General features: G+C 46.2%; 54 protein-coding genes and 1 pseudogene (2 of these 55 running past the window's edge). 15 read left to right on the top strand and 40 right to left on the bottom strand.

What is annotated here, in order from left to right; all coding sequences use genetic code 11:
* The 12 genes from RG959_RS04620 to pdhA form a co-directional block, all read right to left on the bottom strand.
* On the bottom strand, positions 1 to 1,011 hold the 5' portion of the coding sequence (locus RG959_RS04620) for a zinc-dependent dehydrogenase (RefSeq protein ID WP_342796145.1). It extends 18 nt beyond the left edge of the window; only the first 1,011 of its 1,029 coding nucleotides appear in the window; the start codon lies at positions 1,009 to 1,011; its stop codon lies beyond the left edge, outside the window.
* Positions 1,008 to 1,442: a hypothetical protein gene (locus tag RG959_RS04615; protein ID WP_342796144.1), complete on the bottom strand. Its 435-nt coding sequence runs from the start codon at positions 1,440 to 1,442 to the stop codon at positions 1,008 to 1,010. Before RG959_RS04615 ends, RG959_RS04620 begins: the two co-directional genes overlap by 4 nt.
* Before the next feature lie 56 nt (positions 1,443 to 1,498).
* Positions 1,499 to 1,777 (bottom strand): PTS sugar transporter subunit IIB, encoded by a 279-nt coding sequence (locus RG959_RS04610; RefSeq protein WP_251271448.1) that lies wholly within the window; start codon positions 1,775 to 1,777, stop codon positions 1,499 to 1,501.
* A 19-nt stretch (positions 1,778 to 1,796) separates the two neighbouring features.
* Positions 1,797 to 3,203 (bottom strand): PTS galactitol transporter subunit IIC, encoded by a 1,407-nt coding sequence (locus RG959_RS04605; RefSeq protein WP_342796143.1) that lies wholly within the window; start codon positions 3,201 to 3,203, stop codon positions 1,797 to 1,799.
* Between the two features lie 42 nt (positions 3,204 to 3,245).
* On the bottom strand, positions 3,246 to 3,725 hold the full coding sequence (locus RG959_RS04600) for a PTS sugar transporter subunit IIA (RefSeq protein ID WP_342796142.1): 480 nt from the start codon (positions 3,723 to 3,725) through the stop codon (positions 3,246 to 3,248).
* Complete coding sequence (locus tag RG959_RS04595; RefSeq protein ID WP_342796141.1) at positions 3,688 to 5,799, bottom strand: BglG family transcription antiterminator; 2,112 nt, start codon at positions 5,797 to 5,799, stop codon at positions 3,688 to 3,690. Before RG959_RS04595 ends, RG959_RS04600 begins: the two co-directional genes overlap by 38 nt.
* Positions 5,800 to 5,958: 159 nt before the next feature.
* Entirely contained in the window at positions 5,959 to 6,903 is a 945-nt protein-coding gene (locus tag RG959_RS04590) for a sugar-binding transcriptional regulator (RefSeq protein ID WP_251271440.1), read from the bottom strand.
* 167 nt (positions 6,904 to 7,070) lie between these two features.
* On the bottom strand, positions 7,071 to 8,012 hold the full coding sequence (locus RG959_RS04585) for a sugar-binding transcriptional regulator (protein WP_342796140.1): 942 nt from the start codon (positions 8,010 to 8,012) through the stop codon (positions 7,071 to 7,073).
* A gap of 20 nt (positions 8,013 to 8,032) precedes the next feature.
* A complete protein-coding gene (lpdA, locus tag RG959_RS04580) occupies positions 8,033 to 9,418 on the bottom strand; it encodes a dihydrolipoyl dehydrogenase (RefSeq protein ID WP_342796139.1) in 1,386 nt (461 codons plus the stop codon).
* Positions 9,419 to 9,430: 12 nt separating this feature from the next.
* On the bottom strand, positions 9,431 to 10,762 hold the full coding sequence (locus RG959_RS04575) for a dihydrolipoamide acetyltransferase family protein (RefSeq protein WP_342796138.1): 1,332 nt from the start codon (positions 10,760 to 10,762) through the stop codon (positions 9,431 to 9,433).
* A gap of 15 nt (positions 10,763 to 10,777) precedes the next feature.
* Complete coding sequence (locus RG959_RS04570; RefSeq protein ID WP_342796137.1) at positions 10,778 to 11,785, bottom strand: alpha-ketoacid dehydrogenase subunit beta; 1,008 nt, start codon at positions 11,783 to 11,785, stop codon at positions 10,778 to 10,780.
* Positions 11,786 to 11,805: 20 nt separating this feature from the next.
* The gene (pdhA, locus tag RG959_RS04565) at positions 11,806 to 12,789 is read right to left on the bottom strand and encodes a pyruvate dehydrogenase (acetyl-transferring) E1 component subunit alpha (RefSeq protein WP_342796136.1); all 984 of its coding nucleotides are present in this window, start codon (positions 12,787 to 12,789) and stop codon (positions 11,806 to 11,808) included.
* Positions 12,790 to 12,991: 202 nt separating this feature from the next.
* Between pdhA and RG959_RS04560 the strand changes: the two genes are divergently transcribed.
* Entirely contained in the window at positions 12,992 to 13,771 is a 780-nt protein-coding gene (locus tag RG959_RS04560; RefSeq protein ID WP_342796135.1) for a Cof-type HAD-IIB family hydrolase, read from the top strand.
* Between the two features lie 44 nt (positions 13,772 to 13,815).
* Here RG959_RS04560 and RG959_RS04555 read toward each other — a convergent pair whose 3' ends face one another.
* From RG959_RS04555 to fdhD, 4 genes are all read right to left on the bottom strand, one after another.
* Positions 13,816 to 14,604: a formate/nitrite transporter family protein gene (locus tag RG959_RS04555; RefSeq protein ID WP_342796134.1), complete on the bottom strand. Its 789-nt coding sequence runs from the start codon at positions 14,602 to 14,604 to the stop codon at positions 13,816 to 13,818.
* 73 nt (positions 14,605 to 14,677) lie between these two features.
* A complete protein-coding gene (locus RG959_RS04550) occupies positions 14,678 to 15,295 on the bottom strand; it encodes a helical membrane plugin domain-containing protein (protein ID WP_342796133.1) in 618 nt (205 codons plus the stop codon).
* Positions 15,288 to 18,287 carry a formate dehydrogenase subunit alpha gene (gene fdhF, locus RG959_RS04545; RefSeq protein ID WP_342796132.1) on the bottom strand — a complete coding sequence of 1,000 codons (3,000 nt, stop codon included), beginning with the start codon at positions 18,285 to 18,287 and terminating at the stop codon, positions 15,288 to 15,290. Before fdhF ends, RG959_RS04550 begins: the two co-directional genes overlap by 8 nt.
* Before the next feature lie 236 nt (positions 18,288 to 18,523).
* Positions 18,524 to 19,315, bottom strand: coding sequence for a formate dehydrogenase accessory sulfurtransferase FdhD (gene fdhD / locus RG959_RS04540; RefSeq protein ID WP_342796131.1), 792 nt, complete (start codon positions 19,313 to 19,315; stop codon positions 18,524 to 18,526).
* A gap of 120 nt (positions 19,316 to 19,435) precedes the next feature.
* Between fdhD and RG959_RS04535 the strand changes: the two genes are divergently transcribed.
* On the top strand, positions 19,436 to 20,320 hold the full coding sequence (locus RG959_RS04535) for an NAD(P)-dependent oxidoreductase (protein WP_342796130.1): 885 nt from the start codon (positions 19,436 to 19,438) through the stop codon (positions 20,318 to 20,320).
* Positions 20,321 to 20,425: 105 nt separating this feature from the next.
* Here RG959_RS04535 and yidA read toward each other — a convergent pair whose 3' ends face one another.
* Together yidA and RG959_RS04525 are read right to left on the bottom strand one after the other, a co-directional pair.
* Positions 20,426 to 21,235, bottom strand: coding sequence for a sugar-phosphatase (yidA, locus tag RG959_RS04530; RefSeq protein WP_251271419.1), 810 nt, complete (start codon positions 21,233 to 21,235; stop codon positions 20,426 to 20,428).
* Positions 21,236 to 21,370: 135 nt separating this feature from the next.
* Positions 21,371 to 22,348, bottom strand: a complete 978-nt coding sequence (locus tag RG959_RS04525; protein ID WP_342796129.1) for an aldo/keto reductase — start codon at positions 22,346 to 22,348, stop codon at positions 21,371 to 21,373.
* Between the two features lie 189 nt (positions 22,349 to 22,537).
* On the opposite strand from RG959_RS04525, the gene helD reads away from it, so the two are divergent.
* The gene (gene helD / locus RG959_RS04520) at positions 22,538 to 24,865 is read left to right on the top strand and encodes an RNA polymerase recycling motor HelD (protein WP_342796128.1); all 2,328 of its coding nucleotides are present in this window, start codon (positions 22,538 to 22,540) and stop codon (positions 24,863 to 24,865) included.
* Positions 24,866 to 24,906: 41 nt separating this feature from the next.
* Here helD and RG959_RS04515 read toward each other — a convergent pair whose 3' ends face one another.
* From RG959_RS04515 to RG959_RS04465, 11 genes and pseudogenes are all read right to left on the bottom strand, one after another.
* Positions 24,907 to 25,320, bottom strand: a complete 414-nt coding sequence (locus tag RG959_RS04515; RefSeq protein ID WP_342796127.1) for a VOC family protein — start codon at positions 25,318 to 25,320, stop codon at positions 24,907 to 24,909.
* 129 nt (positions 25,321 to 25,449) lie between these two features.
* Entirely contained in the window at positions 25,450 to 28,563 is a 3,114-nt protein-coding gene (locus RG959_RS04510) for a PAS domain S-box protein (protein WP_342796126.1), read from the bottom strand.
* 398 nt (positions 28,564 to 28,961) lie between these two features.
* Positions 28,962 to 29,357 carry an 8-oxo-dGTP diphosphatase MutT gene (mutT, locus tag RG959_RS04505; protein ID WP_342796125.1) on the bottom strand — a complete coding sequence of 132 codons (396 nt, stop codon included), beginning with the start codon at positions 29,355 to 29,357 and terminating at the stop codon, positions 28,962 to 28,964.
* A gap of 1 nt (position 29,358) precedes the next feature.
* Positions 29,359 to 32,259: pseudogene (locus tag RG959_RS04500) on the bottom strand (DEAD/DEAH box helicase).
* A 266-nt stretch (positions 32,260 to 32,525) separates the two neighbouring features.
* Positions 32,526 to 34,001 carry a sigma-54 interaction domain-containing protein gene (locus RG959_RS04495; RefSeq protein WP_342796124.1) on the bottom strand — a complete coding sequence of 492 codons (1,476 nt, stop codon included), beginning with the start codon at positions 33,999 to 34,001 and terminating at the stop codon, positions 32,526 to 32,528.
* A gap of 54 nt (positions 34,002 to 34,055) precedes the next feature.
* Entirely contained in the window at positions 34,056 to 34,907 is an 852-nt protein-coding gene (locus RG959_RS04490; protein WP_342796123.1) for an aromatic acid exporter family protein, read from the bottom strand.
* A gap of 72 nt (positions 34,908 to 34,979) precedes the next feature.
* On the bottom strand, positions 34,980 to 36,239 hold the full coding sequence (locus tag RG959_RS04485) for a Glu/Leu/Phe/Val family dehydrogenase (protein WP_342796122.1): 1,260 nt from the start codon (positions 36,237 to 36,239) through the stop codon (positions 34,980 to 34,982).
* 17 nt (positions 36,240 to 36,256) lie between these two features.
* Positions 36,257 to 37,720, bottom strand: coding sequence for a sodium/proline symporter PutP (gene putP, locus RG959_RS04480; protein ID WP_342796121.1), 1,464 nt, complete (start codon positions 37,718 to 37,720; stop codon positions 36,257 to 36,259).
* Positions 37,721 to 37,800: 80 nt separating this feature from the next.
* On the bottom strand, positions 37,801 to 39,369 hold the full coding sequence (gene pruA / locus RG959_RS04475) for an L-glutamate gamma-semialdehyde dehydrogenase (RefSeq protein WP_342796120.1): 1,569 nt from the start codon (positions 39,367 to 39,369) through the stop codon (positions 37,801 to 37,803).
* 19 nt (positions 39,370 to 39,388) lie between these two features.
* The gene (locus RG959_RS04470) at positions 39,389 to 40,300 is read right to left on the bottom strand and encodes a proline dehydrogenase family protein (protein WP_342796119.1); all 912 of its coding nucleotides are present in this window, start codon (positions 40,298 to 40,300) and stop codon (positions 39,389 to 39,391) included.
* 199 nt (positions 40,301 to 40,499) lie between these two features.
* Positions 40,500 to 40,652, bottom strand: a complete 153-nt coding sequence (locus RG959_RS04465) for a hypothetical protein (protein ID WP_342796118.1) — start codon at positions 40,650 to 40,652, stop codon at positions 40,500 to 40,502.
* Between the two features lie 125 nt (positions 40,653 to 40,777).
* Here RG959_RS04465 and RG959_RS04460 point away from each other — a divergent pair, with 125 nt between their 5' ends.
* On the top strand, positions 40,778 to 41,410 hold the full coding sequence (locus RG959_RS04460) for a hypothetical protein (protein WP_342796117.1): 633 nt from the start codon (positions 40,778 to 40,780) through the stop codon (positions 41,408 to 41,410).
* Between the two features lie 45 nt (positions 41,411 to 41,455).
* Here RG959_RS04460 and RG959_RS04455 read toward each other — a convergent pair whose 3' ends face one another.
* Genes RG959_RS04455 through RG959_RS04440 form a run of 4 tightly spaced genes read right to left on the bottom strand, consistent with a single transcriptional unit; the run spans position 41,456 to position 44,316 of the window.
* A complete protein-coding gene (locus RG959_RS04455) occupies positions 41,456 to 42,367 on the bottom strand; it encodes a DMT family transporter (protein ID WP_251271394.1) in 912 nt (303 codons plus the stop codon).
* Between the two features lie 14 nt (positions 42,368 to 42,381).
* A complete protein-coding gene (locus RG959_RS04450; RefSeq protein WP_342796116.1) occupies positions 42,382 to 42,834 on the bottom strand; it encodes a threonine/serine exporter family protein in 453 nt (150 codons plus the stop codon).
* A 13-nt stretch (positions 42,835 to 42,847) separates the two neighbouring features.
* A complete protein-coding gene (locus RG959_RS04445; protein WP_242232634.1) occupies positions 42,848 to 43,642 on the bottom strand; it encodes a threonine/serine exporter family protein in 795 nt (264 codons plus the stop codon).
* A gap of 59 nt (positions 43,643 to 43,701) precedes the next feature.
* A complete protein-coding gene (locus RG959_RS04440; protein WP_242232633.1) occupies positions 43,702 to 44,316 on the bottom strand; it encodes an acetate uptake transporter in 615 nt (204 codons plus the stop codon).
* A 197-nt stretch (positions 44,317 to 44,513) separates the two neighbouring features.
* On the opposite strand from RG959_RS04440, the gene RG959_RS04435 reads away from it, so the two are divergent.
* The gene (locus tag RG959_RS04435) at positions 44,514 to 45,419 is read left to right on the top strand and encodes an AEC family transporter (protein WP_251271389.1); all 906 of its coding nucleotides are present in this window, start codon (positions 44,514 to 44,516) and stop codon (positions 45,417 to 45,419) included.
* 274 nt (positions 45,420 to 45,693) lie between these two features.
* Here the strand turns inward: RG959_RS04435 and RG959_RS04430 are convergent, their stop codons facing one another.
* Positions 45,694 to 46,269, bottom strand: coding sequence for a metallophosphoesterase family protein (locus tag RG959_RS04430; RefSeq protein ID WP_342796115.1), 576 nt, complete (start codon positions 46,267 to 46,269; stop codon positions 45,694 to 45,696).
* 79 nt (positions 46,270 to 46,348) lie between these two features.
* Between RG959_RS04430 and RG959_RS04425 the strand changes: the two genes are divergently transcribed.
* Genes RG959_RS04425 through RG959_RS04405 form a run of 5 tightly spaced genes read left to right on the top strand, consistent with a single transcriptional unit; the run spans position 46,349 to position 47,799 of the window.
* Entirely contained in the window at positions 46,349 to 46,468 is a 120-nt protein-coding gene (locus RG959_RS04425; protein ID WP_342796114.1) for an NAD(P)-binding protein, read from the top strand.
* Between the two features lie 48 nt (positions 46,469 to 46,516).
* A complete protein-coding gene (locus tag RG959_RS04420) occupies positions 46,517 to 46,729 on the top strand; it encodes a hypothetical protein (protein ID WP_342796113.1) in 213 nt (70 codons plus the stop codon).
* Positions 46,730 to 46,749: 20 nt separating this feature from the next.
* Positions 46,750 to 47,142 carry a phytoene desaturase family protein gene (locus RG959_RS04415; RefSeq protein WP_342796112.1) on the top strand — a complete coding sequence of 131 codons (393 nt, stop codon included), beginning with the start codon at positions 46,750 to 46,752 and terminating at the stop codon, positions 47,140 to 47,142.
* A complete protein-coding gene (locus RG959_RS04410; RefSeq protein WP_342796111.1) occupies positions 47,111 to 47,428 on the top strand; it encodes a hypothetical protein in 318 nt (105 codons plus the stop codon). The genes RG959_RS04415 and RG959_RS04410 overlap by 32 nt, the downstream gene beginning before the upstream one ends.
* Positions 47,371 to 47,799, top strand: a complete 429-nt coding sequence (locus tag RG959_RS04405; protein WP_342796110.1) for a phytoene desaturase family protein — start codon at positions 47,371 to 47,373, stop codon at positions 47,797 to 47,799. The genes RG959_RS04410 and RG959_RS04405 overlap by 58 nt, the downstream gene beginning before the upstream one ends.
* 122 nt (positions 47,800 to 47,921) lie before the next feature.
* Here RG959_RS04405 and RG959_RS04400 read toward each other — a convergent pair whose 3' ends face one another.
* The 3 genes from RG959_RS04400 to RG959_RS04390 form a co-directional block, all read right to left on the bottom strand.
* Positions 47,922 to 48,620 carry a DsbA family oxidoreductase gene (locus tag RG959_RS04400; protein WP_342796109.1) on the bottom strand — a complete coding sequence of 233 codons (699 nt, stop codon included), beginning with the start codon at positions 48,618 to 48,620 and terminating at the stop codon, positions 47,922 to 47,924.
* 91 nt (positions 48,621 to 48,711) lie between these two features.
* A complete protein-coding gene (locus RG959_RS04395) occupies positions 48,712 to 49,731 on the bottom strand; it encodes a PQQ-dependent sugar dehydrogenase (protein WP_342796108.1) in 1,020 nt (339 codons plus the stop codon).
* Between the two features lie 4 nt (positions 49,732 to 49,735).
* Positions 49,736 to 50,245, bottom strand: coding sequence for a dihydrofolate reductase family protein (locus tag RG959_RS04390; RefSeq protein WP_342796107.1), 510 nt, complete (start codon positions 50,243 to 50,245; stop codon positions 49,736 to 49,738).
* 46 nt (positions 50,246 to 50,291) lie between these two features.
* Between RG959_RS04390 and RG959_RS04385 the strand changes: the two genes are divergently transcribed.
* Entirely contained in the window at positions 50,292 to 50,849 is a 558-nt protein-coding gene (locus tag RG959_RS04385) for a hypothetical protein (protein WP_342796106.1), read from the top strand.
* A 293-nt stretch (positions 50,850 to 51,142) separates the two neighbouring features.
* Here the strand turns inward: RG959_RS04385 and RG959_RS04380 are convergent, their stop codons facing one another.
* The gene (locus tag RG959_RS04380; RefSeq protein WP_342796105.1) at positions 51,143 to 51,943 is read right to left on the bottom strand and encodes a YihY/virulence factor BrkB family protein; all 801 of its coding nucleotides are present in this window, start codon (positions 51,941 to 51,943) and stop codon (positions 51,143 to 51,145) included.
* A gap of 238 nt (positions 51,944 to 52,181) precedes the next feature.
* Between RG959_RS04380 and RG959_RS04375 the strand changes: the two genes are divergently transcribed.
* A complete protein-coding gene (locus RG959_RS04375; RefSeq protein ID WP_342796104.1) occupies positions 52,182 to 53,540 on the top strand; it encodes a glycosyltransferase family 2 protein in 1,359 nt (452 codons plus the stop codon).
* 61 nt (positions 53,541 to 53,601) lie between these two features.
* On the opposite strand, the gene pduL is transcribed toward RG959_RS04375, so the two are convergent.
* Entirely contained in the window at positions 53,602 to 54,186 is a 585-nt protein-coding gene (pduL, locus tag RG959_RS04370; RefSeq protein ID WP_251271369.1) for a phosphate propanoyltransferase, read from the bottom strand.
* 85 nt (positions 54,187 to 54,271) lie between these two features.
* Positions 54,272 to 54,727 (bottom strand): GNAT family N-acetyltransferase, encoded by a 456-nt coding sequence (locus RG959_RS04365; RefSeq protein ID WP_251271368.1) that lies wholly within the window; start codon positions 54,725 to 54,727, stop codon positions 54,272 to 54,274.
* Between the two features lie 252 nt (positions 54,728 to 54,979).
* On the opposite strand from RG959_RS04365, the gene RG959_RS04360 reads away from it, so the two are divergent.
* The 3 genes in view from RG959_RS04360 to cydD are tightly spaced (each overlapping or abutting the next) and all read left to right on the top strand, a layout consistent with a single transcriptional unit that may run on beyond the window.
* A complete protein-coding gene (locus tag RG959_RS04360) occupies positions 54,980 to 56,374 on the top strand; it encodes a cytochrome ubiquinol oxidase subunit I (RefSeq protein WP_251271366.1) in 1,395 nt (464 codons plus the stop codon).
* Complete coding sequence (cydB, locus tag RG959_RS04355; RefSeq protein WP_342796103.1) at positions 56,374 to 57,384, top strand: cytochrome d ubiquinol oxidase subunit II; 1,011 nt, start codon at positions 56,374 to 56,376, stop codon at positions 57,382 to 57,384. Before RG959_RS04360 ends, cydB begins: the two co-directional genes overlap by 1 nt.
* Positions 57,384 to 57,671 carry the beginning of a thiol reductant ABC exporter subunit CydD gene (gene cydD, locus RG959_RS04350; RefSeq protein WP_342796102.1) on the top strand. Its footprint extends 1,431 nt past the window's final position, so 288 of the gene's 1,719 nt are visible here — the first part of the coding sequence; the start codon lies at positions 57,384 to 57,386; its stop codon lies off the right edge, out of view. Before cydB ends, cydD begins: the two co-directional genes overlap by 1 nt.

Here is a 57,671-nt window from a genome sequence, read left to right as displayed (position 1 = left end):
TACCTTGAGCACTTTTTCATTCGGATCGTGTGCACAGCGGATCGCTTCATACAGCTGTGAAAGCGGAAAACGATGGGTCACCATTTTATCTGCTTGAATGATCCCTTGTTGAATCATTTGAAGCGCACTTTCATAGTTATAAGGGTTGGATGAATAGGAGCCGATTATTTTAATTTCATCATTAAAAAATCGTTCAGCTGGTATCTGTACGAACTCCTTTTTAAACGGAGCAAAAACAAGAATCGTGCCACCTCTTCGTACGCATTCCACCGCTTGAGGAAGCAGGCTGCTGATGCCCGCGGAGATAATTACGTGGTCTGCTCCGTTTCCGTTCGTCAAACGCATCACCGTATCCAGCAGGTCTTCTTCTTTACTGTTGACCGCATGGTCTGCACCAAACTGAAGAGACTGTTCAAGCCGATAGGGATTAATATCATTGACAATGATTTGTCCGGCTAAAAGATGACGGGCAATTTGAACCTGCAGACAGCCAATTTGGCCGGCTCCTAAAATAAGAAGCGAGTCTCCCGGCTTGACTTGAATCGATTCAAATCCGTGCAGGCAGCAGGCAACGGGTTCGACAAGTGCTCCTTCTTCAAAGGTGACGCTGTCTGGCAGTTTTCCCATCGTGTGCTTAACGTGAAGCTCTGGTACACGAATGTATTCGGAGAAGCCTCCTGGATCCAGGTTGGTTTCTTTAAACTGCCTGCACAGGGTATACATTTTCCGCTGGCAGTAATGGCATGTAAAACAAGGTACATGATGGGCCACGAATACCCGGTCTCCTTCTTTAAAGTTCGAAACCCCTTGTCCTGTTTTTACAATCGTACCGGATACTTCATGGCCGAGAATACTTGATTCTGGTACGGATTCGTCAAGCACCTTGTGAATATCCGTGCCGCACAGTCCGCACACTTCCATTTTTAACAGCACTTCTCCAGGCCCTATTTCCGGAATGGCGCGCTGTTCGTATTGAATGGTTTGTTTATCATAGAAAACGGATGCCTTCATGCTCTTTTCACGTCCTTTTGGCTTTTCTGTTCTAAAAGGCTGAGGAGCTCCTTATAGTCATTCATTTCATGCGTAATCCAGTACCTGCCGCCTAAAATACTCGGCTTGCCAAGCCGGATAAACGTCTTTCCTACATACTCATACTTCCGGATAAAGATAACACCGGCTTCTTCCCATGTGTACGTGTGACTTCGGCCAAAGCCGCTGAAGGTAATCGATTGGTCGGTCACTTTTACACTCGATGGATTGTGAAGCCCGATAAAAGAAGACAAGAGAAGCACCGGCATTGTATATAGAATCAGCTCATCTAACGGAAACCTATTTTCTGACAGAAATCCATAAATGGCCCAGACGAAAAGGCCGGCCATAACCAACACAGGCAAAAAGATTGTCATGTTTTTTGATGATTTGCTGTAAGTGTAAATAGACATCGAAAACACCTCCCCATCGCATCATAAGAAGAGGGGAGAGTCTCCCCTCCGCTTTTTTATCCTAAGTACTGAATGATTTTTTCGATATCTGTGTCGATTCCAACACCTGTTAGAAAGGAAATGGTTTGAATAACAGGGGTGCTTCCCGCATCGCTGATTGGCGTAGTCGTGACAATCACGTCGGCACCTGCTGCTTTATATGGAACCTCTGATGCTTTACATTGCTCGACAACGACGTCATACCCTTTGCTTTTCAATGTCTCTTCTACTTTTTTAGCGACAACCGTTGACGTAGCGACTGCTGTTCCGCATGAAACCAATATTTTTTTTGCCATTCTTTATTCCCCCTAATAATTAATTAATGTTTTCAAGCTTTTTATCTGCTCCATTTTCCTGCTGTGCATCAAGGCCCATTTCCTTGGCGTACTGCTTGCGGATATCGTTACGTACCCAGTACCAAAGCAAGGCGTACACAACGGCTGCGCCGATTGCGGCAAAGAAATAAGGATTAGACGGATCAAGCAGGCGAAGGATAATCCACGGAAGAACGTGTGATCCAAGGTCAATCCCCGAAATTAATGTGGCCCCTTCAGGGAAAGCAAAGCCGACTGCACGTCCCATCGTCGTTGCAAGATCTGCCAGGTTTGTTGCCAAAAAGAACACAATCATCAGCGTAAAGATACTGTTAATCAATCCGCGAATAATGTTGCCTCTAGCAGCAGCAACTGCCCAGACAACGGTAAATGGAAGCACGGATAAATCAGCAAATGGAAGCATGTTGTTGTAAGGCAGAATCACCGCCAGCAGGATTGTGATCGGAACCATTAAAAGCGCTACAGCCATATTAGCCGGGTGCCCGATGACGATGGCTGTATCAAGCCCAATGTACACGTTTTTACCGGGGAATTTCCGGTTAATATAATCGCGCGCGCCTTCTGAGATCGGGATAAGCCCTTCCATCAGCAGGGCAACCATCCGCGGCATTAAAATGAGGACAGCCGACATTTGCACGCCCAGCGTCAGAACGCCTTTCGCGTCATATCCGCCAAGAAGGCCAATTAACATCCCCAGCACAAGCCCCATAACAAGCGGTTCGCCGAAAATACCAAAGCGTTTTTTCAAGGTTTCAGGATCGGCATGCAGCTTATTCAGTCCAGGTATTTTGTCAATGACTCGGTTGGATGCATACATGAGTGGTGCAAAGTTAACGGTTTCGGAATGGGCCATCGATACACCCTTCAACCCGAAGTGATGCTCGATTGTCGGAGCCGTCCAGTCCGCCAGCTTCAAGGTAATCGCGGAAACAACCAGGCCGACTATAATAGCGAGCAGCATATTGTCGTACGCATAGTACGCAATAGAAGCAGCGAAAATAAGGTGCCAGAAATTCCAAATATCGACATTTAGTGTTTTCGTCCAGTTTAACGAAAGCATAATTACATTTAATATGAGAATAAGCGGAATCATAAGCGGGGCCACCGGTGTACCGAATGAAATAGCCGCGCCGATCGGCCAGCCGACATCCAGGATGTCCAGGCTGAGCCCTAATGATTTGACCATGGCTTGTGTGGCGGGCCCGAGCGCTTCCATAAGCAGACCAATCACAAGATTAATTCCGACGAAGCCGATACCGATGGTTAAAGCCGCTCGGAACGACTTATTAAATCCCTGTTTTAAAATAAGTCCAAACGCAAGCATAATAATGGGAAGCATAATGGATGGCCCTAAATCTAATACAAAATCCACAACATCTTTAATCATGTTTACACCCCCTGATTAGTATGAGATTGAAGCGCTTTCATCTTACTTTATTTCGATAAGCTGCAATTTATTATTCAGCAGCTCGACAATTTTTTCTTCTGCCTTGGCATTTTTAATGGCTTCCATCGCTTGTTCATCCTGAAAAACATTCATCAGCCGCTGCAGCATGGCCAGCTGCTTTTTCGGATCAGATATTGCCAGCATCAGTACAATATCGACACTAATTTGTGTGTCCGGGCTGCCCATCATATTGAATACAACCGGGTTTTGCAGAACACTAACCGCGATAGCCGGCTTCAACACATGCTCTGAGTCCGTGTGCGGAATTGCCACACCCATTTTTGAAAGCGGCAATCCGGTCGGGTAGATTTCCTCCCTCTTCAACACGGCTTCTAAAAAAGACTTTTTTACATACTGGTGTGTATGCAGTTTTTCAAACAAGTGCTTAATAACAGCTGAGCTTGAGCGGTGACTTGCTTGAAGTTCAATCAGCTGTTTCGTTAAGGTAATGTGACTGTCCATTTTGCTCACCCTTTTCTATATACATTTTAATTCTCCCGGCAGCGTCCGCTTTGCTTTTTGCTTTCGCTATTCGCTGAACTTCTTCGTGCTCAAGCGCCAGCTGTGAAAGCTGAAACAATGCTCGAATATGCTTTTCTTTGTCTTTTGCCGCAATTACGACTACTAGATGAATATGAAAATGGTCTGAAAATGGCACACCATCCTCGATGCACAGCAGGCCCATCGCTGTTTCGTGCACGCCTTTTTCCGGGCTCGCATGAGGGATAGCGACATGTTTTCCCAAAACCATATAAGGGTTTTCGTAGTTGTGTTCTTTGATCACCGCTTCTGTGTATGCCGGCTCGATTTTCCCGGCTTGAACGAGCGGAGCTGCGGCCAGGCGGATGGCCTCTTTCCAATCGGACACAGACGGGACAATGGTCAGCGTGCTTTCGTTGATAAAATGGGTCAAGTCAAGCCGCTCCTGTTTTTTCAGCGTTTGAATCCCTGCCCCTGCCTGCTTCGCCTCGAGCAGTGTCTGTAATTCTTTTTTTAGCTTTTTTTCGTCTTTGATCTGGCCATGCTTGTGAATAATTGAAAAAATTTCTTCCACATTCAGGGCGGATGGCACATATCCATATAACTCCTGCATCACCCGTTTCCTAAGCTGCATTTTCTCTTCTTCCGTCGGCAGCTGCTTTACAATAAACAGGGGTTTATCCGTCAGCAGTACATGCGGGGCAAAAACCAATTCGTACTCGCGCGTATACTGCTGAAATTCTCTGATCGATAGAGAATCCCAAAATAAAAACTCCGGAAAAATGGTTTGAAGTGTTTGTCTCATCAGCTTTGAAACTGACAATCCGTTTGGACAAACCACGACCGCCCGTACTTTGCTGTCGATCCGATCCCCCTGCCGTTCGAGCCATCCCCCTATAAACATCGTTAAGTAGACGGTCTCACTTTCTGGAATAGGCTCTCCAATCAGTTCTTCTAACGGTGCGATAGACTGCTTAATTAAAAAATGAAGTTCTCCAAATTCTGCATCAATTTTTTCGGCGTACTGGTTAGAAGTGGTCAGATGATACTTAATCCGGTAATAAGCCGGCTTCATATGAATAAAAATAAGCCGGGTTAAGTTTTCTTTTTCCTTTAGCTCAATGCAGGCATTTTTTTCAAACAAGTGCAAGGTGGTTTCTACTGCTTTTACGAGTTCAGGAAGATCTGTATCTGTCAGGACCTCATAGGAAGAAACATTGGATGCCAAGAGGTTTAAGGCGATAAACAGCCGCTCTTCCCTTGGAATGGTTTCATCCCCTTGCAAAAGCAGCTCGACCGCCTGATATTCTTTCGTATCTGACAGTTCCTCGTAATGGATACAAAATGCCGCATCAATTCGTTCAAATTGCTCAATTCTCTCTAGTGTAATCGCAAGGATGTAAGGAAGCTGCTTCATTTTTTCATCGGTAAATGTTAAATTCAGCTGCTGTTCTACTTGCTCAAGCCATTGCTGAATATCCACTTTTCTTTGTTTATGAATTTCTTTGACACTTTCAAGAGCCCATTCTCCATGCTCTTTTTCAAGTATTCTTTGCACAAGATGAATCAGAAATTTTCTTTTTTGAATTTCACTTCCGATCATTTCGTACCCGCTCTGCCGGGAGTAATCTACTTCAAGACCATGCGGCTTCAGCAGCGTTTGAGCCATTTTCAAATCATTTAAAATGGTATTCTTGCTTACACATAGGGCACTCGTAAAATGGATAAGCGACAATTCCTCCCTTTTGCTTAAAATCATAAGTAAGATGAGCTCTGCCCGTTCATTCTCAGAAAAAATGTACGGCTGCCCGGCGGCCTCTGCTTGATGATCCATTTTGAAGTAGGAGCGGACTTCTGCTTGAATGATAAAAAATCCATTTTTTGCCCTTTCAATGACGGGCAAATTATTTGAAGTCAGCCAGCTGTTAATTTTGTTAATACTGTAACCGACCTGGCGCCGGCTCAGCCCGTACTTTTCCTCTAAATCCTTGTTTTTAACATGAGGATTGAAAACGAGGTCTTTTAACAATAAGCTGCTTCTTTCGTCCAGATACATCAATATGACCTCCTTGCTTAATTACATGCTATCACGATTTTTTCTGAAAATGTATGCGTTTTCATCACAGTTTTTATCCATCGCTTTGTACACAATTGTGCTGAAACGAAACAAATGAAAAAACTGCCAGAAACCTCCGGCAGCTTAAACAGCAATGATTTAGTTTAAAAGAGCTAATGCGGTTTGTTCATCGGTAATGAGCGTTTGTACGTAGCCGCCTTTCAGGGCCGCTTCGATGCTTTCCGCTTTGTAGGTTCCCTCGACAATGCCGATCACGTACGGAATGTTCTTTAAGTCTCTCAGCCGGAGACCGATAATCCGCTTGTTTAATTCATGTTCAATCGGGACACCATCCTGATCGAAAAAGCGGGAACCGATGTCTCCGATGGCGCCTGCTTTTTTCAAGCTTTGGATATCTGTTTCATGGATATAGCCGATGTCTTTCATCGTAGATCCCTTGTGCGGGTTCCCGATTCCAACAATCGCTACTTCTACATTTTTTCCTTCTTCGAGCACCTGGGCAATATCCTGCATTTGTACGAGCCGCTCGGTTAATTCGACTGATTCTACAATGGCCGGTGCGTACAAGTATGAGCAGGTGCCGTTCATTTTTTTCGCCAGCTCGTACGCCAGCTGGTTGGCATGAATCTCTACACTTTTTGTTCCCATGCCGCCGACAAGCGGCACAATATTCATATTCTCCCGCCGTTCAAATGGATATTCCTTTACAAATTCAGACAGTGTCGTCCCCCAGGAAATGCCGAGCCGCTCCACATCTGTTTTTAAATGACGTGACACGTAATGAGCAGCAGCCTGCCCGACCGCTCGGCGCACCATATCTGGTGTAAAGCCAACCGATGGAACCACGACGGTATCTTGAAGGCCGAACTTTTCTTCCAATCCTTTCTCCAGCTCTACCGTATGCACGCTTTCGTCTTTTATGTACACTTCTACAATGCCGGCGTCTTTTGCCCGCTGCAGCATTTTAGAAATCACTGGACGGGATACCCCGATTTTTTTGGCAATCTGCTGCTGTGTCCAGCCTTCCGTATAATATAAATTCGCCACTTTCACAAGTTGACGGCGCTCTTCCCAGCTTAACATTGAAATCCCTCTTTTTGTTTATGTCATAGATAATATTTTGACAGGACGTAATACGTCTCTTTCTATTTTATTATAACAATTACACGCAAAAATGAGAGCGTTTTCTTTAAGAAAAGGAAGAAAAAGACACACCTTGTTTCAGATGTGTTCTTTTGTAAGCGCCTCAATCAATTGTTCAGAAGCGTCAAGGCTAAGCCTTCATCAATGACTAATATATTGACGATTCCACTTGCGAGAAGACCCTTCATGCTTCTTTGTTTGTTCGTTCCATCTGCCACCGCCATGACGGATGGAATTTGTTTAAGCTGCTCAAGCGGAATGCCGACCACTCTGTTGTTAAAAGGGTGATCAATGGCGGAGCCGTGGTCATTAAAAAAACGGAATCCAACATCACCCGCTGCTCCTGCTTCTTTAAGAGATTCCGCTTCTTCTTTACGAAGGTAGCCTACTTTCTCAAGCGTCGAATTTTCGTGCGGATTGCCTACGCCGATAATCGCCATTTCCACGCCGGCTCCTTCACGAAGCACACTTTTAATGTCAGCCATCTTCATAAAGTGATCTTTCATTTCTTCTGAATCCACAATCGCCGGCGCATATAAATACGAACAGGAGGCGCCGCTTTTTTTCGCCAGCTCATAAGCCAGGTGATTCGCGTGAATATCGATCGATGCCCTTCCCATCCCGCCTTCAAGCGGGACAATGTGCAAATCCGGACGCTTATCAAACGGAAAATGCTTTACGAGCTCCGCCACGGTGGTTCCCCAGGAAATACCGAGACGATTCACATTCCTGGTTTTTTTAGCGGCATAGTACGCACCAGCTGCTGCAACAGCACTTTTCATAGAATGGCCCTGCGCCCGGCTTTGAGGCACGACGACTGCTTCGTCAAGGCCGTATACCGCTTCAAGCCGCTGTTCCAAGGCAACTGTGTGAACCGTTTCATCCTTAATAAACACTTCGACAATTCCCGAATCCTTTGCCCTCTGAAGCAGCCGGGAGACAATGGGACGGGACATGCCGATTTGCTTGGAAATTTGCGCCTGTGTCCATTCATCGTGGTAGTAAAGCGAAGCGGTTTTCACCATCAGCTTTTGTTCGTCCCCTCCCATGTTTATGCCTCCTTTTTTGGTTATGCCTGCTTCTTCAGCTTATTGACCGCGTGAACCGCTGCTTCAAAAAATGTTTCCGAGATCGTTGGGTGCGGATGAATCATTTTGGCTGCTTCATCCAGTGTGCCTTCTAAATACATAAAGGCAGAGGCCTCAGAGATCATTTCCGTTACGTGCGGGCCGGCCATCACCACACCAATGATTTCACCGTACTTCGCTTCGTAAATGATCTTCGTAAATCCCTCCGGCTCGCCGGCTGCCAACGCTTTGCCGCTTCCGGCAAAATCAAATTTCTCAACCCGCACGTCTATCCCCTGCGCTTTTGCTTCATCTTCTGTTAAGCCAACCCCTGCAATTTCCGGCAATGTATAAATACAGCGCGGCATCACTTTGTAGTCGATTATATCCGGGACACCGGCTGCATTGTTTGCCGCAACGACTCCTTCTGCACTTGCCGCGTGGGCCAGCTGCCAGCCGCCGATTACATCACCGACCGCGTAAACGTTAGGACTGCTCGTTTCCATTCGCTCGTTTACAGCGATAAATGGCCCATTCATGTTCAAGTTCAGCTCACCGGCTGCAGATACATTTGGCCGTCTTCCTGTGCTGACAAGCAGTGTATCAGCTTCCACCTCAAACTCTTTTTCTTTCGCATCCATACAGGTGACGATTTTGATCCCGTTTTCTTCCCGCACCGACTGCACTTTCGCTTTTGTTTGAATCGCGACGCCTTTTTTCTTCAGCGCTTTTGCTAACAGCTTGGCAGCTTCCGCGTCTTCTGTCGGTACAATTCGATCCGCTGCTTCCACAATCGTGACCTTTGACTTGAGAGAAGCGAAGATGCAGGCAAATTCTACACCGATCACCCCTCCGCCGATAATGACAACGGACTTTGGAATCTCTGGAATATCAAAAATCGTGTCACTCGTATCAAAGTGGACTGAGTCAAGGCCAGGAATCGGCGGTACAGCCGGTGTTGAACCGGTGGCGACGATCACTTTCGCCGCCTGGATCGTTTCTTCACCAGATTCCGTTTTGACCGCTACACGCCCGCCTTCTTTAACAGAGCCGAAGCCGTTATAGACATCAATTTTTCCCTGTTTCAGCAAAAACGCAATGCCGCCGCGCAGCCGTTCAATCACGTCATTTTTCCGCTTTTTCATTTTATCGAACGAAAGCGTCATTTCCCCGGTTTCAATACCCCAGTTCCTTGCTTTTTCGATGGATTCTATGATTTCTGCATGCTTGAGCAGCGTTTTAGACGGAATGCAGCCGCGGTTTAAACACGTGCCGCCTAAAAAATCTGGTTCTACTAATGCTGTCCTTTTGCCAAGCTCCGCCGCGTGAAGCGCGGCGACATAGCCCCCCGGCCCGCCTCCTACAACGACGATATCGTATGATGTCATAAGTTACACTCCTTATACAAGCAGCTCATATGGATTTTCTAAAATGTCTTTAAGCTCCGTTAAAAAGGCGGCTGCCGGTGCTCCATCAATCACACGGTGGTCAAATGACAAGCTGAGTGTCATCATTGGCCGGATTTCAAGCGCTCCGTTTACCGCGACTGGCTTGTCCTGCATCCGTCCTACGCCTAAGATGGCGCTTTCCGGCTGATTAATGACCGGCGTAAACATATCAACGGCATACATACCAACATTGCTGATCGTAAACGTGGACCCTTTCATTTGATCAGGGAGCAGCTTATTTTCACGCGCCCGCTGGCTGATTTCTTTTGCATCCTGTGTCAGCTCCGCCAGCCCCTTAGCGAGCACATCTTTAATGACCGGCACCATTAAGCCGTCCGCCACCGCTACGGCAAGGCCGAGGTGAACATGGCCGTGCTGGACGATTTCATCGCCTTCAAGCGATACGTTGATTTCTGGATGCCGTGCCAGAGCTGCGGCTGTTGCTTTCATTAGAATTTCCGTGTATGACAAGCGGAAGCCCGTCTGCTTTTCCACAACCGGCAGAAGCGATGCACGCAGTTCTTTTACTTTTGTCATATCAATCTCGCTCGTCATCGTGACGTGAGGTGCTGTCTGCTTGCTTTGTACCATACGTTCAGCAATCACTTTACGCATACCTGACATTTTTTTGCGCGTCGATGTATCCGCAGCAGGCGCTGTTGTGCGTTTGGCGGAAATCACATCTTGTTTCACGACTTTGCCATTGGCGCCGCTTCCCTGTACAGTGGATAGATCGACACCTTCTCCTGCCGCAACCTTGCGGGCAAGCGGTGTTGCTTTTGCCTCGACTGGACTGCTTTCTGCGTGAGCGGTTACATCTTTTTTATGCACGCGCCCATTCGGGCCGCTTCCTTGTACGTCACGAAGCTCGATTCCTTCTGTCCGGGCAAGGTGCCGGGCAGCCGGTGTAGCCCGCGGCTTTTCGTCCGTGATCACTGTTTCTGCACTTCCCGCTGTAACAAGCTGCGGCTCTGGGTTTTCTGTTGGAGCGGCTTCTTCTGTTTCAGCACCCGATACACCTGGTGCTTCTTGTGGCACGTCTTCCCCTTCGGTTCCAATATAGCCGATTACATGATTCACCGGCACCTGGTCGTCTTCTCCAAAGTATTTCTTTAATAAAACGCCTTCCTCATACGACTCTACTTCAATATTGATTTTGTCCGTCATAATTTCAAAAAGCGGCTCGCCAATCTCGACGCTGTCCCCCTCTTCCTTAAACCATTGAAGGAGGGTTCCTGTTTCCATCGTGCTGCTCAGCTTTGGCATAAAAATTTCTTTAGCCATCGTTCTCCCTCCTTCTTACTTGTTTTTCACCGTTTCTTTTACCGCTGCAATAATATCCGGTACCTGAGGAATCGCCGCTTTTTCAAGTGTCGGATTGTACGGAATCGGCACTGCCAGTCCGCCCAGGCGCTTGATCGGCGCGTCTAAGTAGTCAAATGCTTCACTTTCCGCAATCATGCTGGCGATTTCTCCGCCGATGCCGCCGCGCTTCACCGCTTCATGTACCACAATGAGACGTCCCGTTTTCTTGACAGACTCAATAATGGTTTCTTCATCAAGCGGCACGATCGTACGCGGATCGATAACTTCAACGCTAATGCCTTCTTTTTCAAGCTCCGCTGCTGCTTCGAGCGCTTTATGAACCATAATGGCTGTTGCGACAATCGTTACGTCTGTTCCTTCCCGCTTTACATCAGCTTTTCCAAGCGGAATAGAGTATTGTTCTTCCGGCACATGACCAGATGTTCTGTATAGTAACTTATGTTCATAGAAAACAACCGGGTTGTCATCATCCATCGCTGCCTTTAAAAGTCCTTTTACGTCGTAAGCCGTAGAAGGCTGAACCACTTTCAATCCTGGAATATGGGCCATCCACGCTTCTAGGCTTTGCGAATGCTGGGCAGCCGCGCCTGTTCCAGATCCAGCCGGTGTACGAAGCACCATTGGCACTTTTCCTTTACCGCCAAACATATAACGTGTTTTGGCGGCCTGGTTGACCATCTGATCCATGGCAATTGTAATAAAGTCCGAGAATTGCAGTTCTAAAATCGGACGCATCCCTGTCAAAGCTGCCCCGACCGCTGCACCAGAAATCGCTGCTTCTGAAATCGGTGTATTGCGCACGCGCTCCGGACCGAACTCTTCAATCATGCCGCGCGTTACACCGAACGCGCCGCCGTATACTCCTATGTCTTCTCCAAGAATAAATACATCGCTGTTTTGACGCATTTCCTGGCTCATGGCTTCCCGAACGGCTTCTAGATACGTAATTTCTCTTCCTGTTGCTGGCGTAACTGTTGTCATGGTCTCCATCCCTCCTGTTTTTACGCGTATACGTCTTCTTCTAAAGTATCAATGGACGGTTCTGGACTCGCTTCCGCAAATCGCACCGCTTCTTCAATCTCCTGATTTGCTTCTTTCTGCAAGGCTTTCGCTTCGTCTTCTGTTAAAACACCCGAGGCAATCAGTGCTTCCTTAAACCGCTTAATGCCGTCTTTCGCTCTCCACTCGTTTTCTTCCTCACGCGTACGGTACTTTTTCGCGTCGCTTTTTGAGTGGCCTTTCCAGCGGTATGTTTTCATTTCAATCAACGTCGGCCCGCCGCCTTCACGCGCACGGCGCACAGCGTTGTCTACACTGTTCATAATGTCGATCATGTCACAGCCGTCTACAATTTCTCCCGGAATTCCATATGCTTTCGCGCGGTCTGCAATATGTTCAACGCGGGTCATGTCTTTGACCGGGCCCGACATGCCGTACTGGTTATTTTCGCAAATAAACACAACCGGCAAATCCCAAATAGCCGCAAGGTTGACCGATTCATGGAAACTTCCTTCATTGGATGCCCCGTCTCCAAAGAAGCAAAGCACTACATAGTCTTCATTTCTCATTTTGGATGTCAGGGCTGCTCCAACTGCAAGCGGAATGCCGCCGCCTACGATCCCGTTTGCACCCAGGTTGCCTTTTTCTACGTCTGCAATGTGCATCGAGCCGCCTTTCCCTTTACAGTAACCGGTTTCACGACCGAACAGCTCAGCCATCATTTTATTAACATCGCCTTCTTTGGAAATACAGTGTCCGTGACCCCGGTGTGTAGAGACAATTTTGTCCCGAGGCTCGAGTACAGCGATCGAGCCAGCTGCTGATGCTTCCTGTCCGACACAAAGGTGCGTCGTTCCATGAATAAGCCCCTTCGCAAAAAACTGGTCTACTTTCTCGTCAAAATAACGGATCAGCCACATTTCTTTGTATAAGTCTCTTAGTTTTTCATCTGTGATCGAAGTGGGCAGGTTTAATTTGGTTACCATGATTGTTCCTCCCTTTACTTTTGTTCGTATGTGTTACATTTGTAAATAGCATATAACCTTCTCTTCTTTTCGTCAAGAGGTTAAGCGAAAATAAAGCGATTACTTTTCTGAAAATTAAAAGCGGTTACATAATGTTTCAATTGTTCGATTGACTTTCGTTTGCTAGTATATAAAGGGAAAATAAAACGTGAAGGGGATTTTTATGAGCCAAAAAATTATTTTTTTTGATATAGACGGCACATTGTACGATCATGACAAAAAGCTGCCGGCTTCTACCCGGCAGGCTATCCGTGAGCTTCAAGAGCACGGCCATGAAGTAGCGATTGCCACAGGGCGTGCGCCATTTATGTTCGAAGGTCTGCGCAAGGAGCTGGGCATTGAAACATTCGTCAGCTACAACGGTCAGTATGTTGTTTTCAAAGGAGAACCGCTCTATAAAAATCCGCTTAATAAAGAAGCTCTGCTCCGCTTAACAGATGTAGCCATTGAACGAAAGCATCCTGTTGTGTTTATGGATCATGAAGATATGAAAGCCAATACGCCTGAACACGAGCATGTTACAACGGGTATTAACTCACTGAAAATCAATTACTTCCCTGAGCATGACCCGACCTACCATGAAGGGCGCGACCTGTATCAGTCTCTGTTGTTCTGCCAGGACCCGGAAGACAAAGAATATGAAAAAGCGTTTCCTGAGTTTGATTTTGTCCGCTGGCATCCTGTCTCTGTTGATATCGTGCCGGCTGGCGGATCAAAAGCAAAAGGAATTCAAAAAGTCATTGATAAACTTGGCATTTTACCAGAAGATATTTATGCATTTGGAGACGGCTTAAATGACGTAGAAATGCTGAAGATGGTGGTAAACAGTGTAGCAATGGGCGATGGACACCCAGAAGCGATTAATGCCGCCAAGCACGTGACGACTAATGTTGATGCAGACGGGATTTTAAAGGGTTTAAAAATGGTTGGACTGCTTGATTAACATAAAAAAACCACTCTCTTCATGAAGAGAGTGGTTTTTTTATGTTATTTATCGGCCGGCACGGAGCTTCTCGACACGTAAGCAATCCAATACACCATGGCAACAAAAACGAAACCACCGACGGCATTTCCCAAGTATACCGGTACAAAGTTTCGCAGAAAGTCCATCCAGGTTAACTCTCCGGCAAAAATTGCTGCCGGAATCACAAACATGTTGGCGACAATATGCTGGAATCCAATCGCGACAAAGCCCATAATCGGAAACCAGATGGCCAGAATTTTCCCGCCAATATCGTCTGCGCCGTACGCGAGCCAGACAGCCAGCCCTACAAGCCAGTTGCAGCCGATGCCGGAAATGAAAGCCGGCCAAAAAGCTGTATCTACTTTTGCGTGGGCGGTTAAAACGGTTTTCTCCAAGTATGGACCGGTTTCTGTCAGTCCAACTACGTGGCCAAAAAAATATGCGACAAACAGGGCACCGATAAAGTTGCTGATCGTAATCCAAAACCAATTATGCAGCAATCTTGAAATGGTCACTCTTTTAGCCAGAAATGCCATTGGAATGGCCATCATATTGCCGGTCAGCAGTTCTGCCCCGCCAATGAGAATTAAAATAAGGCCAAGCGGAAAAACGGCTGCGCCTAAAAAAGAAGCAAACGATCCCCATTCATGCGGAACATCAGCTGATACCCGGATCGCTAACAAGTATCCAATTGAAATAAAGGCGCCTCCTAAAAATCCTAATACAAGCATTTGAGGAAGCGGGAGCTCAGTTTTTGTTTTACCTGCTTCTATGGCCACCTGGGCAATTTTCTTAGGGGGATAATAAGCCATCTGAAGCCCTCCTGGTCTGTAATAGAAAAGCAGTGCGTTCAACCGGTATTCTTAAACGCACTGCTTTTTCTTTTTACTGATGATGAACGACGTCGTACTCGAGAGATTCTGAATCTGTTTTACTCGACTGTTTTGATAAAAGAACGACGCTGGCAAGTGACAGGCCTGCGGCTACAAGCCAGCTCTTTTTCCCTTTTTTCTTCTTTGGCACAGGCCGCGGCTTCGGTGCACCTGCTCCCATTCCTTTGAGGAACGAAAGAAGAAATACGAGCGCTTCTTTTGTTTCCGGAGCGGCTAAGGTTCGAAGCATGGAACCGTAGCCCGCTTCTTTATTCTCTGAGCGGACAGCGTGATGTAAGCCGCCGTTGATTTTTTCAATAAATGGATTCATGTCTTCAATATTGATTTTTCCAAGCGAGCCAAGCAGAAGCAGGCTGTTTTTAATCATTTTCGCGACTTCAGGCTTGTCCGTTGCTTTAACCAGCACATCAAGTACCTCATCGCCTTTATCAAACAAGCCGGTTACCACATCTAGGCCGCTGCGGTCTTGAATTTTATTCAGCATATGCAGAAAATCTTTAATGACTTCTTTGTGTTCAATGAGCAACGTTCCCAATTCTTCAAGGTCTCGGCGGCGCTGTTCTTCTTCACTGATTTCTAAGCGGCGTATCGCCGTGATTGCTCTAGCCACGCTTCGACACTCCTTTCGTTACCAAGTCACCAGGGAACACATAATCCGGCCGCGCCCATTTTTTCTCGACTTGTACACCGATTTGCGGCTGCGGATTGCCGTTGCGGTGATTGATGCTTGGCAATGGGTTGTCTCCTTTAGCTGATAAGATTTCCATTTTCGCACTGATTTCTTTGTAAGCCGGCGTATCTGTATCTTTGTCAGCATAACTGCTCGTCAAATAGTTGATCGCGCCTTCTCCCTGGCTGTTCATCGGCAGGTACACTTCTTTGCCTTTCACTCGGTCTGTGACAAGACATGGAACTTTTACGCTTCCATACGGTGATGTCAGCCGGACAACGGTTCCGTCTTCAAGCCCCCGCTCGGCCGCAAGCTCCGGCGATACCTCCAAGAAGACGCTCGGTGTTTTTGAAGAAATACCAGCAGATTTATACGTCATGTTACCTTCATGGAAGTGCTCTAAAAGCCGGCCATTGTTGACATGAAGGTCATATTCTTCTTCGTATTGGAGCGGCTCGCTCCACTCGACCGGATAAAGCCGTGCTTTGCCGTCCGGGAACGGGAACAGCGTTTTAAAGAGCAGCGGTGAATCAGTCCCGTCTTCCGCTACCGGCCACTGCAGACTGTTAAAGCCTTCAAGGCGGTCATATGTGACACCTGAATAAATCGGCATCAGGCTTGCTGCCTCAGCCATAATTTCGCCTGGATGTGTGTATTCCCAGCCGGCACCAAGTCGGTTCGCTATTTCCATGATGATCTGCCAGTCCGGTTTTGAATCACCCATCGGCTCGAACACTTGATACAAGCGCTGAATACGGCGTTCTGTATTTGTAAATGTGCCCTCTTTCTCAAAAGACGGGGAAGCTGGCAGAACGACGTCGGCAAACTGAGCCGTTTTGGACAAGAAAATATCCTGTACCACGAAGAAATCTAGTTTCTCAAAAGCGGAATGAACATAGTTTAAATTTGAATCTACTAAGCCCATGTCTTCGCCTTTTAAGTACATAAGTTTCACGTTGCCTGCATGGATGCCGGACACCATTTCATGGTTGTTTAAGCCTGGCTCCGCTGGGATTTTTGTACCCCAGCTTTTTTCATATTTAGCGCGTACAGCGTCATCCTTCACGCTTTGGTAGCCCGGGAATCGGTCCGGCATACTGCCGAAATCACTTGCACCCTGCACATTGTTATGGCCGCGCAGCGGATAACTTCCGGCACCTGGTTTTCCGTAGTTGCCGGTAATGAGCAGCAGGTTCGAAATCGCTGTACTTGTGTCACTTCCGCCCACGTGCTGTGTAACACCCATTGCCCAAAGAATACATGTTGATTTTGTATTGTGAATCGTTTCGGCAATCGTAATCAGTTCCTGCTGTGAAATACCGGTTACTTGCTCGGCGTACTCGAGTGTATATGGCTGAATGCTGGCAATATATTCTTCAATGCCGTTGACCCGCTTTTGCAGGAATTCTTCATCAGCCCAGCCCTGGTCCACAATATATTTTGTGACCGCTGAGAGCCAGACAAGATCCGTACCGGCTTTTGGCTGAATAAACAAGTCAGCCCGGTCTGCCATTTCATTTTTCCGAAGGTCTGCAACAATCAGCTTTTGGCCAAATAATTTATGGGACCGTTTAACCCGTGTAGCAAGTACAGGGTGAGACTCAGCACTGTTTGCACCGACAATCATCACAAGGCCGGCCTGTTCAATATCCGTGATAGAACCAGAGTCACCGCCGTAGCCGACTGTCCGGAACAGCCCGACTGTTGCTGGTGTCTGGCAGTAGCGTGAGCAGTTATCGACGTTGTTTGTACCGATGACGCCGCGGGCAAGTTTTTGCATTAAGTATGATTCTTCATTTGTACATTTTGAAGAAGAAATGAAGGCCATTGATTCAGGACCATATGTTTCTTTTATGTTTTTAAATTTCGATTCGATCAGTGAAAGAGCTTCTTCCCATTCTGCTTCGCGGAATGATTCGCCGTCTCGAATCAACGGTTTTGTCAGACGATCCTCGCTGTTGACAAAATCCCAGCCGAACTTTCCTTTTACACAGGTAGATACACCATTTGCCGGTGCTTCCACTGTCGGCTCCACTTTTAAAATATGCCGGTCTTTCGTCCATACTTCAAAGCTGCAGCCAACACCGCAATATGTGCAGACCGTTTTTGTTTTCTTAATGCGCGTCTGGCGCATCGCTGCTTCCACATCAGAAATTGGCATAATGGAACTAAAGCCTGTTTCTGCATTTTTCGTCAATTCAATCATAGATTTCAGCGTGTCTTGTTTAATGCCTGTTAGAAAGCCGGCTTCCCCGACCATTCCTTTTTCCATCATGGCGTTACATGGGCAGACAGTAGAACAGTGTCCACACGATACGCATGAAGATTCGTTAATCGGACGCCCATCATCCCACACAACGCGTGGCCGCTCCAGGCTCCAATCAATGGACAACGTTTCAGTTACCTGCAAATCCTGACACGCTTCTACACAGCGGCCGCACAGGATGCACTGATCCGGGTCATAACGGTAAAAAGGGTTTGTATTGTCAACTGCATATGGCTTTTCTTCATAAGGTTCGTTTTGATGCTCGATTTTCATTTGTTTAACGGTATTGTGCACTTCACAGCGTCCATTATTGTAATCACAGACCGTGCAATACAAGTCATGATTATGCAAAATCCGGTCCATCGCGATATTCTGAACCCGCTTTACTTCACCTGAAGTGGTGTCAATGACATCCCCATCTTCAATAGGAGTAGAACAAGAGCGGACAAATTCCCCATTCACTTCAATCAAACACGTGTCACACGTTTCGATGGCACCCAGCTGCGGATGATAACAAACATGCGGTACCTCTACCTCCTGCTCTTGAAGTGCCTGCAAAATAGATACGTCTCCTGGAATACTCATTTTCTGCCCATTAATCGTCACTTTCACGTAATCGGTCACAACAAGAACTCCCCCTTTTTCATGATCATTGTGCCTGCCCATTTTTAACATTTTCTATCATTTCAAAAGACTTTGTAAAAATACCCTTTCGGGAATAGAAATAAACAAAAAAAGACAGCATGCTCTTGTGAGCATGCTGTCTGCTTCTTTCGTTTCCCGTCGAAAGAAATGCCATTACTATCATGATAGAAAAAACAAGGTGGCTCGTTTTCTATTTCCTTCATCACCGAAGGAAGCCTTTTCATGTAAGCGTTATCTATTATAGCAAAGGGCCCTTTTTAACGCAAGATGATTCGTTCAGGCCTGGTATACACGTTCATAGAGCCGCCCCGGATAAAGCCAACCGTAGTAATGCCGAGTTCTTCGGCTGCCTGCAGGGCCAATTCTGTCGGCGCTGATTTTGACAAAACCATCTCACAGCCGATCTTGGCTGCTTTAAGTAAGATCTCCGAGGAAATCCGGCCGCTGAACACAAGGATTTTCCCCCTCGTCGACACGCCATTCCGCAGGCAATATCCATATAATTTATCGAGAGCGTTATGCCGGCCAATATCCATTCGATGCAGCAAAATACCGGATTCATCACAAAGTGCTGCGTTGTGAACACCGCCTGTTTCTTTAAACACATCCGCATCTTCCTGCATCTGCTTCATCAATGAAAAACAAAGATCCGGTGTTGCTTTCACATGAATATCATGCATTTTTTTCGCGGTAAGCGCGTCATTGGCAAACACGAATCCCTGCCGGCTCATGCCGCAGCATGATGTGATATACCGCTTGTTTTGGAGATGTTCAAAAAATGGATTGACACGCGCCAGCTCTACATGAACAAAGCCCGAATCTTCTATTCGCATTTGCTTCATATCCTCATAACGGCGAATAACACCTTCTGACGCTAAATACCCAATAACCATATCTTCTATGTAAGACGGTGTACACACCATGGTAACAAATTCGTTTCCATTGATTTTGACCGTTACCGGCTGCTCGGTCACAATGCGGTCTTCCGTCTGCTCTGCTGTTCCTTTATGAAAACGGAGCACTACCCGTTTCGTTTGGACATCTTTCATTTTGTGCTCCTCCTTTTCTTATCTTTAGCATTTTACCACCTACAGTAAAATCTAAAACAACCGCCCGGTTTTTTTGATACAATAAAGAAGGAAGAAATTTTTGGAAGGAGTCGATTACATATGAGCAAAACGGTTGGATTTATCGGAACAGGTGTAATGGGAAAAAGCATGGCCGGCCATTTAATGAAGGCAGGCTACCCGGTTGTCGTCTATAACCGGACAAAAGAACGGGCGCAGGAACTGCTCGACGCAGGCGCTATCTGGAAAGATACACCGGCAGAAGTGGCGCAGACAGCGGATGTAATCATTACGATTGTCGGCTATCCGAGTGATGTAGAAGCCGTTTATCTTGAAGAGGATGGCATTTTATCAAACGCTAAACCAGGATCGTATGCCGTTGATATGACGACTTCAAGCCCCCTTTTAGCTGAGAAACTGTATGAAGAAGGCAAAAAGAAAGACATTCACGTTTTGGATGCACCGGTATCGGGCGGGGATGTGGGCGCCAAAAACGGTACATTAACGATTATGGTCGGCGGGGATCAAGCTGATTTTGACGCAGTAAAACCCGTCCTCGAAGCAATGGGGCAAAACATTATTCTTCAAGGACCGGCCGGTGCAGGCCAGCATACGAAAATGTGCAACCAAATCGCCATTGCGTCGAACATGATGGGTGTCGCAGAAGCGATTGTGTATGCGGAAAAAGCAGGACTTGATCCAGAGCAGGTGCTTGGCAGCATCGGAAGCGGAGCCGCTGGCAGCTGGTCACTGGCAAATCTTGCGCCGCGCATGATCAAAGGTGATTTTGAACCTGGCTTTTACATTAAGCACTTTATTAAAGATATGAACATTGCGATTGAATCAGCTGAGGCCATGGGCATGAATACACCAGGCCTTACACTCGCTAAATCGCTGTACGACAAACTGTCAGAGCAGGGCCATGACGATAAAGGGACGCAGGCTATTTATTTACTGCTGGCGGGCGAACGAAAAACCCTGGTTTAAGCCGGAAACATAACAAATAGGCCGGATTTTAGCCGCTGATGGCCGGAAACTTCTTCTTCCAGCCATCGCAGATAGAAATCCGGCCCAAATTCTTTTTATCCGGCCTTACACAAGCACCAATTCACGAATCGCATGGGCCACGCCATGCTCGTTGTTGGATTTTGTTTGAAAATCAGCCGCTTCTTTTACCATCGGAATCGCATTTTCCATCGCTACGCCACATCCTGCAAACTGAATCATCGACAGGTCGTTTCCGTTGTCACCGATTGTCATGACTTCTTCCTGTTTAATGCCCAGCTTCTCAGACAAACGTTTCACCGCATTTCCTTTGCTGACTTCGCGATGTAAAATCTCCAAATAAAACGGTGCACTTTTCACCATCATGTATTTATCATTGATTTCAGCAGGAATCGCCGCAATGGTCCGGTCCAAACGTTCCGGTTCATCAATATACATTACCTTTGGCATGGCAATGTCAGTCGGCACTTCTTCTACCGTGGTATGAAGAAATGGAATTTTCGTAATAAACGCTTCATGTACGGTATACGGGCTGATCAGTTTGTTCGTCGTGTATAAATACTCTGCATCAAAAAAGTGCATCGGCGTATCAAGCGTCAGGCTCAGATCGTGCAGTGCGCGGAAATCTTCATAGCCAAGCGACTGCTTAAACACTACTTCATTTGTATGTGTGTTTTGCACGATAGCACCATTATAGGCAATCACATAATCCTCTTCATCTTCAAGACGAAGGTCCTTTAAGTAGCGGCGCACGCCGGCAAGCGGACGACCTGTGCAAAGAACCACCTTCACACCGCGTTCCCGAGCTTCATCAAGGGCGCTGCGCACTTCATCGGTTACTTCATGGTGATCGTTTAAAAGCGTGCCATCCATATCAATCGCAATTAATTTGTACATTTCCCATACTCTCCTGTCTATGCAATCTACTTTTTATGATAAACGAGCGGCGGAGCCGCGGCAAATCCATTTCTTTCTTTTTGGAAAAGACCGATCTCTCTTGAAAAAAGTCCGCGCTCTTGGCGCAGGTTTTCTTTATGGCAAATTCACGCCGCGTGATGCGACATAAAGGGTATACCATTCATCCCGGCTCATTTCTACATCGACTGCTTTTGCCGAAGCCTGAATTCGTTTCGGGCTCGTTGTGCCGATCACCGGCTGAATCATGGCCGGATGCTTCATCAGCCAGGCAAGTACGATCGCTTCTGTAGTCGTGTTCTTTTCCTCCGCCATTCTCTTTACAAGTGCGGCTGTTTCCTGCACCGTCTCCGGTTTTTCTTCAAGTGATGCCCCGGAATACATTCCCTGTGCCAGCGGACCCCAGGCTTGGATTTGGATGTTTTCCATCCGGCAGTATTCAAGTGTGCCTTCAGGAAAAATCGTTTCACAAAATGCCGGCTGATTTACATGCACGCCGGATTCGAGCCAGCCGATTTTATGCAGGCTCATTTCCAGCTGGTTCACAACAAGGCGGTCACTGATCGCACTTTGCAGCAGCTTAATTTGCCCGGCACTCATATTTGATACGCCAAAATAACGCACTTTTCCAGACGATTTCAGCTGATGAAACGCTTCTGCTACCTCTTCCGGCTCCATTAGCGCATCCGGCCGGTGCAGAAGCAATGTGTCCAAGTGCGTCGTATCCAGCCGCGACAGGATGCCATCGACACTGTTTAAAATGTATTCTTTTGAAAAATTGTAGCGTGTCGGCAGCCCTGCTTCTTTATCCGGAAACGTAATCCCTGTTTTGGATTGAATTAAAATGTTGTCACGCAGTGATGGACGTTCCTTTAAGACACGGCCAAATACTTCCTCCGCTTTTCCATATGCATAGATATCCGCATGGTCGAAAAAGTTAATACCGGACTCAAGTGCCGCATCCACTGCTTCATGTGCCTGCTTGACCTGCTCCTCAGTAATGGCATCACGGCTCCATCCTCCGCCGAATCCCATACAGCCAAGTACTAGCCGGCTTGCGTTTACTCCGTGCTTTTGAATCGGTAACGTTTTCAAAGAACCATCTCCCTTATTCAGTATGTACACTCTCTTTCATTGAATCATAAAACTGCCCGGAATGCGATCCAGACCGTTTTTTTGGAAATACTATGTTCAAGCCGTGCATACGTTATTTGAGTAAAGCATGAAAAGGTGATATAGAATGAGTAGAAGGCAAAACTTTGAAAAACGGGATGTGTTTGGAGAATGAACCAGGAAACAGAACAGCAGAAAGAACAGCAGCGTGTAAACGAAGTGATTGATCTGATCGACCGAAAGGAAGAAGACATTAAAGAAAAAACAGGCTCTTTGAAAGAAGGTATTATCGGTCTTCGCAAAAACTTTTGGGAAGATGTAACTGTCAATATGGACGAGCCAGATGATGTCATCGAAACACAAGCCGGCATTAAGCAGCAGGCCGAATTGCTTCAGGAAAGAGAAAGAAGCCACAGGCAGCTGTTTAACGAGCTGAAAAAGCTGGATCGGCTGCGCCGTTCCCCTTACTTTGGCCGCATTGATTTCCAGGAATCCGGCGAACCGAAGCCGGAACCTATTTATATTGGCATCGCTTCCTTAATGGATGAAGCACAGGAGAATTTTTTAATTTATGACTGGCGGGCCCCTATTTCAAGCATGTACTACGATTACACAACAGGGCCCGCTGCTTACGATACGATGGAGGGCCGGATTGAAGGAGAAATATCGCTAAAACGGCAGTTTATCATTCAGCAGGGGGAGATTACCGGCCAATTCGATACAAGCTTAACGATCGGCGATCATATTTTACAGGCGGTGTTGGGCGGAAAATCAAGCGCGCAAATGAAAAATATTGTGGCCACCATTCAAAGGGAGCAAAATCAAATTATCCGCAATCAAAAAAGCCAGACGCTGATCGTGCAGGGAGCAGCCGGCAGTGGAAAAACATCGGCCGCGCTGCAGCGCATTGCTTTTTTGCTGTACGCCAACCGCCGGACATTGCGGGCAGAAAATATGCTTCTATTTTCCCCCAATCCTCTTTTCAATAGCTATGTGTCTACGGTACTGCCTGAGCTCGGAGAGGAAAATATTCTCCAGACAACCTATAAAGAATATGTAGAGGACCGGATTGGTAATGTCTTCACCGTTCAAAGCCCGTTTGAACAGCTGGAACAGTTTTTGCTGGAGGGAACAGAGCAGGAGAATCCTGCTGAAGCAGCATCTGTTCAATTTAAAGCGAGTCTCGATTTTAAAAAGATTATTGATGATTATCTCACTTCTCTGTCGCAGAAAGGCCTCCTTTTTCACGACATTGTCTTTCAAGATAAAGTTCTCATTTCTTCGGAAGAAATAAGAGAGCACTTTTATACATTAGCCACTTCCATTTTGCTGCCGAACCGGTTAGAGCTTGTATCGGAATGGCTGCTGAAAAAGCTTCAAAAATTGGAGCGCCTTGAACAAAACGAAGAATGGGTGCGGGACGAAGTAGAGCTTTTAGATAAAGAAGATTTTTTAAACGCATACCGCGCGCGCCAGAAAAAACAATCGAAGGAAGAAGATACCTTTAACGATGTAGACATGGAGTGGCGTATTTTAAGCAAAAGCGTCGTGCGCAAACAATTCCAGCCTTTAAGAAACAAGATAAAGCGGCTTGGCTTTGTGGATGAAAGAGCCAATTTCCGGCAGCTGTTCGAGACACGTACGCAGCCGGCCCCGCCTATTTGGGCTTCTGTTTGTGCCAAGACACTTGAGACACTGGACCAGCACACCCTTGACTGGGAAGACGCAACCGCTTATTTGTATTTTCAAGACCAACTGAAAGGGAAAAAGTCTTTTTCCCATATCCGCCACGTTTTTATTGATGAAGCACAGGATTATTCACCCTTTCAGCTTGCGTATTTAAAAACACTGTTTCCATACAGCAAAATGACGCTGCTGGGAGATGTAAACCAGTCCATCTTTGTGCAGGCCTTGAATGAATCATCCGTTTTAACGGACACACCGGACAACAAGGAATCGTATGAAAAAATTACACTTACGCGCAGCTACCGATCCACCCGGCCGATCGTCGAATTTACACGACAATTGATCGAAGGCGGCGAACAAATTGAAGCGTTTAACCGGGAAGGAAAAAAACCGACTTTAACATATGCGAATCATGAAGAAGACCTTCAGCAAAAGCTGTTAACGCGTATTCGCTCAATGCTTGAAGGAGACCACCATCAGACGATCGCTGTGATCTGTAAAACAATGCAGGAGAGCCAGCGTGTACACGCGTGGCTGTCGTCTCACATTCCCGCTCAACTACTTGACCAGGAAACGTACACGTTTGAGCAAGGGCTGGTTGTCATTCCTGCTTATTTAGCGAAAGGGATTGAGTTTGATGCGGTTCTTCTTTTTAACGTATCTGAAGATGTATACGGACGGGAATGGGAGAGAAACTTGTTTTATACTGCCTGCACCCGCGCGATGCATGAGCTTCACCTGTTTTCGTCAAGAAAAGAAACGCCGCTTATGCAGGCCGTCCAGCCCCAAACATATACGATCATCGAAAATTAAAAAACGTGCCCCGGCCATTTTGAGCCGGGGCACGTTTTTTCTTACTGTTCACTATAGCTGATCTGCCAGTCAATACCGAACGGATCGCGGACCTGCCCATACAGTTTGCTCCAGAACGTTTCCTGCAGCGGCATGGTCACCGTTCCGCCTACAGCTAGTCCTTCAAAATAAGAACGCAGCTTATCCACATCCGAGCCAACGAGCGCCAGGCTGATTGCGCTGCCCGGTGCATATGGCGTACCCGGGAATGTATCGGAAAACATAAGCGTTGTACCCTCTACTTCCAAATTCGCATGCATAATGCGGCTTTTTGCTTCTTCCGGCAGTGGATGATCAGGATGCGGCGGCGCTTCACCGAATGTCATTCGCTTAGCTTCTGTGCCGAATACATTTTCATAAAAAGAAAGAACGTCCTCGCAGTTTCCATCAAACACTAAATATGGCTGAACCGCCATTCCAATCACTCCTGTTTCTCATATTCATTCTTCCAGCAATCAACGGAAGGTACTGCTTCTATACGTCATTCTTTTTCCACACAGCCATTCGAAAGTCCTTTATTTACAAACCATAAACTCTTTTAAACTTTATAAGAGCCGGGATGCAAGAGGAAGAAGAATATGAACCGTTGTCCCTTTTCCTTCCTCACTTTCAACCCGCATCATTCCTTTATGTTCTTCGATAATTTTGTAACTGACCATCAGCCCCAGGCCCGTTCCTTTTTCTTTAGTAGAGTAAAAAGGTTCAAACAGATGCTTGATTCTTTCCGGCGAAATTCCTTCTCCCTGGTCTTGAAACTCAATATGAAGATGGGAACTCGTTTTTTTGCAGGTAATGGTCAATGTTCCTTTAGAAGCAGTGGCCTCAATCGCATTTTTTATCACATTAATAAACACCTGCTTCAGCTGATGTTTATCGGATTGAAATAAAGGAAGACCCTCCTCTATCACCGTAACAATCTCCACGTTATGCATAATCGCCTGGGCATTCATTAAATGGACGGTTTGCATAAGGATAAGCCCTATATCATTCTTCTGAAAGTTCAGCGCCTGCGGTTTAGCGAGGGCCAAGAATTCACTAATAATGCCTTCAATCCGCTCAAATTCTGATCTTATAATCGAGAAATATTCCGGCTCACGCTTGTCCGTTTCTTCCAATAATCGAATAAACCCTTGAATGCAGGTGAGTGGATTTCGAATTTCATGAGCCACTCCTGCCGCCAGCTGTCCGGCCATTTCTAATTTTGCTGATTTCAGCAAATATTCTTCCGCCATTTTCTTTTCTGAAATATCTCTAAAAGCAACCACAACCCCCCGAATTTCTCCGTTTTCCAGGATAGGAGAAGCGATATAGTCGACAGGGAAGCTGGTACTGTCTTTTCTATAAAAAAGCTCGTCTGTTACATGGCGGTTCTTCCCATCAAGCAATGTTTGATAGGACATACAACATTCCAGATCATATAGATGCTTGAAAGTATCTTTTGGTGTTTTACCTAAAAGTTCCTGCACATCATAACTAAGCATTTTTGCGCCCGCCGGGTTGATTAAAGTGATTTCCCAGTTTTCATTCATTGCGTAAATGCCGTCACCAATTGAATCCAATACCAGCTCCATTTGTTGCTTTAACGAAAGAATTTCCTGCTGCGCTTTCTTCTGTTCGGTTATATCTTTTGCAATTCCATAAACGCCGACAATTTGACCGTCTACCATAATCGGCATATTCGTCGCATGAACCATTACTTCTTCGCCGTTTTGATGCATACCGACTGTCTCATAGCTTTGCGGCGTTCCTTGTAATGCCCTCTCAAAATACTGCTTCGTTTCTTTAAAAGATTGCTTCCCTACAAATGTTTCCCAGCCTTTCCCTTTCACTTGCTCAGGCGTATAGCCCCATACTTGATGAAACGAAAGGTTTGTATTGAGCAGAGCACCATTCACATCCATACTATAGACGATGTCCGGATTAAAGTAGAAAAGAGACTCATAACGCTGTTTGTTTTCCTTTAACTCTCGTTCAGTCCTTTTCTGCTCGCTAATGTCCCGAATGATGGCGGATGCCCCGGTTACCGTCCCATTTTTATCCTTGAGCGGAGATTGTGTCACACTGACCGGAATGATTTTTCCATCTTTACTTAGCCGCTCCGTCTCAAACTGGCTTACCTTTTTTTCTAAAAAGGTAAGCTCAGCAAGATGAGTAAATGTTTCCTTACAATGCTCCGGCACATTTAAAATCTCTTTGCCCAGCAGCTCGTCTTCCCGCCAGCCAAACAAATCCACATATGCCTCATTCACATAGGTGATCTGGCTGTGACCGTTCACCGTCACGATCGCATCGGCGGTATTGTTTACAAAAGACTCTAAAAGCTCCTTTGTCTCCCGCAGCTCTTCATGGGCTTTTTTCAGCTCTGTAATATCATTGCACGTCACAATCACTTCTGTAACCTGGCCATCCTTAAAAACTGGATTGAGCACGGCATTGTAATGAATATCTTGCAGCTCTACTTCATAGGCAGCTTCTTTTCCTTCCCAGCCCATTTGATAAAATTTCTCTTTTCGCGCGGCGAGCTCTGCCGGGAAAAAATCATACAGCGTTTTTCCAATCGCTTCTTCTATCTTTAAACCCATCCGCTTGAGCAGCTGTCCTTCTCCGAATGTATGGATAAACTGCCCATTTTCTTTTTTATATTTAAAAATAAGTCCTGAATGGTTTTTAAAAAGGTAGTCCATTTCTTGATGAGTTGTCATCAGTTCGTCTTCCAATTCCTTCTCGCGGGTAACATCGCGGCCGATTCCGTATACACCTACAACCTCGCCATTCACCATAATTGGAACATTGGTCAAGCTTACAATTAAATGATTTCCTTTTCTATGTTCAACCCTGCATTCATAATGCTGGACGATTCCTTTCTTTGCCTCATTAAAATGACCCCATACTCTTTCTCTATCTTGAGAGGCAATGAACGGAAGAAAGCCTTTCCCGAGCAGCTCCTCTTTTCTATAGCCGGATAGTGGCTCTGATTCTTGATTAAAATCTAGGAAATGACCTTCTAGTGAAAAAATATAAGCAGAGTCAGGATAGTAATCAAACAGCGATTTAAACCGCTGCTCACTTTCCTGCAGTTGCTTCTCCAGCTTGATCCGCCGGTCCCGCTCAATCGCAAGCCCTGCCAGGCTGGCACACGTTTCAAGCATTTCGATTTCATGAGCAGCAGGCGTGCAAACCTCTGAGTGGTAAACAGCAAATGTACCGACAACACGGTTTTCTACTAAAATCGGACTCGACCAGCAGGCTTTGAGCCCAAAACGAAGAGCATCCTCGCAAAAACCTTTCCAAAGTGGATCATTCTCAATATCAGGAGAAATAACGGTTTCTTTTCGGCAGACAGCAGCTCCACATGATCCAATTGTCGGCCCTGCTTCAACAAGATGAATCGCCTGCTGATACGCATGAGGAAGGGTCGGTGCATATTCAACAGTAAGCCTGTTTTCTTCGTTCACCATTAAAAGTGAACAGTGCGTTTTCCGTTGAAAATGCTCCTCAAGCTTTGATGTCAGTGCTTGTATCGTTGTCTGCAGTGAATCGCCGCTGGCGAGTGTTTTAATCATCCATGTATGTAAATCTATAATAGACGCCATTTCATCTGTCGAGACGTCGTTTGTACAACAGTTTTGATTAACAGGCTTCCCTTTGAATATCTCCATGATGCCCCTCCTGCTTCACATAATGTTCCTGTAAAGAAATGGATCCCTTATGTACTTTTTTCCGAAAAAAGATAACGCTTACATACCGCTTTTTATATTCCATATTAGGATGATTATAACATGATCTAAGGATGGAAATATGACTATTCAGACAGTTATTATATGTAATAAATTTACATATACAATTGTGAGAGAAACGCAGCTGGAGGGGTTCTGCAGGCGGTGGAAATGGAAGAAAAACGGGGAAAGCTGTATAGTTCAACCAATTTGGTAACTTTTCTATTAAACTATCTTTTTTTATCTCTTAATAAAAGCTACACAGACCTTGCCACAAATGTAACAGGGTCTGTGCTTTCTCTGTCGCGGAGTTCCTTTCCTGAGTTCCCACTCCAGCAAAATTAATATCCGTTCATCAGTTGGGTAATAGTAGGAATGTCGGCAGGGGCCCATTCTAAATCATTCAATCGATCTCGCGAAACCCAGCGCAATTCTGCATGCTCCTCAGCTGTTGGAAGGCCGCTTAAAATACGAGAGCGATAGGTTAATAAATTCACGATCACTGCTTCATATTCATGCATGACTTCTTCAATTTTCTCTCCCACTTCAATCTCGCAAGCTAACTCTTCTTGAATTTCACGCTTTAAGCTTTCTTCAGGTGTTTCGCCCGCTTCAATTTTCCCTCCTGGAAACTCCCATAAGTTTGGCAAGGTCATGTCTGGAGAACGTAATGCACATAAAACTTCATTTTTTTCATTTTCAATGACCGCTCCTACTACACGGACTGTTTTTTTCATTTTAATTGGCTCCTTCGGTTAAATAGTGATACAAAGAATGCTCAACCGGATGTTCCATTACCATATTCATACGGACAACCGGAATTTCCTTTTGATTTTTATCATACATAGTCGCTTGCTCTACCGTTTTACTGTCTGGCATTGCTTGTCCCAAATAATAAAAATCCGTACCTTCATCGTTATCTTTTTTAACAAAAATATGAATATCAAGATCTGTTTGTTGTGCATGAATAATTTTACGCACTTCATCGGATTGAAGCGTTCGGTTGCTTCTCGTATACCATTTTAACAATTCTGGACTAATAAATTCATCTCCGTAATTTACACTCGCTTCTACTTCTTCGTTTTTATGGTAGGTGATAAAAATGGGACATGTCCCGTTTTTTGGTTTGTACCCGTAAATAGTAGAGCTTTCGTCTTTTTCCCAGTTTAACAGTTTACACACATCTTTGCGGGAATATTTCTCATAAGGTGTTAATCGCTGACTGCATTCATACTTTTTACTTTTTTCAACGGCTGTTTGAAGGATATCTTTTACAAGATTTTTGAAAAATACGTTTTGTGAAAGGCTGGCGTATACTTTTTCATTCCAGCGATATATATGGTTTTGTAATACAATAACCGGTTCATCACCGTATTTTTTACGTGTGTTTTGTGTGAAAAAGGACAAATCGAAAACATGTTGTATAGATTGTAGGATTTGCTTATCTATTAAACAGCCTTCTTCTCTTAGATTGTCCAAATAGATTTCTTGTTCCACTGAATCTTCTTGAAGCAATTTTTCTATCAAGACAAGCTCATGACGTCTTTTCCCATTTAACAGCTCTAACGAAAGCATCGTTAAAATTTGTTGCTCGTATTCTGTTAAAGCCATTGGTACTTCTTCTTTTATATTCTTTAAAAACTGATAGTAATTGTTATACGTCTCGACAAGCACAACAGGATCAATTGAATGATTGGCCATAAAATCATGTAAAAGTGGTGTATGGCCAATTTTATTTCTTAAATTTATAAAAGCTTCTCTTAAAAGCTTGGCCGTATTTAACGTGCTGTTGTTAATGGCTTTAAAGATTTGCTTTTTCGCGATTTCTTCAAAGTTAATCGTCGAGGTGCCAGAAATATAATTCGTTTCCGCGGTTTTCCGTCGAATGTTATCTTTGTTTTGTGATTGATCACCTGAAAGAGCAACCGGGATCATGTAGTTATTTTTATAGTTTCCAATAAAATCAATGATCGTAACAAAATCTTTTGATTCGTGCTTACGCAGTCCGCGCCCAAGCTGCTGAATAAATACAATGCTCGACTGCGTTTGCCGAAGCATCACAACTTGATTGATACATGGAATATCAATTCCTTCGTTAAAAATATCTACGGTTAAAATGTAATCTAGCTCCCCATTCTCAAGTTCTACTACTCGCTGAAGGCGCTGTTCCTGAGAGTCATCTCCTGTCAAAGCCACTGTGCGGTATCCTCGCTCATTTAACTTAGAAGACAACTCTTTTGCTTCCTCTTTTCGGCTACAGAACATTAATCCTTTCACTGCCTGACCGGAAAAGCCATAGTACTGAATTTTATCTAAAATATGCTGAATTCGGTTCTCCGAAATGAGCTCCGTAAAAGTGGCTGCTTCATCAATAAGTTCGCCATTAATCTCTAAATCCGTGACGCCGAAATAATGAAACGGACAGAGCATATCTTCTTCTAACGCTTCTTGCAAGCGAATTTCATAAGCAATGTTTTAATCAAATAGCTCGTAAATATTAAAATCGTCGGTCCGTTCAGGCGTTGCCGTCATCCCCATTACAAAAGCTGGCTGAAAATAATTCATTACATTGATATAAGATTTTGCCCCTGCTTTATGTACTTCATCTATTAACAGATAATCAAATGCTTTAGGATCAAACTGATTCAATACATCTGTCTTAGCAATCGTTTGAATGGTCGCAAACAAATACTTTGCATGTACCTGCTTGGAAGTTCCAGAAAGAATGCCAAAATCGGCCTCATCACCACCCAGCACTTTTTTAAAGTCGCTCATTGCTTTTTGTAAAATCTGCTCCCGGTGCACAATAAATAACATTCTTTTTGGACGAAAAGCCCGCACATCAAAAGCCGATAAATAGGTTTTTCCTGTGCCGGTCGCTGAAATGACCAATCCTTTTTGCTTTCCTTCATCCCGAAGAGCTTGAATTTGCTGAAGAGCAGCTTGTTGCATTTTATTAGGCATAATTTCGAGAGCTGTTTGTACAGCATTACTTCCATAATGGGTTGGTGGCTCAATTACTTGCTGCATGGCTCGCTGCTCCTGGCTTACCGCGTACGTCACTGCATAACGATCAATCCAATCCTGCGTTAAAACTTCAGCCTTTTCCCATATATCTTCGAACTGGTCTTTAAAGTGATGAACAATTTCCCCATTTTCATGTGAGGTAAGTTTAACGTTCCACTCATAATTTACTTTCAAGGCATGCGCTGTTAAATTAGAGCTGCCGACAATTAGGGAAAACGAACTCCCATGATCAAAAATATACCCTTTTGCATGAAACCCTTTAATAGCTGTGGTGCGCACTTCTATATTTTCGATTTTCATTAGCTCACTAAACACTTTTGGCTGATTAAAGTTTAGAAAGGTTGATGTTAAGATACGTCCTCGAATCCCTTTGTCCTTTAAATCAAGCAATTTGGATTTTAATGTCGCTAAGCCGCTTTCTGTAATAAATGCTACTGAAAAAAGAAACGACTGACTTTTATCCAGTTCTTCTAAAAGTGTCGTTAAAACATTTTCTCCTTTTGCTGCATTGTTAACGAGAAGCTGTGGCTTGAAGCTTCCCGGTTTTGCTTCATGCTGATTGATGAATCCTTTATATAAAGAGCCTTGTAGGTTTTCAATAAAATTTTCCATGCTATCACCAAATTTCTCTTTTCCTCCATATTAACATTTTCGGTTTATAGTGGGATATGACCTTTCACAAGAACATACCTAAGCACTGTTAGATCGGATTTTTTATTTTGGGCCGCAATGGTGTTTGTTTGAGCCGAAAAAACTGTAATCCGGCCTTAAACAGAGACTTTCCGGCCCAAAAGTTATTTTTCCGGATCAGAGCATCCAATTTTCGGCCGAAAAATGTGAAAAAGCCAGCTCCCCGCAACAGGAAGCTGGCTCTTGTATTAAAGTCCGTATTCTTTCATTTTGTTGTAAAGCGTGCCTCTGGAAATGCCGAGCAGAGTGGCGGCTGCGGACTTGTTGCCGTATGTTTTTTGCAGTGCCTGCTCGATGGCGGCCGCCTCATCTGTTTTAGCGGGGCGGGCCATATCCTCCGGCAGGTGCTTTTTGGTGAGTACCGGCCCGTCGCCAAGCAGAACGCAGCGCTCGATGACATTGCGGAGCTCGCGTACGTTGCCAGGCCATTCATGCTCAGTGAGCATGAGCGCCGCATCCGGACTGATCGTATCCATTGGTTTGTTGTATTTGGCGCTAAATTCTTTTAAGAAGGTTTCTACGAGGGGCAGAATATCTTCTTTCCGATTTCGAAGCGGCGGAATGTCAATGGTGATCGCCATTGTTTGATCAAGTACGATTGGGCTGCTGGAGGCGGTAATAAGCCGGACGTGCTCCGTGGAAGCAAACAGCCGGTCCCGAAGCGGTGCTGGCAGCTTGTCGATATCTCCAATGAACAATGTGCCGCCCCACGCTTGATTCAGCTTGCCCGTCTGGCTGTCGTTTCCATAGCCGAACAGCTCCATTTCAAGCAATGATTCCGGCACCACACTGCAGTTCATCGCAACGAACGGCTCGGCTGCTTTGGAGCCGCTGAAATGAATCGCCTGGGCCATCATTTCTTTCCCGGAGCCTGGCTCGCCCATTAAATGAACCGGCATGTTAGCGTGCGCTGCTTTTCGCGCAGCTTCCAGAGAAGCCGCAAGCTTCGGATCACTGCCCGTAATAGAGGAAAAAGGATCTTTCGCCTGTATATGCATGGGCAGCGCTGAATCGAGCTCGTCATTCAGCTTCATCATATTGGTAATATCGTGCTCGGTCGCAATGCCGCCAGCTATATTCCCATCTATCACAACCGGAGAAGCGTTAATGAGCACGTGGTTGGTCTCATTCGGACGGTGATATTCCCCCCGGATGTTCTGGCCATGCTGAAGAACACTGTTAAGTACAACCGACTCGGCCTGGAAATGGTCACCGATTTTTTGCCCGATAATTTTTCCCCGGGAAATGCCGTACGTTTCTTCAGCCGTTGTATTCCAGAAAAGAACGGTTCCTTCTCTGTCAACTGCCGTCACGGAATCATTAATCGTTTCGGCCAGTGTATGAAAATATCCGGTTAAAAGGCGGATCCGCATAGCCGGGGTGACAATCTGGTCAATGCCATTGTCCCGTACGTAAAGGACAGGCCGGCGCCAATCCCAATCGCCTTCTCCTTCTGCCTGAACCGCTGATGATGGAAGCCAGCCGTTTCTCTCCAGCCATTCACCAATGGTGCCCTCGTCTGAAAGCAGGCCCGCTTCGTGCTGTTCGATTGTATAATAATTCTCGCCTTTTTGAATGACGATACAATGGCAGTTTGCCAGCTGCTGCCCTGCATCGGCCGCTGCTGTGTCCGGATGAACCGTCTGAAAGGTGATGCGTTCCATAAAAAAACCCTTTCTTCCTTTTTATTTAACTTACCATAAAAGGAAGGGTCCTTTCTACCGGGGGTGCTGGCCCATAAACTGATTCATCTCCCAAATAGCAAGAAGAAGGCGGGCAGACTGAGGAGGTTTCCCATCTTTTATTTCGCTGCCGTAGCTGAATGATTCGATCCAATCTGCCAGCTCTTCGTTCGATTCATGAAGCGGAACGACATCCAGAAAGCGGCGCAGCGCGGCCAGCTTCTGCTCAGCCTGATTAAAATAAGCACAGAAGCTGTCATCTGAACGGCCGAAATGGTTTTCCTGCTCCCGTGCTGCCAATTTCTGCGCTTCCTTGATTAAATGGTCCGTATGGAAAAGATCCGCCTCTTTCCAGCAGGGATTCCCGTCCCGCAGTGAAAGAACAACGTCAATCAGCAGATGTTTAAAGCGTGCTTCAATCGTTTCTTTTTGAAGGGCGAGCTGGCGTTCAAGCCCTGGCATATACAAATTCGCCAGCAGTGCCGCGCTAATACCAATCACCACGAGGCCGATTTCATTTAACACAACCGCTGCTGTCATATGGCCAAACGCGTAAATATGCAGGAGAATGACCGTGCTTGTCACGATGCCTTCATTGATTTTCAGCATAACCGTCAATGGAATAAAAACCAGCAGCAGCGCGCCGATCACAGGCGGATGGTAGCCGAATCCTTCGAAAAAAACAAATGAAAACGGGATCGACAGCATGCAGGCAAAAAAGCGGTCACGGGCGCTTTGAAGCGACTTCTGGCGTGAATGCTGCACACATAAGATTGTAATGATTGCGGACGATACATAAAACTCAAGCTGAAGAAACCCTGCGGCGGCAATCGCTGCCGACACAGCCACAGCTGTTTTCACCGTGCGAAAGCCTATTTTAAAAGACACCCTGCATCCTTCCTTTCTCCTTCATCCATCTTTTTCAGTAGAAAAAAGGAGCACCCAAAGGGCGCTCCTTTATTAAACCCATCCACGGTACGTGCAAGCTTCAACCATTTTCTTCAGTCCCGCCATGTAAGCGGCAAGGCGCATATCTGTTTCGTGCTGCTGGGCTGTGTTATACACACTCGTAAAAGCAGCTGTTAAGATCGCTTCAAGCTTTTCATCTACTTCCTGTTCTGTCCAGTAGTAGCCTTGATTGTTCTGCACCCATTCAAAATAAGAGACGATCACGCCGCCGGCGCTTGCCAATACATCCGGCACAAGAAGGATGCCTCGTTCGGTGAGGATTTTCGTTCCTTCCAGCGTCGTCGGACCATTGGCCGCTTCCACTACCACTTTTGCTTGAATGTGAGGCGCATTGGCTGCTGTCAGCTGATTCGAAATGGCTGCCGGCACAAGAATATCACATGGTTTTTGCAGCATCTCTTCATTTGTAATGCAGTTTTCTACTAAATTTGAAACCGTTCCGAACGAGTCGCGGCGGTCAAGCAAATACGGAATATCGAGTCCATCAGGGTCATAAAGAGCACCGTATGCATCAGATACACCGACGATAATCGCGCCTTCTTTATGAAGAAACTGGGCCAGATAACTGCCCGCATTTCCGAAGCCTTGAATGATCACCCGTGCTCCCTGCACAGAAAAACCAGCGAGACGAGCAGCTTCTTTCATTACGATGGTCACACCTTTAGCCGTTGAGGAATCCCGTCCAAGTGAACCGCCGAGTACAAGCGGTTTACCGGTAATAAACCCTGGTGAATCAAATTCGCGAATGTGGCTGTATTCATCCATCATCCAGGCCATGATTTGTGCATTGGTATATACATCCGGTGCCGGAATATCCTTTGTCGGTCCGACAATTTGGCTGATCGCCCGGACATACCCCCGGCTGAGGCGTTCAAGTTCACCCATCGACATAGCCCGCGGATCACATTGAATGCCGCCTTTACCGCCTCCATACGGCAGGTTGGCCAAGCCGCATTTCATACTCATCCAGATCGACAACGCCTTCACTTCTTCTACCGTTACGTCCGGATGAAAACGAATGCCGCCTTTTGTTGGGCCGACTGCATCATTGTGCTGGGCGCGCCAGCCGGTGAAAACAGTCGTAGTACCGTCATCCATTCGAACTGGAATTCGGACCGTCAGTAAGCGCTGCGGTTCTTTTAACAATTCGTAGACGTCTTTTCCGTAGGACATTTTATTCAGTGCCTGCTCCATCACAAGTTGTGTACGTTCAAGTACATTAAGCTGCTCTGTTTTTGCTGCCGCGATCATTGGATTCATCCTTTCTTTTATGCCGTTTCCTCGTATTTTTCATATGAGCGGGTTAGTTGTGCGCTTGGCGCAGGTGTCATTAAGCTGACTGCCCAGACAGCGACGGTGCTGACAAAGAAGCCTGGGATAATTTCATACAGCAGTCCTGCCAAAGACGGAATACTTGCCCAAACGATAACCGTTACAGCGCCGCCGATAATACCAGCCAGTGCTCCCCATTTGTTCATTCGTTTCCAATACAAACTCATTAAAATAACCGGGCCAAATGCAGCGCCGAACCCTGCCCATGCATAGCCGACAAGCGAAAGAATGGTACTGTTATTATTAAGTGCCAGGCCAACAGCCACAACAGCAACCACCAACACAGCACCGCGGCTGATCAGTATCAATTCTTTGTCGGATGCAGACCTGTGGAAAAACGTTTTGTAAATGTCTTCTGTCAATGAGCTTGACGTCACAAGAAGCTGCGAAGAAATTGTACTCATGACAGCCGCCAGCAATGCCGCCAGCAAAAAGCCGCTTATAAATGGATGGAACAAAATTTCACTCAATGTAATAAAGACGGTTTCTGGATCGGCAAGCTCTCCCTGCTGCTGCGAGTAATAAGCGAGACCAAGGAACCCAGTCAGCATGGCACCGCAGACCGAGAAAATCATCCAGCTCATGCCGATATTGCGTGCTTTTTTAATTTCTTTCACAGAAGTAATCGCCATAAAGCGGACGATAATATGGGGCTGCCCGAAATAGCCGAGTCCCCATGCCATTAATGAAATGATGCCAAGAACGCTTGTCCCGGTAAAGATATTAAACAGATCTGGATTCATCGCATTCATTTCTGTGAAAACCGGGCCGATGCCGCCAATTTTCATAATGGTTACGATCGGCACCAAAATGAGAGCGCTTACCATAATAAGTCCTTGAACAAAGTCCGTCCAGCTGACGGCTAAAAACCCACCAAATAATGTGTATGCGACAACAACACCGGCAATAATCCACAAACCGACTTTGTAATCGACCCCAAACGAGGTTTCAAACAGCACGCCGCCGGAAACAATGCCTGATGATACATAAAATGTAAAGAAGACGATAATGACAAGTCCGGATGTCAGCCGGAGCAAATTAGAGCGGTCCCCAAATCTGTTTTCCAAAAAAGATGGAATGGTCATTGAATTGTTCGCAATCTCTGTGTACACACGTAAACGAGGTGCGACATACAGCCAGTTTAAAAAAGCTCCGATCGTCAAACCGATCGCAATCCAGGAAGCACTCAGCCCCTGTACATACATTGCCCCGGGAAGCCCCATTAACAGCCATCCGCTCATGTCAGAAGCGCCTGCACTAAGAGCTGTAACAGCCGGTCCAACCGAGCGGCCCCCAAGCATGTAATCTGATAAATTCGATGTTCGTTTGTACGCTGCGTAGCCGATCAATAGCATCCCCACCATGTATATGCCAATTGGAATAAGTAATTGGATATCCATTTCTCCTTCTCCCCCTTTTGATAAAAGAAGAGCTGCCTTTCAAGACCTGAAAAGCCAGAAAGGCAGCTCGAGATTCACTCTTACAGCTTGCGTGCCAGCATTTTCCCTTGCGTGAAGAGAAGAAGGTAATCATACCCGCCCGCTTTTGAATCCGTGCCGGACATATTAAATCCGCCAAACGGGTGCACGCCAACCAAAGCGCCTGTGCACTTTTTATTTAAATACAAGTTACCGCAATGCATGTTTTCGAGTGCATAGCTCAAACGATCTTCTTCTTTAGAGAAGAATCCGCCTGTTAAGCCGTATTCTGTGTCATTGTAAATCGCAATTGCTTCTTTCCAGTCCGCGGCTTTAGCCATTGCCAGTACAGGGCCAAAGATTTCTTCCTGCATGATACGCGCTTTTGGATCTACATCTGCGAAAATCGTTGGCTCGATATAATAGCCGTTTCCTTCCGCTTTTTGGCCGCCTGTTTTTAAAACGCCTTCTGATTTGCCGATTTCAATGTATCCCATAATTTTATCGAATGATTTTTGATCAATTACCGGTCCGATTGATGCATTTTCTTCCGGAAGGCCCACTTGAAGTTCTTTCGTAAGCGCGACTACTTTTTCAACCACTTCGTCATAAACAGATTCAACGATAATCGCACGGGAGCCCGCTGAACACTTTTGACCCTGGAAGCCGTATGCTGAAGCAACGATTGCCGCTGCTGCTGCATCTAGATCAGCTGTTTCATCTACGACGACGCCGTCTTTTCCGCCCATTTCAGCTATGACACGCTTCAGCCATAGTTGGCCTGGCTGTACTTTTGAAGCACGCTCGTAAATACGGCAGCCAACAGCACGAGAGCCTGTAAAGGAAATAAATCTTGTTTTCGGGTGCTCTACCAAGTATTCTCCTACTTCAATGCCATCGCCCGGTACAAAGTTCAACACGCCATCCGGCAGGCCGACTTCTTCCATCAGCTGAACGAATTTCGCCGCAACGATTGGAGCAGAATCTGCCGGCTTTAAGATGACTGTGTTTCCTGACACAATCGAAGCAACCGTTGTTCCAGCCATAATCGCCAGCGGGAAGTTGAATGGTGAAATCACGATGCCTACGCCAAGCGGAATATACGTTAACTCTGTTTTTTCCCCTTCTACTTGTGTTAACGGCTGGTGCTTGCTCGTTTCGCTTAAACGGATCATTTCACGTGCGTAAAATTCCATGAAATCAATCGCTTCTGCTGTATCTGCATCCGCTTCTGCCCAGTTCTTCCCTACTTCGTATACAAGCGCTGCAGAGAATTCATGCTTGCGCTGGCGCATCAAGTCTGCCGCTTTGAACAAATACTCAGCGCGCTCTGCCGGTGCTGTGTGCTTCCATGATTCAAATGCTGCTAGTGCCGCCTGCATCGCTGCTTCCGCATGCTCTGATGTTCCTTTTGATGCGTAGCCGACAATTTCATCTGTGTTCCCTGGATTAATAGATGTTAGTACTTCTTCTGTTTCTACTCGTTTTCCGTTGATTACAAGTGGGAATGTACCGCCAAGTTCACTTTTTACTTTTGCCAGTGCATCCTGCATCGCTTTTTTGTTTGCTTCATCCGCGAAGTTTGTGAATGGCTCGTTTTTAAATGGTGTGCGCTCGATTGTAGTTGTCATCTTTACCGTCTCCTTTTAATTAAAATAAGTTTTTTAGTACAAACCAGACGTTTGCCGGGCGTTCTGCCAGACGTCTTGTAAAATATCCAAACCAGTCATTTCCGTATGGTACATATACACGAACTTTGTAGCCTTCTTCTACCAGCTTGTTTTGCAGATCCTCACAAATTCCGTACAGCATCTGAAATTCAAATTGCTCTTTTGGAATGTTATGTGTGCGGACAAGTTCTTTCGTGTAAGCGACGGCGTCCTCGTCATGTGTCGCTACAGCCGCATAATTTCCATTCAGCAGATGCTGCTTGATGATTTTTTTGAAATTATCGTCTACATCTTTTTTCTCTGGAAACGCAACCTCCGGTGACTCTTTGTAAGCGCCTTTTACGAGGCGAAGATTGGCTCTTTGCTCGTTTAAGTCCGCAATGTCCTGCTCTGTACGATATAAATACGCCTGAATGACAATTCCGACGTTATCGTAATCAAGGCGAAGCTCTCTATAAATATCAAGAGAGATTTGGGCGTGTGCGTAATCTTCCATATCGATTCGGACAAAATTATTGTGAAGTACGGCGCGGTCTAAAATTTTCCGCATATTCCGCATGCATAGCTCTTTACTGATATCAAGACCAAGCGATGTCATTTTCAATGATAGATTCGATGTAACACCCGCTTCAGCAATGGCATCAAGTGTCTGGATACACATAGCGGTTGATTCGGCTGCTTCTTCTTCTGTAAAAACAAATTCACCTAAATGGTCCAGCGTGACCACTTTGCCTTCTGTATTTAATTTTCTTACCGCCTGAATGGCCGTGCTGATTGTTTCCCCGGCAACAAACCGGCCGGCACCGAAACGCAGTCCATATTTCTTTGCTAATTTATTAGCCGATTGATTTTGTCCAATGAATTGAAATACGTTACGCATCATCAGTTCCATTCTATGTACCTCCTTTTCTATTTATACATTATTGTTCATTTATTATTTTTTGAACAACTTTGTTTATTTGATGAATTTAATATACCATAAATTCTGCCTTAATGTTGCGAATTGTCAGATTTTCTAACAAAAATTTAAAAAAATATGAAAAAAGCAGGTATTGGGCAGTGTGAAACACTCCTAAATACCTGCTTTTCTCTTATCTTTTTTTAGATAAAGAACTTTTCTTCTCAGAAGATGCTGCTTTTCTTTTCGCCCGTCCGCTCTCTTCTCCCTTTTCACTCGATTTTTTTCCAGGACGGAAGTTAGGATTTTTTTTGCAACCGCATCGACGACAGCCGCATTTTTTCATCTGCTGCCACTCCTTTCGTTTACTCACACGGTATGAAAGAAAGAAGCGAACGACACGGCGGACGGCTTACATTGATTGTGAGAATGACATTCATTTATAATAAAGAAAAAAAGGGGGCGGCCGGCGTGGACCGTGCTATGTTTGCTTTTACGGATGAGGGCCAAACAATAGGGACCGTAACAGAATGGACTGATCACATACAGCTGCTGATGACTTCGGCAGAGCAGAAATTGAAGGTAACGTCTCTTCCAGCAGCGGCATCGATGTTTATGCGGCGGTATGGGCTGTTTCTTGCCGGCCACCTGGCCGTTTTTTCAAAAGAGCGGCGCATATGGGACGGTAATCCTGATGAAGTGGAGATCGTCATGGGAGGCGGAGACGGATGGCCTCTTTTATTTCGGCTGAAGCATGAAAATTGGATTTCCTGCGGTGACGAAGGAGCGGACTTTTTGCTGAACCGGCTGGCCGAGCCGGTGATCCAAACCATTGCGAAAGAAGCTAAGCTGCCAGCAGTTATTTCCCGGGAAAATATTTTCGGTTATGCGCTTTGGATGTATGTGCATATTTTAAAGGATACCCGCGACCTTGCGCTTCTGCCGCAATATGAACGATTTTTACGCAAGCAGAAACCAGAGGAGGCAATGGCAAACTTTAGCCGGCTGACGTGCTGCTTATACAAGGAAGTGCCGGGGTGCAAGAAATGCCCCTACTGTCCGCTTTTGAAAAAGAAAAACTGTGAAACCGCGCAAACACTTTAAAAAAGCCCGGCTTCCGTTTTAAAAACGGAAGCCGGGCTTTTTTGTTTATCTTACAGCGCGCCTGCGCCTGCGAATCATTTCTTCTAGTGCGCCTGATCCCATTAACACACCCGGCACAATCAGCAGCAGCCCGAGCCAGTGATAATAGTAAATCGGTTCACCCAGAATTACCGCAGATCCGACGATTGAGAAAAAAGTATTTAAGTTTAAAAAAATCGCCGCTTCGGCCGGGCCGATTTTTGTAATCGTATTATTGTACACTAAATGGCCGACCGCTGTTGCTCCGACTGCAGAGACAAGGAACACAATGACGGTTTGGAAATGGACGTTTTGAAGCGATGCGAGGCCATTCGGCTCCAAAAGGAAGCTCGTCATAAACAGTCCTAATGAACCGAACAGCTGCATATAACCGGTCAACAAAAGCGGATCGATATCACGCGCAGCGCGGCTCACTAAAATAAAGCTGAAGGCCTGGGCTGTAATCGAGAAGAAAATAAACAAATCGCCAAGCACAAATCCTCCTAATCCAGCTCCTCCGCCCAGTACTGTCACCAGCACACCTGCTGTTCCTGTTAAAAAGCCAAGCACCCGCAACGCGGACAATCCCCGCTGGAAAAAAAGAACGGACATGAAGGCCGTTAAAATCGGGCCCAGTCCCAATATAATGCCTGTATGAACAGAGCTTGTTCCAGCTGCACCAAGCCCTAAAAACAAGTGATGAAAAAAAACGTTAAACAAGCCGCCGCCTAAAATGTACTTCCAATGATAAATAGCGGGCCAATGAACTTTTCCCATTCTGGTCAAAATAATAAATACAACAAGTGATGCCGTGAAAATACGAAATGCGGTGATCGTCACCGGCTCGACTGTGCTGACCAGTATTTTAATAAGCGGCACGTTAAATCCCCAAATCATCATCACTAAAATAAGCAGTAAGTATGGTTTTATTTTTTGCAAAGTGCCCCTTCTTTCTATGCCTGCTTTTTTTCGGCAGGCGCTTTTTTCCTCAAAATCAGCTGGTAAAATACATCGGATAAGATCAGTCCGAGTGCAATAGAACCCGAAATCATAAATGCCTTTGCCGCCAGATTAATGCCGGCATTGTAATCGTTTTGTACAAACGAACGCATCGCTCGATACGCCGTGCCTCCAGGAACGAGCGGAATAATCCCGGCAATCGTAAAAATGATAACCGGCGTTTTGTACACCCTCGCGTATACATGGCCGATCAATGCGATGGTAAAGGAAGCAGCAATCGTTGCGGGCAGCGAATCAATGCTGTGCTCGGATAAAAAATAATACACCATCCAGCCGGCCATACCGACGGTGCCGCACTTGAACAGCAGGCTTCTCGGTACATTAAACATAACCCCGAAGCTTGCGGCTGCCACAAAACTGAAAAACATATTTGTTAAAACGGTCATGCCCGCACCCTCCTTAAATAAACGTCATGACAACAGCGATTCCTGTTCCGATGGCAAGAGCGGTTAACAGCGCTTCTGCTCCTTTGGCCAGTCCGGAAAGAAAGTGGCCAGCCATTAAGTCACGGACCGCATTTGTAATTAACAAGCCGGGAACGAGCGGAATTAGTGTACCGACAATAATTCGATCAAGATCACTGCCCAGCCCGAGCCGGAATAACACGTACGCAGCCGCGCCGCCGGCAAGAGCCGCAATAAATTCGGAGAAAAACATCGTCGGGACGATATCCGCTACTTTTAATAGAAGAAAATAAGCAAGTGCTCCAGACAGCATCGCCGGAATCATATTGTCCCATGATCCTTTCAGTAAAATCACAAAACAGCCGCTCGTTGAAGCCGCCGCTGCAATCTGTACCAAAAAAGAAAAAAACATGGGCGCTCTCTGAATGGCTTTTAACTCCTTGTATGCTTCGGAAACGGTCAGCTCCCCCGCACTGATCCGCCGGGAAATAGCATTCACCGCGCTTACTTTATATAAATCCGTCGTTCGTTTTGAAATCCGTATTAATTTTGTTTTTGTCGGTTCGTCTGTTTCAATCGAAAACATGATGCCTGTCGGCGTTACAAAGCTGTGCGATTCTTCAATACCGTATGACAGGGCAATTCGCATCATTGTATCCTCTACCCGGTACGTCTCGGCGCCGTTTTCCAGCATAATTTTTCCCGCCAGCAGGCTGACGTCCATGATGTCATATTGTTTCTCAAGCAAGGCGTCCAACCGAATCACCCCAATCGTGTTCAATGCCCCCATTATAGCCCTTTCACTTCATAAAAAAAAGCCCGCCGGCCAAATCGCCGACGGAACATCCTTTACCCTTTTTTAATGATGCCAAACGGCTTGCCAACCGGAAGAAACTCGCGTCCGAAATGCGTGTTCAGCACAGCCGCGCCTGCTCCGTAGAACGAGAACAGTGAAATAAGCAGCTCTGAGTAGGCAGCGAGCTGATGCGCCGCATGCTCCATAATGCCAAATGAGCTAAGGGACAGCCCAATAAATAAGAAATCAATTAAAAAGAAAATGATAAACAGCACTTTATTTGTTTCTAGTGCGCCAATCGTCATAAAGACCGTAAAAATAAGATAACCGATAAATGCAAAACCAAGCTGGTGCATATCCGCATTTTCCTGCAGGATCTGGCCAAATACACCGAGATTCATCAGCCATGATAAGCTGACTCCCATCCAAAACAGGCCATATGCTGCAAAAGCAGAGGCACCAAATGTGTTATTGTGCTTTGTGTCTAAAATAGATGCGTAAAACTGCGCAATACCGCCGAGAAAAATGGCCCACGGAATCACTAGAGACAATCCATCTGTCCAGCCCAGTTTTTGGGATGAAGCGACAAGTGTGACAATGGCTAATCCGAATAAGCCGATTGCTGACGGATCAGCTGTTACAATTTTTACTTGTTTTGTTTCGTTCATACTTTCCTCCAACATATATTTTAACCGACTAGTCGGTTTTTTCAGATAATTTCTCTCTACTTCTGAAAAACAACATCTTGTATTGTACACGAATCAGCTCCGCTCGCCTATAGCAAGGAATGGAAATTCGCCTGTTTTCGACAAAAAATTTTGGTATGATAAAGAAAGAGTTGAAATGGGACGGAGATGATCTCGTTTTGGAATTATTTATGATTGTGCTGCCAGCATTCCTGATTTTTTTAACTGGTTATCTCGGACAAAAATGGATCGGATTTGAAATTCGCTCAATTTCGATGGCTGCACTTTATTTAATGTCGCCTTTTCTTGCCTTTCGAACCTTTTATGCCAACAAATTAACGATGGAATACGTGTACATTACGGTTTTCTGCCTCGTTTTATCGCTTGTCCTCATTGTCGTCGTACTCATTACCGGCTTTTTTATGAAAGCCGGCCGCCAAAAAATGGCGGCGATGGTATTGGGCGGTGTTTTTATGAACAGCGGCAATTACGGAGCACCCGTTGTGCTGTTTGCTTTTGGCGCTGTAGGCTTTGAATACGCGGTTATTATTATGGTCTTTCAATCATTTCTAATGAATACAATCGGCTTATTTGCGGCGTCTCTTGGCGGCGAAGAAGAAACGACCTTAAAGCAGTCGCTTCAGCGGGTCGTGCGGATGCCTGTTTTGTACGGAGCCTTTCTCGGCGTCTTGCTTCAGCTGCTGCATGTTTCGATTCCGCCATCGTTTATGGACGCGATCAGCTTAGTGGCAGATGCTTCGATTCCAACCGTGATGATTGTGCTGGGCATGCAGCTGGCAGTGATTGCAACAAAGCGGGTCGAATACAAATACGTAAACGCGGTCTCTGTGATCCGTATGATTGTATCACCGCTTCTCGCTGCCGCCATCGTCTCTTTTATACCGGCCAATGATTTATTAAAGGACGTGATGATTCTTCTGGCAGCCATGCCGGCTGCAGCGAATACGACCATGTTTGCGATTCAATTCGGCACAGAACCCGACCTCGTTTCCTTTACAACATTGATTACAACGCTGTTGAGTATTCTCACTATTCCGATCGTCTTGTTTTTTCTTGGCGGTTAACTGAAAGAACCCTCTTTCTTTTCCTATAGAAGGAGGGTTCTTTTCAATTCAAACGTTTTTTGGAATGAACCCTGTTGTTTAGATGGATTGACCGATTCCCTTTTTAATGTGTTTGGCACATTTCTTTTATGCTGCTATGCGGCGCGTTTTATCATGTAAAAATCAAAAAAACAAAATAAATGAATCTGGAAAAACAGGAAATACAGCTGAATTCAAATAAAAAAACGCTGCTTTAAATAAAAAACACGACAAGCCCATTATCGTGTTTTCTTATTTACAAAGCTTTCATAAATGTAACGGTCCGCGCCGTCGAATCGTACAGCACCCATTCACGGGACTGCCAGACGGCACCGACGTTAATCCCATACCGCTTTTTCTTTAAAAGGATCGGCTTTCCATATTCGAATGGCAGCGGTTTTCCTTTCCGGTACAGCCCGGCTGTATGACTGTGCCCGAAAAAAACGAGCGGCGGATCAGTTTTGGGCAGGACCGGCAGCCAGCCCTTTGCCCATTTCCATTGATGTCCATGCATTAACACGGCGCCGTCGATTGTTAATTCCTCCGGCAGATGAGCAAAATCATGACAGCCGGTCACAAGCATAATCCGCTCTTCCTGGTTTCCCCGGACAGATGGAAAAGTGAGAAGCGGTGCAAACTCTTCCGGTATCTGCGCCGCTTTTTCCATTGAAATACCTCTTGTTGTGGCTGCTTTTCGCCTGCGGATGCTGCATTCATATAAATCACCAAGTCCCATAATTTCTGCATCTGGTGCACAGCATTCAATCTGCTTCAGCACTGCTTTTGTATCCTCTACACTTGAGTGCAGATCGCCCAGGATCGCATATCTCATGTTCTATCTTCCTTTCTGAACGAGTTTAACATTGCAAGATTTCTTTTCTTTCTTCACACTAAAGAAAAGAGGTGATTTTGTGCATACACTTATTATCGGCGGCGGTATCGGCGGATTAACAGCAGCAGTCATTTTAGCTCAAACCAGGCATAACGTGGCGGTGCTCGAAACTTCTTCTGAATGGGGCGGATGCGCCTGAAAATTCCAGCGGCGGCATGCTCTTTTCCCGGTGGGTGCAACACTTGGCATGGGTTTTGAAAGAGGAGGTCTTCACGAGCGGGTGCCGCGCCTGCTTGGCAAACAAGTTCCCGTACACCTGCTTGATACGATGACGCTTCATTTCCCAAACAGTCTATTCCTTATTACCGGGACCGTGCACAGCATCTTGAAGCTATTTGTGCCCATTTTCCACATGCAGCCAGCCGGATCCGCTCTTTTTACAAAGAATTATGGGAAATAGCGGCATCCATCCGCCAGCTCATGAAACCCCTTCCTGCTCTTCCGCCTCAAACAGCCGGCGAATGGGCGTATTTGCTTTTGTCTCTCCGGCCCTGGCATGCAAAGCTTGCGCCATTTGCGCGCGCCACACTTGAAGACCGGCTGCACAAGCATGGACTCGGCAAAGAAGGTCCAGTTGTTCATTTGCTTGACGGCCAGTTAATCGACAGTATGCAGACAACCTCGAAATATGCTTCCTATTTGTTGGCAGCGACTGCACTTGATATTTATCACGAAGGCGCGTACTACGTGGAAGGCGGCTTGTACCGTGTCGCTGAAACATTGGCAGATTCGATTCGTGAAAACGGAGGTGTCCTGAAAAAAAAAACGACGGATTGTATTCATGAAAAAAAACAGCGGCTGGACCGCTGTTGACGAGCGCGGCAACGAATACCACGCCAAGCATATTGTCTTTAACAGCGCCATCCAGCACCTGCCCTCCCTCGTAAGCGGTCTTTCGGGCCGGCACCGAAAGCTCGCCGGCAGGCCAACCTGGGTTACGCATACCCTCTATTTACTGCTGGACGAGGCGCTGATCCCGGATTCATTTCCGCTGTTGGGGCAGATTTCCTCGGATTCAATGAGTGAAGGCAGCCCCTGTTTATGTCTCTTTCTGCTAAAGACGACCGCCTGCGGGCACCGGAAGGCAAACGAACGATGACCGTTTCCACTCATTCCTCCCCGGGTCATTGGCAGACGAAGCAGGACTATGATGCGTACAAAGAAGAGCTGACCGAGAAAATGCTGGCGATGATCGAATCCGTGTACCCGAATTTCCGCAAAATGATTATTCATATGGAAACTGGTGCACCAAAAGCATGGGAACGGTATACGAAGCGGTCAAACGGGTATGTAGGCGGCTTTCCGCAAATCACTGAGCACGCGCTGTTTGGCTCGCTGTCTCACCGCTCCGGTCTGCCGAATCTATGGCTGTGCGGCGATTCGATTTTTCCAGGCGGCGGCACAATCGGCGCCACCGTGAGCGGTATTCATTGCGCACGCTCCATTGCGCCCGGCTTGTTTGTGCTTTAAGCCTGCCGTTATCCTATAAAGGGCCAAAGCCGTTAGCGGCTTTGGCCTCTTCCTTCGTCCCATAAACAGCTGAGCGACGCTTTCTTATTCTCTTCTGTTATAGAAGTCTATTTTTCAGGCATTCAATCCTGGCTGCTTTCCCCATCCGTGCAGTCATCATCCTGGCACCATTCGGTTTTGCCTGCTGTTACTTCTTCATCAGCCGCTACCTGGTCAAGCACCTGCTTAAACGCCTCAACAGACTGCGCGCCGGAAACAGCGTATTTATCATTGAAAATAAAAAATGGAACGCCTTCGATACCAATGTCGCGCGCTTCTTCTTGATCAGCGCGGACACGGTCGCTATATTTGCCGCTTTGCAGTACTTCCTTTGCTTCAGCCCGGCTTAGGCCCACTTCTTCTGCCCATCCAGCCAGCAAATCTGCATCTGCAATATGCTCGGATTCAGTAAAGTAAGCCCTTAATACCCGCTCTGTAAATTCATTCATTTTTCCTTTTTCTTTGGCAAAATGGGACAGGCGGTGTGCATCATGCGTGTTTGCTAAAACGATAGTATCCATATTATAAACGAGGCCGGCTTCCTTTGCCTGCTCAGTCATTCGGTCATTCATTGCTTTGGCACTTTCCACTGTCATACCGTACTTTTTCGCCAGTGCGCTGTGCACACTTTCCTCTGACTTAACCGGTGCATGCGGGTCAAGCTCATAGCTGCGAAACTCTATCTCTATGTTGCCATCAAATTGTGCCGCCGCTTCCTCAAACCGGCGTTTGCCAATATAGCAAAACGGGCAGGCAAAATCAGACCAAATTTCTACTTTCATCTTTCTCCACTCCTTTTCTTTAGAGTAGGAGGAAAAAGAAGAAGCCGCAACTATTCTGCCTGCAATAGAGGAGTAGAGTGGATATTCACCTTTAATATCCCAGGCGGTACAGTTTATCGTCGCCAGCTGCCGGGTTTCCGCGCCCGTCTGTATTGTTCGTCACAAAATAAAGATAATCCCCGTCAGAAAACACATCTCGAATACGGCCGTAGCCTTCAATCTCTTTTGACACCTTTCCTGTTTTGGGGTCGATTTTCAGCACCGTTTCACCACGGAGTGAAGCCGCGTAAAGCACTCCTTTATGCCAGGCCATCCCTGAAGGAGCCCACGTTTCATCTGTCCCGGACACAGCAAGAGGCACTTCAAGCCCCTCGGCTTCTTCCGTTCCTTCAATGTCCGGCCAGCCGTAATTTCTTCCTTTTTGGATGAGGTTTATCTCATCGTTTGCAGACTGTCCGTGTTCAGAGGCATACATCGTCCCGCCTTCATCCCAGGCAAGGCCCTGCGGGTTGCGGTGGCCCATGCTGTATATCTCCGCCTCGCCTGATTCGTCAATCCGAATAATTTTTCCGTTCCATGAATCAGGATTTTGAGCGGTTTCTGGATTGGACGCATCTCCAATCGTCGCGTAAAGAGCTCCATCCGGTCCGATTTCAAGCCGGCCGCCATGATGAAAGCTGCCGGATGGAATGCCGTCTAGGAGCGTATCCGCTTCGCTCCAGCGGGAATCATGCTGTTTAACGATCACAATCCGGTTATAGGGCTTTCCTTCCTTATCATACGTGTAATAAGCATAGGCTTCTTTTGACTCGGCGAAATCCGGCGCCAGCACGAAACCGAGCAAACCGGCTTCCGCCGCGTCCGAAAGCGGTGCCTCCAGCTCGACCGGCTGATGCTCTACATCACCATCTTCCACTTTGGCAATGGTGCCGTTCCGCTCAGAAATATAAAACACGCCTTCGCTTTCGGTAATCGACCACGGAACATCCAAATTTTCCGCTTCGACCTCCAGTTCTTTACGTTCCGGGCCATCTGCCGGCTCCGTCTGCTCTGGTTCCTGTATGCCGCAGCCTGCTGCTAACAACACGCCTGCCAGCCATTTTTTCGTCATCGAATCAGCCCTTTCGCTTGTAGTGAATCGATACGATGTCTCCCAGCTTTTCTACACCAGCAAGTGAAAACGCGGCTTCTGTGCCGGGTGGAAACAGCGGAATGCCGCCGCCCAGCACTTTTGGTATAACAGCGATAAACAGCTCATCAAGCAAATCATGAGCAAGGCATTCCTTCACAACTTGTCCACCGCCAACCACCCAAACGGTCCCTTCTTCCCGTGCCAGCACCTCCGGCAGCGGCTCGTCTGTAAAAAAAACATGGTTTGTTTTTCCTTTCATCGTTCGTGACAGCACGCAGCATTTCTTGCCCGCATATGGAAAATCATCCGTCAGCTGGAGCACTTTCTCGTACGTGCCGCGCCCCATGAGAAGCGTATCAACGGTTTTATAAAAATCCAGGTAACCGTTGTCTCCTCCGTCTCCCTTTACGGCATCGAGCCAATCCACTGACCCGCCCTCTCTTGCAATAAAGCCATCAAGACTTACGGCAATGTACAACACACTTCTGCCCATTTCTCCATCTCTCCTTTATAATAAAAATCAAAAAGGGGATTTTACATTGACGGTGACCTCTCTTTACGAACGCGAACTGTTGGCGGTTTTAAACGGCTTTTCTGATTATGTCGAGAAGCATGCAGACCCCGAACAGCTTGAACGGCTGTATCATACATGGATTCCGCTTCTCAGCACATACGTCACGCACGATGCAGTTGAATCTGCCCTTGATGAATGGTACGCCATGATCGAGAACGATTTCTTATGGCTTCATTATATCGAAGAAAAGCAGGTGCTTACAGCAAAACCCATTATTCAACACATATTGGAAAGATGGAAGAAGCCATTTGCGTTTGCAGGCTCCCGGCTTCCAAATGACAGATACGAGCACTGGGCAGACGGCATAAAATGGAACATAAGAACTGAATGTGCGGAGTATATCATCGGCATCGCGCTGCCGCTCGGAGAAAACGAGGCACTGCTTGTTCATTGGTTTGAAACAGACGAGGGATTTCAAGAGCTGCTGGAGGACGGTTTTTCTGAAACAAAGGATTTAACCCGGCAGCAATACTTGAACGGCCACTATTTAACCTGTTTGTCTTTTCAAAGCGACAACCCATAAAAAAGGAGCCCTGCCTAAAGAGCTCCTCAGTGTGTAGACAAAGTCTTTCGCTTTTAAAAAAGAGCTGGTAAGTGGTATTGCAGATTCACAAGCAAGGACCGAATAGAACTGTTCTCTTTTTTAAACAGAAAAATACGACCTTATGAGCTCTATACAATCTTGGCGGCGGGAGGGCAGCGCCTGCCCCATGGAAAGCGGAGCTGCCTGGACGCCGCCGATCCACTTCATTCATGTACACGGTCATCCACATCATTCTTCTACAGTCAGAGGAGCTCTGCCCAACGAACTCTTTTTTATTTTTGTTCTTTTTCCGCATTAAAAAGGCCGCCAAGCAAAATCACAACAGCCGTTAAATAAAACCAGAGGACAAGCACGATGATCCCTGACAGCTGCCCGTACAAGCGCGTATAGCTGACCGCCGCTGCATAGCTTTCAAACAGGAAAGACACGATCTGCCAGCCGAGTGCCGCGAACAGCGCGCCCGGCAGAACATATAAAATAGGCACTTGATCATTTGGGATAATTTTATAAAAAGCGATAAAAAACACCACTAAAAACAGGGTTCCAATCCCCCATTGGGCTGCCGGCCATATATCCAAAAGCCTTGACAGCTGCTCAAGCGTGCCCGATTGCGATACAAGCCAGTGCAGCACTCTTTCCAGCAAAGGAATCACAAACGACAGCGGCACGATGATCATAAAAATCAATGTAACGCCAAAATCGCGCAGAAGGCCTTTCCAGAAAGGGAGGTCCCGTTCAATTTTGTAGGCGTCATTTAGTGAGCGGCCCAATGACTGGACTGCCATCGAAGACAGCCAAAACGTAGAAACTAGGCTGAGTGACAGCACCTGCCCTTGTTCAGCAGAGAGTACAGCCGCGACGTTTTCTTCAATTAAGGTGAACGATTCCCCCGGCGCATACGGACGGATAAAATCGAGAATGGCCTGCTGATCCACTGGAAAAAAGCGAATTAATGAAAGCATAAAAATGATAAATGGAATCGCCGACAGCAGCAGGTAGTAAGCCGTTTGCGCCGCCTGATCATAAAAGCGCTCAGCAAAAAAGCGCCCTAAGATTCTCTGAGCAGTATTCATCTATCCACCTCCTTTTTTTATTTTTCCCGTTTCCGTGCAGAAGTAAGCCCGCTTGAGCGTGCCCGCCCGCCCCATTGTAGTGGAAAATCAGTATGAACTTTTACCTTCCCTTTTATAACAATTCGATAACAAACTGGGACATACCCCTTATTTTTCTTTTCATTTCCGTAACAACTCTTTTATCCTTTCTTTCTCTCACTATAATTAAGAACAGCAATTGTCGAGAGGAAGCTGTTCTATGAATCTATTGGTTTTTATATTGTTTTGTCTCAGCATTCTGTTTCCTGTTTTACATGTATTCTGCAGCACTCCGTCCCAGCGCGGGCGGTCTGGTCAAAAGCCTTCTGCCCCGAAAGGCATCAGCGTGTTAATTCCTTGTTTTAATGAAGCGGCGATTATTCAAACGTCGATTGATCACATACAATCTCTTTCTTATCCATCCCGTGAAGTCATTTATATTAATGATGGTTCGAGCGATGAAACCTTTGCGCTTTTAAAGGAAAAATTGGGCCTCGTTGAGTGTCAAAAACAAGCGCTCGGCCAGCTGGCCCATCAACCGATCCACGGTGTGTATCAATCCGGCTTCCTGCCGCATGTATTTGTGATCAACAAAGAAAATGGCGGCAAAGCCGATTCGCTCAATGCCGGTATTGAATACGCTTCTTATGAGATTGTGGTGACGCTGGATGCGGACAGCATTTTAAGTGATGATGCCCTGCCTTTGGCAAATGAAGCGTTTCAAACGCCAGATGTGATTGCTGCCGGCGGCATGGTGCATGTGCTGCAAACAAAAGCCGGCGGCCATTTCGGGCGCTTGTCTTTAAAAAGTGCCAACTGGCTGATTCGGGCGCAAATGCTCGATTTAATGAAAGGCTTTTACATTACAAAAGTGTCTTTAGCTCGGTTTCGTGCTCTGTCGATTATCTCAGGGGCGTTCGGTATTTTCGATAAGCGGGTTCTGCTCGAAGTCGGCGGCTACCGCACCACGCTGGGAGAAGATATTGATATTACCCTGCGTATCCAGCGGTACATTTCAGATCATCCGGCCAAACGCATTGTGTTTCTGCCGGAGGCTGTCTGCTATACCGAGCTGCCGGAAAACAACCGGGATGTTTTTAAGCAGCGGGTCCGCTGGCAAAAAGCGTTCGTTGATTGCATCATTCATTTTGCCCCTTTTTTCACTCGCACTCTTTTGCGAAAGCCTGTTTCTTTTTTTTGTGTGTTTGAAACGTTTATTGGCGGCACCGTTACCGCGTATGTTATGACGGCGATGCTGATTCAGCAGCTTACGCTCGGCTCAATGTTTATGATAGAGCATCTCGCTCTTTATGCTGCTGTGACCATGATGTTCGGCTCGTTTTGTGATATAGTCGCCATCACCCGCTCTCATCATTATGGCGTCTGCTTTAACCAAGGCGAAAGAGGGCGGCTCTTTACAGGCATCCTGTTTGACGTGACGATTTTTCGTTTCCTAAATCTGTTTTATGTGATGTACGGTACTATCGCTTACTTCTTTAACCGGACCGGCTGGAACAAAGTAGCCCGGACGGGACGGCGTTACAAAACGGCACCACCGGTACATAAAAAAGCAGTGTAAAACACTGCCCGAACAAAAAAAGGTTTGATCCCGGAGAGGATCAAACCTTTTTTATGTAAACTTACGCCCAAATGTCGCCTGTAGCGCCTTGAGAGATAAAACCGGCATTCGCTTCATCTGTATCGATATGCATTTCAAGCGCATAGCTTTCAGATACGCGGATCACGACATTGCGGAATGCGATTGGACGGTCGCCGCCGATTTCTACAGTCACGATCTGGCCGTTTTCTACATTGTATTTTTCTGCATCTGCTGGTGTCATATGAACGTGTGCCTGGGCAATGATTAAGCCTTCTTCAAGCTCCACTGTACCTGCAGGACCTGTGATCGTCACAGCTTCAGATCCTTTAATATCGCCTGACTCACGAAGCGGCGGACGTACGCCAAGCTTCATGGCATCTGTCCAGCTTACTTCCACTTGTGTAGCAGGACGGCATGGGCCAAGAACACGAACGCGGGCAATTTCACTTTTCTTACCAGCAATCGTTACCGTTTCTTCTGCCGCGAATTGTCCTGGCTGCGATAAGTCCGCACGCTTTGTGAGCTCGTGGCCTTTTCCAAATAAAATTTCAAGGTGCTCCTGTGATAAGTGGATGTGGCGGGCAGAAACCGCTACAGGAATCGTTCCATGGTTTGTTAATGACATCTATCTTCCAGCCTTTCTGGTCTTAAAAATTTTATACAGCACTTATTCTACACTATTTTCTTGTGAAAATACGAGCAATAAATGTTTACTGATGTTTTTTTTCCAGCAGTACCAGTTCTACACCCGGCTCCGGCAGCAGCGTATCCAGCTCTTCAAATCCAAATTTCTTATATAAATTGCGGGCAGGCTCATTTTTTGCGCCGGTTGTAACAAGAACCGTCCGCCCTGCTGATTCTTCCTGCAGAAAATATGTCAGGAGCTTTGAAGCAACCCCTTCATGAAAGTGTCCTGGATGAACAACCAGCCGTTGAATAAAGGCCGACCCATCTTCGTCTTTATAAGAAAGAAAGCCACACAGCTCTCCTTCTGTTAAAAATCCGATAAAAATTTCATCACTGTTTTTAATCATCTCTACCGTTTCATTTAAATGTGGAATGCCGTCATACCCAATTAATGACGCTTCCACTTTATAAGCAGGTATTTGCAGTGCCAGAATTTCCGCTGCTGTTGCTTCTTCCCCATGATGCAGCCGCTCAATCATCCCCGTAAACCCCTTTCATCGTTCTTTTATCCCTGATTATACACGCTTTTCCCTTTCATTTCAGAATTTACTCTCTTTTCACAGTGGAAAAAATAATTTGTGAAAAATGTCACAAATCATTCAAATTCTACGCTGAAACCCTATATCTTTTGGCAGAAAAAGAGAGTAAATTATAAAGCAGATAGAGAATGTGAACTAATTCACAATATAATATATTATTACTGTGTAAATAGGAGAAAGGGGATTTACGGGATGGATGAACTATTTTTAGCCCGGCTTCAGTTCGGGTCTACCACCATTTTTCACTTTTTGTTTGTACCGCTTTCAATCGGTCTTGTGTTTTTAGTCGCATTGTTTGAAACACATTACGTTTTAAAAGGCGACGAACGCTACAAAAAACTGGCTAAGTTTTGGGGGCATTTGTTTTTAATCAACTTTGCAGTCGGCGTTGTGACGGGAATTATTCAGGAATTTCAATTTGGGATGAACTGGTCAGAGTATTCCCGGTTTGTCGGAGACGTGTTTGGTGCTCCGCTTGCTATTGAAGCGCTGCTTGCTTTTTTTATGGAATCTACTTTTATTGGTTTGTGGATTTTTGGCTGGGACCGCCTGTCCAAAAAAGTACATCTTGCCTGCATTTGGCTCGTATCGCTGGGAACGATGATGTCCGCGCTTTGGATTTTAGCAGCCAACTCGTTTATGCAGGAGCCGGTCGGCTTTGCTATCAAAAACGGCCGGGCAGAAATGAATGACTTCTTTGCTCTGTTAACCAATCCGCAGCTTGCGGTAGAATTTCCGCACGTGATTTTCGGTGCGCTTGCTACAGGTGCTTTTTTCATTGGAGGCATCAGTGCTTATAAAATCATTAAAGGCTATGAAGTAGACTTGTTTAAACGGTCCTTTAACCTTGCTATGACCGTCGCCTTGATCTCAGGGCTTGCCATTGCATTTACCGGCCACGCTCAGGCGAAGCACTTAATGGAATCACAGCCTATGAAAATGGCGGCCAGTGAAGCGCTTTGGGAAGACAGCGGTGATCCGGCTTCATGGACAGCATTTGCATTCATTGACTCTAAAAATCAAGAAAACTCATTTGAAATTAACATTCCGTTTGCGCTCAGCTACCTGGCATATGAAAAATTCCAGGGGGACGTGCCGGGGATGAAAACTCTACAGGCAGAATATGAAGCAAAATACGGAGAAGGCAACTACATCCCGCCGGTTAAAACAACTTTCTGGAGCTTCCGGATTATGGTGGGTGCCGGTATGGTGATGATTCTTGCATCGGTGCTGGGCCTTTATTTCAGCTATCGGGAAACACTTGTCCAGAAAAAATGGTTCCTGCGCGGCATGGTGGCGCTTATCTCGTTCCCATTCATCGCAAACTCTGCCGGCTGGATTATGACGGAAATTGGCCGTCAGCCGTGGACGGTGTTTGGACTGATGACAACGTCGGCATCTGTTTCACCAAACGTCAGCGCCCAGAGCCTGCTTCTGTCACTTATTGCTTTTTCTCTTGCATATACGATTTTAGCGATTGTTCTTGTTTACTTGTTTGTCCGCGAAATTAAAAAAGGCGTTGAGCATCACGAGGCGGCGCCAGAAACGCAAACGATTGATCCGTTTGATCAGGAGGTGTACATGTAATGGGCTTGAATGAGTTATGGTTTTTATTGATCGCGGTCCTCTTTGTCGGCTTTTTCTTTCTTGAAGGATTCGATTTCGGCGTGGGTATGTCGACACGCTTTCTGGCGAAAAACAACTTGGAGCGCCGTATTATGATCAACACAATCGGTCCGTTCTGGGATGCGAATGAAGTGTGGCTTTTAACAGGGGGCGGCGCTATTTTCGCCGCTTTCCCTCACTGGTATGCGACGATGTTCAGCGGCTACTATGTTCCGTTCGTCTTCGTTCTGCTTGCGTTGATCGGCCGCGGCGTAGCGTTTGAATTCCGCGGTAAAGTCCACAGTGAAAAGTGGACCAAAACATGGGATTACGTTGTGTTTTTCGGCAGCATCCTGCCGCCATTTCTGTTCGGTGTCTTGTTCACAAGCATCCTCCGTGGTATGCCGATTGACGCTGACATGAACATGTATGCAGGCTTTAGCGATTTCGTGAACATCTACTCTGTAACAGGCGGGGTTACTGTCACAATTCTTTGCTTCCTGCATGGCTTATCCTTTTTAACACTAAAAACGGTCGGTGACCTGCAAAACCGTGCCCGCTCACTTGCGAAACGAGTGGTCTGGCTGGCGGTCGCCGCGCTCGCTCTGTTTGTTGGATTGTCTTATATCTACACAGATGTTTTTACGGTTCGCGCAGCTGTAACCATCCCGATGATCGGTGCAATTGTACTGGCTTACGTGCTGGCAGCCGTATTCCTCATGAAAAAACGGGACGGCCTTGCTTTTGTTTCAAGCGGCGCCGGTATTGTATTAACCGTTGCGCTCATTTTCGCTTCGCTGTTCCCGCGGGTGATGATCAGCTCTATGTCTGCCGCTTATGACTTGACGGTATACAACGCAGCATCCGGCCCTTACTCACTTAAAGTCATGACGATCGTGGCGGTGTCCCTGCTTCCATTTGTAATCGGCTATCAAGTGTGGAGCTATTACGTGTTCCGGAAACGAGTCGACGGTAAGGATTTGACATACTAATGGGAAAAGATCTATTTCGCTATAAAGGTGTAGTTCCGGTGCTTGCCGGACTCACCTTTTTCACTATTATCCAGGCAGTGCTGATTATTCTTCAGGCAAAATGGCTTGCAGGCGCCCTTACCCGGCTTTTCAACGGTGAAACGCCGAATGCGGTGTTTCCAATGATGATGCTGTTTTTCGGTGCGCTGGCCGGCCGCTACTTTATTGGCTTTTTAAAACAAAAAGTGGTTGAGCACTACTCGGAAAAAACGAGCACGGCGCTCCGCCGTGATGTGCTGTCAAAACTG

It is taken from the genome of Domibacillus sp. 8LH (genome assembly GCF_038806185.1).
Classification (GTDB): domain Bacteria; phylum Bacillota; class Bacilli; order Bacillales; family Domibacillaceae; genus Domibacillus; species Domibacillus indicus_A.
Note: the sequence above shows the minus strand (reverse complement) of the source record. Positions and strands in the feature narration are given on the sequence as shown.

Excerpts from the sequence above, each read along its gene's own strand:
- RG959_RS04615 (WP_342796144.1), bottom strand. The coding sequence starts at position 1,442 with ATGTCTATTTACACTTACAGCAAATCATCAAAAAACATGACAATCTTT.
- RG959_RS04610 (WP_251271448.1), bottom strand. The coding sequence starts at position 1,777 with ATGGCAAAAAAAATATTGGTTTCATGCGGAACAGCAGTCGCTACGTCA.
- RG959_RS04605 (WP_342796143.1), bottom strand. The coding sequence starts at position 3,203 with ATGATTAAAGATGTTGTGGATTTTGTATTAGATTTAGGGCCATCCATT.
- RG959_RS04600 (WP_342796142.1), bottom strand. The coding sequence starts at position 3,725 with ATGGACAGTCACATTACCTTAACGAAACAGCTGATTGAACTTCAAGCA.
- RG959_RS04595 (WP_342796141.1), bottom strand. The coding sequence starts at position 5,799 with ATGTATCTGGACGAAAGAAGCAGCTTATTGTTAAAAGACCTCGTTTTC.
- RG959_RS04590 (WP_251271440.1), bottom strand. The coding sequence starts at position 6,903 with ATGTTAAGCTGGGAAGAGCGCCGTCAACTTGTGAAAGTGGCGAATTTA.
- RG959_RS04585 (WP_342796140.1), bottom strand. The coding sequence starts at position 8,012 with ATGGGAGGGGACGAACAAAAGCTGATGGTGAAAACCGCTTCGCTTTAC.
- lpdA (WP_342796139.1), bottom strand. The coding sequence starts at position 9,418 with ATGACATCATACGATATCGTCGTTGTAGGAGGCGGGCCGGGGGGCTAT.
- RG959_RS04575 (WP_342796138.1), bottom strand. The coding sequence starts at position 10,762 with ATGGCTAAAGAAATTTTTATGCCAAAGCTGAGCAGCACGATGGAAACA.
- RG959_RS04570 (WP_342796137.1), bottom strand. The coding sequence starts at position 11,785 with ATGACAACAGTTACGCCAGCAACAGGAAGAGAAATTACGTATCTAGAA.
- pdhA (WP_342796136.1), bottom strand. The coding sequence starts at position 12,789 with ATGGTAACCAAATTAAACCTGCCCACTTCGATCACAGATGAAAAACTA.
- RG959_RS04560 (WP_342796135.1), top strand. The coding sequence starts at position 12,992 with ATGAGCCAAAAAATTATTTTTTTTGATATAGACGGCACATTGTACGAT.
- RG959_RS04555 (WP_342796134.1), bottom strand. The coding sequence starts at position 14,604 with ATGGCTTATTATCCCCCTAAGAAAATTGCCCAGGTGGCCATAGAAGCA.
- fdhF (WP_342796132.1), bottom strand. The coding sequence starts at position 18,287 with ATGGGCAGGCACAATGATCATGAAAAAGGGGGAGTTCTTGTTGTGACC.
- fdhD (WP_342796131.1), bottom strand. The coding sequence starts at position 19,315 with ATGAAAGATGTCCAAACGAAACGGGTAGTGCTCCGTTTTCATAAAGGA.
- RG959_RS04535 (WP_342796130.1), top strand. The coding sequence starts at position 19,436 with ATGAGCAAAACGGTTGGATTTATCGGAACAGGTGTAATGGGAAAAAGC.
- yidA (WP_251271419.1), bottom strand. The coding sequence starts at position 21,235 with ATGTACAAATTAATTGCGATTGATATGGATGGCACGCTTTTAAACGAT.
- helD (WP_342796128.1), top strand. The coding sequence starts at position 22,538 with ATGAACCAGGAAACAGAACAGCAGAAAGAACAGCAGCGTGTAAACGAA.
- RG959_RS04515 (WP_342796127.1), bottom strand. The coding sequence starts at position 25,320 with ATGGCGGTTCAGCCATATTTAGTGTTTGATGGAAACTGCGAGGACGTT.
- RG959_RS04510 (WP_342796126.1), bottom strand. The coding sequence starts at position 28,563 with ATGGAGATATTCAAAGGGAAGCCTGTTAATCAAAACTGTTGTACAAAC.
- mutT (WP_342796125.1), bottom strand. The coding sequence starts at position 29,357 with ATGAAAAAAACAGTCCGTGTAGTAGGAGCGGTCATTGAAAATGAAAAA.
- RG959_RS04495 (WP_342796124.1), bottom strand. The coding sequence starts at position 34,001 with ATGGAACGCATCACCTTTCAGACGGTTCATCCGGACACAGCAGCGGCC.
- RG959_RS04485 (WP_342796122.1), bottom strand. The coding sequence starts at position 36,239 with ATGATCGCGGCAGCAAAAACAGAGCAGCTTAATGTACTTGAACGTACA.
- putP (WP_342796121.1), bottom strand. The coding sequence starts at position 37,720 with ATGGATATCCAATTACTTATTCCAATTGGCATATACATGGTGGGGATG.
- pruA (WP_342796120.1), bottom strand. The coding sequence starts at position 39,369 with ATGACAACTACAATCGAGCGCACACCATTTAAAAACGAGCCATTCACA.
- RG959_RS04470 (WP_342796119.1), bottom strand. The coding sequence starts at position 40,300 with ATGGAACTGATGATGCGTAACGTATTTCAATTCATTGGACAAAATCAA.
- RG959_RS04465 (WP_342796118.1), bottom strand. The coding sequence starts at position 40,652 with ATGAAAAAATGCGGCTGTCGTCGATGCGGTTGCAAAAAAAATCCTAAC.
- RG959_RS04450 (WP_342796116.1), bottom strand. The coding sequence starts at position 42,834 with ATGACCGTTTTAACAAATATGTTTTTCAGTTTTGTGGCAGCCGCAAGC.
- RG959_RS04445 (WP_242232634.1), bottom strand. The coding sequence starts at position 43,642 with ATGGGGGCATTGAACACGATTGGGGTGATTCGGTTGGACGCCTTGCTT.
- RG959_RS04440 (WP_242232633.1), bottom strand. The coding sequence starts at position 44,316 with ATGAACGAAACAAAACAAGTAAAAATTGTAACAGCTGATCCGTCAGCA.
- RG959_RS04430 (WP_342796115.1), bottom strand. The coding sequence starts at position 46,269 with ATGAGATATGCGATCCTGGGCGATCTGCACTCAAGTGTAGAGGATACA.
- RG959_RS04420 (WP_342796113.1), top strand. The coding sequence starts at position 46,517 with ATGGGTTTTGAAAGAGGAGGTCTTCACGAGCGGGTGCCGCGCCTGCTT.
- RG959_RS04415 (WP_342796112.1), top strand. The coding sequence starts at position 46,750 with ATGAAACCCCTTCCTGCTCTTCCGCCTCAAACAGCCGGCGAATGGGCG.
- RG959_RS04410 (WP_342796111.1), top strand. The coding sequence starts at position 47,111 with ATGAAAAAAAACAGCGGCTGGACCGCTGTTGACGAGCGCGGCAACGAA.
- RG959_RS04405 (WP_342796110.1), top strand. The coding sequence starts at position 47,371 with ATGTCTCTTTCTGCTAAAGACGACCGCCTGCGGGCACCGGAAGGCAAA.
- RG959_RS04400 (WP_342796109.1), bottom strand. The coding sequence starts at position 48,620 with ATGAAAGTAGAAATTTGGTCTGATTTTGCCTGCCCGTTTTGCTATATT.
- RG959_RS04395 (WP_342796108.1), bottom strand. The coding sequence starts at position 49,731 with ATGACGAAAAAATGGCTGGCAGGCGTGTTGTTAGCAGCAGGCTGCGGC.
- RG959_RS04390 (WP_342796107.1), bottom strand. The coding sequence starts at position 50,245 with ATGGGCAGAAGTGTGTTGTACATTGCCGTAAGTCTTGATGGCTTTATT.
- RG959_RS04380 (WP_342796105.1), bottom strand. The coding sequence starts at position 51,943 with ATGAATACTGCTCAGAGAATCTTAGGGCGCTTTTTTGCTGAGCGCTTT.
- RG959_RS04375 (WP_342796104.1), top strand. The coding sequence starts at position 52,182 with ATGAATCTATTGGTTTTTATATTGTTTTGTCTCAGCATTCTGTTTCCT.
- pduL (WP_251271369.1), bottom strand. The coding sequence starts at position 54,186 with ATGTCATTAACAAACCATGGAACGATTCCTGTAGCGGTTTCTGCCCGC.
- RG959_RS04365 (WP_251271368.1), bottom strand. The coding sequence starts at position 54,727 with ATGATTGAGCGGCTGCATCATGGGGAAGAAGCAACAGCAGCGGAAATT.
- RG959_RS04360 (WP_251271366.1), top strand. The coding sequence starts at position 54,980 with ATGGATGAACTATTTTTAGCCCGGCTTCAGTTCGGGTCTACCACCATT.
- cydB (WP_342796103.1), top strand. The coding sequence starts at position 56,374 with ATGGGCTTGAATGAGTTATGGTTTTTATTGATCGCGGTCCTCTTTGTC.